Source organism: Klebsiella sp. SWET4 (assembly GCF_024296565.1).
Classification (GTDB): Bacteria; Pseudomonadota; Gammaproteobacteria; order Enterobacterales; family Enterobacteriaceae; genus Klebsiella; species Klebsiella variicola.
Map to the genome: position 1 here is coordinate 1,214,110 of NZ_JANCOB010000001.1, position 53,956 is coordinate 1,268,065.

At 52.6% G+C, this 53,956-nt stretch carries 44 protein-coding genes, 1 pseudogene and 1 CRISPR repeat array (1 of these 46 cut by a window edge); of the genes and pseudogenes, 17 read left to right on the top strand and 28 right to left on the bottom strand.

Annotated elements, in window-relative coordinates:
* From cas1e to NKJ21_RS06350, 10 genes are all read right to left on the bottom strand, one after another.
* A protein-coding gene (cas1e, locus tag NKJ21_RS06305; protein ID WP_232756857.1) for a type I-E CRISPR-associated endonuclease Cas1e crosses the window boundary here: on the bottom strand, positions 1-219 show its start. It extends 657 nt beyond the left edge of the window; only the first 219 of its 876 coding nucleotides appear in the window; the start codon lies at positions 217-219; its stop codon lies beyond the left edge, outside the window.
* Entirely contained in the window at positions 219-935 is a 717-nt protein-coding gene (gene cas5e / locus NKJ21_RS06310; RefSeq protein WP_232756858.1) for a type I-E CRISPR-associated protein Cas5/CasD, read from the bottom strand. The genes cas1e and cas5e overlap by 1 nt, the downstream gene beginning before the upstream one ends.
* 12 nt (positions 936-947) lie before the next feature.
* A complete protein-coding gene (gene cas7e, locus NKJ21_RS06315) occupies positions 948-1,982 on the bottom strand; it encodes a type I-E CRISPR-associated protein Cas7/Cse4/CasC (protein WP_232756859.1) in 1,035 nt (344 codons plus the stop codon).
* Positions 1,983-2,011: 29 nt separating this feature from the next.
* Positions 2,012-2,659 (bottom strand): type I-E CRISPR-associated protein Cas6/Cse3/CasE, encoded by a 648-nt coding sequence (cas6e, locus tag NKJ21_RS06320; protein WP_232756860.1) that lies wholly within the window; start codon positions 2,657-2,659, stop codon positions 2,012-2,014.
* Complete coding sequence (casB, locus tag NKJ21_RS06325) at positions 2,652-3,218, bottom strand: type I-E CRISPR-associated protein Cse2/CasB (protein ID WP_180233923.1); 567 nt, start codon at positions 3,216-3,218, stop codon at positions 2,652-2,654. The genes cas6e and casB overlap by 8 nt, the downstream gene beginning before the upstream one ends.
* A gap of 11 nt (positions 3,219-3,229) precedes the next feature.
* Entirely contained in the window at positions 3,230-4,612 is a 1,383-nt protein-coding gene (gene casA / locus NKJ21_RS06330) for a type I-E CRISPR-associated protein Cse1/CasA (RefSeq protein ID WP_375294009.1), read from the bottom strand.
* A gap of 1 nt (position 4,613) precedes the next feature.
* Entirely contained in the window at positions 4,614-6,743 is a 2,130-nt protein-coding gene (gene cas3 / locus NKJ21_RS06335) for a CRISPR-associated helicase Cas3' (protein WP_254732780.1), read from the bottom strand.
* A gap of 412 nt (positions 6,744-7,155) precedes the next feature.
* Positions 7,156-7,671: a CRISPR direct-repeat array (repeat unit 28 nt; unit sequence GAAACACCCCCACGCATGTGGGGAAGAC).
* Between the two features lie 252 nt (positions 7,672-7,923).
* The gene (locus NKJ21_RS06340; protein ID WP_254732783.1) at positions 7,924-8,994 is read right to left on the bottom strand and encodes an ABC transporter ATP-binding protein; all 1,071 of its coding nucleotides are present in this window, start codon (positions 8,992-8,994) and stop codon (positions 7,924-7,926) included.
* Positions 8,987-10,756, bottom strand: coding sequence for an iron ABC transporter permease (locus NKJ21_RS06345; RefSeq protein ID WP_023297791.1), 1,770 nt, complete (start codon positions 10,754-10,756; stop codon positions 8,987-8,989). The genes NKJ21_RS06340 and NKJ21_RS06345 overlap by 8 nt, the downstream gene beginning before the upstream one ends.
* A gap of 74 nt (positions 10,757-10,830) precedes the next feature.
* The gene (locus tag NKJ21_RS06350) at positions 10,831-11,919 is read right to left on the bottom strand and encodes an ABC transporter substrate-binding protein (RefSeq protein ID WP_004203017.1); all 1,089 of its coding nucleotides are present in this window, start codon (positions 11,917-11,919) and stop codon (positions 10,831-10,833) included.
* A 297-nt stretch (positions 11,920-12,216) separates the two neighbouring features.
* On the opposite strand from NKJ21_RS06350, the gene NKJ21_RS06355 reads away from it, so the two are divergent.
* Positions 12,217-13,296 carry a malate/lactate/ureidoglycolate dehydrogenase gene (locus tag NKJ21_RS06355; RefSeq protein WP_032733185.1) on the top strand — a complete coding sequence of 360 codons (1,080 nt, stop codon included), beginning with the start codon at positions 12,217-12,219 and terminating at the stop codon, positions 13,294-13,296.
* Between the two features lie 246 nt (positions 13,297-13,542).
* A complete protein-coding gene (gene fdhF / locus NKJ21_RS06360; RefSeq protein ID WP_049155298.1) occupies positions 13,543-15,693 on the top strand; it encodes a formate dehydrogenase subunit alpha in 2,151 nt (716 codons plus the stop codon).
* Between the two features lie 42 nt (positions 15,694-15,735).
* Here fdhF and NKJ21_RS06365 read toward each other — a convergent pair whose 3' ends face one another.
* Positions 15,736-16,893, bottom strand: a complete 1,158-nt coding sequence (locus NKJ21_RS06365; RefSeq protein WP_008804517.1) for a M20 aminoacylase family protein — start codon at positions 16,891-16,893, stop codon at positions 15,736-15,738.
* A gap of 296 nt (positions 16,894-17,189) precedes the next feature.
* Between NKJ21_RS06365 and NKJ21_RS06370 the strand changes: the two genes are divergently transcribed.
* Both NKJ21_RS06370 and NKJ21_RS06375 read left to right on the top strand, forming a co-directional pair.
* Entirely contained in the window at positions 17,190-18,389 is a 1,200-nt protein-coding gene (locus NKJ21_RS06370) for an MFS transporter (protein WP_012541437.1), read from the top strand.
* A gap of 25 nt (positions 18,390-18,414) precedes the next feature.
* A complete protein-coding gene (locus NKJ21_RS06375; RefSeq protein ID WP_032735839.1) occupies positions 18,415-18,639 on the top strand; it encodes a hypothetical protein in 225 nt (74 codons plus the stop codon).
* Positions 18,640-18,806: 167 nt separating this feature from the next.
* Here NKJ21_RS06375 and NKJ21_RS06380 read toward each other — a convergent pair whose 3' ends face one another.
* From NKJ21_RS06380 to amiA, 3 genes are all read right to left on the bottom strand, one after another.
* Complete coding sequence (locus tag NKJ21_RS06380; RefSeq protein ID WP_254732785.1) at positions 18,807-22,190, bottom strand: molybdopterin-dependent oxidoreductase; 3,384 nt, start codon at positions 22,188-22,190, stop codon at positions 18,807-18,809.
* Positions 22,191-22,599: 409 nt separating this feature from the next.
* Positions 22,600-23,640, bottom strand: coding sequence for a porin (locus NKJ21_RS06385; RefSeq protein WP_032735841.1), 1,041 nt, complete (start codon positions 23,638-23,640; stop codon positions 22,600-22,602).
* Positions 23,641-23,744: 104 nt separating this feature from the next.
* Positions 23,745-24,581, bottom strand: coding sequence for an N-acetylmuramoyl-L-alanine amidase AmiA (gene amiA, locus NKJ21_RS06390; protein WP_176600875.1), 837 nt, complete (start codon positions 24,579-24,581; stop codon positions 23,745-23,747).
* A gap of 316 nt (positions 24,582-24,897) precedes the next feature.
* Here amiA and NKJ21_RS06395 point away from each other — a divergent pair, with 316 nt between their 5' ends.
* From NKJ21_RS06395 to NKJ21_RS06425, 7 genes are all read left to right on the top strand, one after another.
* Entirely contained in the window at positions 24,898-26,280 is a 1,383-nt protein-coding gene (locus NKJ21_RS06395) for an MFS transporter (protein WP_254732788.1), read from the top strand.
* 8 nt (positions 26,281-26,288) lie between these two features.
* Entirely contained in the window at positions 26,289-26,693 is a 405-nt protein-coding gene (locus tag NKJ21_RS06400; protein WP_032736176.1) for a hypothetical protein, read from the top strand.
* A gap of 31 nt (positions 26,694-26,724) precedes the next feature.
* Positions 26,725-27,801, top strand: coding sequence for an ABC transporter substrate-binding protein (locus tag NKJ21_RS06405; RefSeq protein ID WP_071582926.1), 1,077 nt, complete (start codon positions 26,725-26,727; stop codon positions 27,799-27,801).
* A gap of 41 nt (positions 27,802-27,842) precedes the next feature.
* Positions 27,843-28,853, top strand: coding sequence for an iron ABC transporter permease (locus NKJ21_RS06410; RefSeq protein WP_254732790.1), 1,011 nt, complete (start codon positions 27,843-27,845; stop codon positions 28,851-28,853).
* A complete protein-coding gene (locus tag NKJ21_RS06415) occupies positions 28,837-29,592 on the top strand; it encodes an ABC transporter ATP-binding protein (protein WP_032735846.1) in 756 nt (251 codons plus the stop codon). The genes NKJ21_RS06410 and NKJ21_RS06415 overlap by 17 nt, the downstream gene beginning before the upstream one ends.
* Before the next feature lie 362 nt (positions 29,593-29,954).
* A complete protein-coding gene (gene ompC, locus NKJ21_RS06420; protein ID WP_023322804.1) occupies positions 29,955-31,079 on the top strand; it encodes a porin OmpC in 1,125 nt (374 codons plus the stop codon).
* 62 nt (positions 31,080-31,141) lie between these two features.
* On the top strand, positions 31,142-31,537 hold the full coding sequence (locus NKJ21_RS06425) for a VOC family protein (RefSeq protein WP_023322805.1): 396 nt from the start codon (positions 31,142-31,144) through the stop codon (positions 31,535-31,537).
* Positions 31,538-31,585: 48 nt separating this feature from the next.
* Here NKJ21_RS06425 and NKJ21_RS06430 read toward each other — a convergent pair whose 3' ends face one another.
* From NKJ21_RS06430 to NKJ21_RS06450, 5 genes are all read right to left on the bottom strand, one after another.
* Positions 31,586-31,939 (bottom strand): hypothetical protein, encoded by a 354-nt coding sequence (locus NKJ21_RS06430; RefSeq protein ID WP_042948415.1) that lies wholly within the window; start codon positions 31,937-31,939, stop codon positions 31,586-31,588.
* Positions 31,940-32,534: 595 nt separating this feature from the next.
* Positions 32,535-32,762: a LuxR C-terminal-related transcriptional regulator gene (locus tag NKJ21_RS06435; protein WP_306058802.1), complete on the bottom strand. Its 228-nt coding sequence runs from the start codon at positions 32,760-32,762 to the stop codon at positions 32,535-32,537.
* 469 nt (positions 32,763-33,231) lie between these two features.
* Positions 33,232-34,113 (bottom strand): glyoxalase III HchA, encoded by an 882-nt coding sequence (gene hchA, locus NKJ21_RS06440; RefSeq protein WP_023322807.1) that lies wholly within the window; start codon positions 34,111-34,113, stop codon positions 33,232-33,234.
* Positions 34,114-34,330: 217 nt separating this feature from the next.
* A complete protein-coding gene (locus NKJ21_RS06445) occupies positions 34,331-35,236 on the bottom strand; it encodes an ABC transporter ATP-binding protein (RefSeq protein ID WP_224224576.1) in 906 nt (301 codons plus the stop codon).
* Positions 35,143-36,861 (bottom strand): ABC transporter permease subunit, encoded by a 1,719-nt coding sequence (locus tag NKJ21_RS06450; RefSeq protein ID WP_023322809.1) that lies wholly within the window; start codon positions 36,859-36,861, stop codon positions 35,143-35,145. Before NKJ21_RS06450 ends, NKJ21_RS06445 begins: the two co-directional genes overlap by 94 nt.
* A 1,067-nt stretch (positions 36,862-37,928) precedes the next feature.
* On the opposite strand from NKJ21_RS06450, the gene NKJ21_RS06455 reads away from it, so the two are divergent.
* A complete protein-coding gene (locus NKJ21_RS06455) occupies positions 37,929-39,842 on the top strand; it encodes a sulfatase-like hydrolase/transferase (RefSeq protein ID WP_086070306.1) in 1,914 nt (637 codons plus the stop codon).
* Between the two features lie 22 nt (positions 39,843-39,864).
* Entirely contained in the window at positions 39,865-41,097 is a 1,233-nt protein-coding gene (locus tag NKJ21_RS06460; RefSeq protein ID WP_023322811.1) for an anaerobic sulfatase maturase, read from the top strand.
* On the opposite strand, the gene NKJ21_RS06465 is transcribed toward NKJ21_RS06460, so the two are convergent.
* The gene (locus tag NKJ21_RS06465; RefSeq protein ID WP_023322812.1) at positions 40,994-41,950 is read right to left on the bottom strand and encodes a LysR family transcriptional regulator; all 957 of its coding nucleotides are present in this window, start codon (positions 41,948-41,950) and stop codon (positions 40,994-40,996) included. The two genes, NKJ21_RS06460 and NKJ21_RS06465, sit on opposite strands and share 104 nt — an antisense overlap.
* 148 nt (positions 41,951-42,098) lie before the next feature.
* On the opposite strand from NKJ21_RS06465, the gene NKJ21_RS06470 reads away from it, so the two are divergent.
* The 3 genes from NKJ21_RS06470 to NKJ21_RS06480 all read left to right on the top strand — a co-directional run bounded on the left by NKJ21_RS06470 (position 42,099) and on the right by NKJ21_RS06480 (position 43,813).
* Positions 42,099-43,073 (top strand): amidohydrolase family protein, encoded by a 975-nt coding sequence (locus tag NKJ21_RS06470; protein WP_023322813.1) that lies wholly within the window; start codon positions 42,099-42,101, stop codon positions 43,071-43,073.
* Between the two features lie 114 nt (positions 43,074-43,187).
* Positions 43,188-43,550 carry a hypothetical protein gene (locus NKJ21_RS06475; protein ID WP_023322814.1) on the top strand — a complete coding sequence of 121 codons (363 nt, stop codon included), beginning with the start codon at positions 43,188-43,190 and terminating at the stop codon, positions 43,548-43,550.
* A gap of 17 nt (positions 43,551-43,567) precedes the next feature.
* Positions 43,568-43,813, top strand: coding sequence for a hypothetical protein (locus tag NKJ21_RS06480; RefSeq protein WP_123836844.1), 246 nt, complete (start codon positions 43,568-43,570; stop codon positions 43,811-43,813).
* Between the two features lie 249 nt (positions 43,814-44,062).
* Here NKJ21_RS06480 and NKJ21_RS06485 read toward each other — a convergent pair whose 3' ends face one another.
* The 8 genes and pseudogenes from NKJ21_RS06485 to NKJ21_RS06520 form a co-directional block, all read right to left on the bottom strand.
* A complete protein-coding gene (locus tag NKJ21_RS06485) occupies positions 44,063-44,785 on the bottom strand; it encodes an amino acid ABC transporter ATP-binding protein (RefSeq protein WP_012967953.1) in 723 nt (240 codons plus the stop codon).
* Positions 44,772-45,536: an amino acid ABC transporter permease gene (locus NKJ21_RS06490; RefSeq protein ID WP_004151161.1), complete on the bottom strand. Its 765-nt coding sequence runs from the start codon at positions 45,534-45,536 to the stop codon at positions 44,772-44,774. The genes NKJ21_RS06485 and NKJ21_RS06490 overlap by 14 nt, the downstream gene beginning before the upstream one ends.
* Before the next feature lie 63 nt (positions 45,537-45,599).
* A complete protein-coding gene (locus tag NKJ21_RS06495; RefSeq protein WP_008804504.1) occupies positions 45,600-46,367 on the bottom strand; it encodes a basic amino acid ABC transporter substrate-binding protein in 768 nt (255 codons plus the stop codon).
* 92 nt (positions 46,368-46,459) lie between these two features.
* Positions 46,460-47,393: pseudogene (locus tag NKJ21_RS06500) on the bottom strand (MurR/RpiR family transcriptional regulator).
* Complete coding sequence (locus NKJ21_RS06505) at positions 47,359-48,336, bottom strand: ABC transporter substrate-binding protein (protein WP_254732808.1); 978 nt, start codon at positions 48,334-48,336, stop codon at positions 47,359-47,361. Before NKJ21_RS06505 ends, NKJ21_RS06500 begins: the two are co-directional and overlap by 35 nt.
* The gene (locus NKJ21_RS06510) at positions 48,326-49,378 is read right to left on the bottom strand and encodes an iron ABC transporter permease (protein WP_008804502.1); all 1,053 of its coding nucleotides are present in this window, start codon (positions 49,376-49,378) and stop codon (positions 48,326-48,328) included. Before NKJ21_RS06510 ends, NKJ21_RS06505 begins: the two co-directional genes overlap by 11 nt.
* The gene (locus NKJ21_RS06515; protein WP_130996737.1) at positions 49,375-50,400 is read right to left on the bottom strand and encodes an iron ABC transporter permease; all 1,026 of its coding nucleotides are present in this window, start codon (positions 50,398-50,400) and stop codon (positions 49,375-49,377) included. Before NKJ21_RS06515 ends, NKJ21_RS06510 begins: the two co-directional genes overlap by 4 nt.
* Positions 50,397-51,218: an ABC transporter ATP-binding protein gene (locus NKJ21_RS06520; protein WP_008804500.1), complete on the bottom strand. Its 822-nt coding sequence runs from the start codon at positions 51,216-51,218 to the stop codon at positions 50,397-50,399. Before NKJ21_RS06520 ends, NKJ21_RS06515 begins: the two co-directional genes overlap by 4 nt.
* 505 nt (positions 51,219-51,723) lie before the next feature.
* Here NKJ21_RS06520 and NKJ21_RS06525 point away from each other — a divergent pair.
* The gene (locus tag NKJ21_RS06525) at positions 51,724-53,796 is read left to right on the top strand and encodes a TonB-dependent siderophore receptor (protein WP_072122350.1); all 2,073 of its coding nucleotides are present in this window, start codon (positions 51,724-51,726) and stop codon (positions 53,794-53,796) included.
* Positions 53,797-53,956: the final 160 nt, after the last annotated feature.

Genomic DNA, 53,956 nt, shown 5'->3' on the forward strand with positions numbered 1-53,956 from the left:
GATCGCCTCATGAGTCACAGTTGTCCCGGGGCCAAGCAGCAGCGTGTTGATGGTCGCCACCGGGAGAGGCACCACGTTGCCATCCGCATCAACCCATTTAACACTGCTGTCATCGATCTCCAGCCGCCCGCGCTCAAGGTAGAGAAAAGGATATTTATCTTTTACCTGAGGCAGGAGTTCGCGGGTAACTTTGACAAACAGCCTCTCCCCCTGGGCCATTAGCCTAACTCCAGCACAGTCACCTGGCGATCCCGGTAACGCTTATGTCGACCGAACTGCAGCGGGACATCATTTAGCGTGATGACATCGCCATCCCCTTCCCCTTCAATGACCGTATAGCTCAATGCTCGCTGCTTGCTATCGGCTAACTTCTGTGCCTGCTGCCAGGCCGATTCTGCGCTGTCAAAGATACCCTGGTAGATAAGCTCAGTAGGTACACAGCTCTTGCGCCCCAGATACAAATCCCATACCGGATTTTGCAAAGCCTCCGGCAATAACTCAGCCTGCTTACTGCCAAGCGTCATCACCACGGCGAAAACGGCATCCTGGAGGTAGTAGCGGTAGGTCATTTTAGTTCCCCCCCCTACGGCTTTCTTTCCATCGGATGTTTTAGGGATCAGCAGGCTTTGCCACGGATCGCTGTCATCGTAACCGCTGCCCACCATCTGGAAGTCGCACAATGTCGGCTCACGTAGGTGCGGCTGGCCCTGATTGTCGGTTCGGGCGTAGGCGCGAACCTCCATCGGCAGGTTATTCATCTCCGCCAGCCACTCGACCTCTGGCCCCGCGGCGCCTCGAGCACAGCAAATCAGCCCCAGAATCCCCGAGCGGGTCGGGAAATTCAGCGTATCGCGTACACCGAACTTTGAATCGAACCCCCAGGACTGCAGTGGCCCTTCAAGCCACAGCAGCATATAGTGCGTAGTTTGGCTCATCTTCACCGTCCATTACAGATGCGACTGCAAGTCAGCGATCAGGCGGTCAATGCTGTAGTCAAGATCCTCGCCCCACTCGTAATCGCCTTGTTTGCCGAACAAGGAGCCAGAGAGTTTTTCTTTTGTATGCAACCAGTCTTTGAGCGCCGATTTACTGGGGGATAAGAAGCCTTCCCCCTGACTCTTAACGGGCTGCTCGAATGAAGCCTGCAGACCCTGACCTTTACGCAGTAACACGCGAGCATATTCCCACGGGCAGGCTCCGGACTGCGTTGTCTGTCGGGCTGAGGGGACGGCGACATAGAGTGCCTTAACAAAAGCAGCGACGGCGGTTTTTATATCGGCGTCCTCACCCAACGTCTGCGCCAGTTGCCCGAGATCCAGGCTGACATAGCGATAGTAGGTCGCCGAATTAAACTCCAGGCTGCCCATATGTGCCGAACCGCTTTCATCCTCCGTTTTACAGTCATCCACGGCGGTAAAAAACTCGACCTCATTACTCACTTTATGGGTGGAAATGGCATGCGCGAACGATGCCGCCGCCTCAACGTTCATATCCGCCGCTTTGGCCACCATACGGCCGAAAAGCGCAATATCCAGGGCATCCAGGGTATTGTTAACCACCTTTTTGGCGACTTTGACCAGTTCTTTGTCTTTCAGGCTCTCGGCGTCAAAATCTTTTTCCTGCGCATAAGCGGCAAATGCGGCAGCCTCAGCCTCGCTGAGAAACAACAGGGTATCGTCGGAGAAAAAAGCGGCCATCGCCTCACCGCAGTGAGTGGCCTGTTCTTCGCTCGCCCCTACTGTGCGACAGGCATTGGCCAGCAATGAAGCAATTTTTTTACTACGCACCCCGAGACGAATACCAAAATCTGGCAGCGCCAGACGAACCTGGCGCTTCCAGCACTGCGATGACACTCTGGCGCGCGACACACCACCGACGATAGCGGACTTGGGAGCCCCCACGTCATCGCGGTTAAGGCAGGTCACCGGGAAAGACTGCAAAATATGAAACTCAATACGGGTGTTTCTGAACGGGGTAGTCATAAGATTATCCTTAATAAATTGTTTAACCATCAGGAAAAAAGCGCATCAACAACGGGCACAATCTGCAGCAGGCCGCAGCCAAAGGCTCGCCCTTTGCCAATGCCATGATGAAAACTATGCTGGAACTTCTGTCGGTCGGTGACGGTGAGCAGCCCCTGCACCGTCGCCTTGCCAAGCGTTACCTGGCGGCCGGCTTTATCTTTAAATTGCAGCACTTCCACCGCGTCAACCTGCAGGCTCCGCGCATCCACTTCAAAGCCCCAGCGGCTGGCGGCGCGCTGAATGAACCACTGCGCAATATCAGCCCGACCTTTCACCGCGACGCGTTTACCCGTTTGCTTATCTTTCCGTACCGGATTCACCTGTACCTGAAAGCGATAACGCGAGTGGGAGAGAAAGGCAGCCGGAATCGATTTACTGATAACCTCACCATACAGCCCATCGACCTTTACAGCCGGAGGCCTGTCAGAGACGATCAATACTTTGCGGCCATGAAAATCCCCGCCCTGGTCGGCATAGGCAATCCCGCTCGACATATGACTGCACTTCTCCTGGTCTGTGCGCGCATCAGCAAACAGGCTGTACACCACCCGGTGCAGGGAGTAGGCATCGCTGATTTTCAGGGCTTTCACCGCGGCGCGATCAAGATGTAAAGCACTCGCAAAGAGTTCAGTCATGTGGATTCCTCACCTCATTCCCGGCTGTCTCATCGGCACGACGATAGAATTCTTGCGCCCAGCGGGCGCGGATCCGTTCGCGACTGCTGCCAGAGAACCACTGCAGTTCATTGAGTAGCCCGGCGAAATCCGGTGTCACACTACGGCTGGCCATTAATGCCAACAGCGGGCGCAAAATACGGCACGCTTCGCTCGTCGATGTACAGGCCAACAACCGCCGCAGGCGAGCTTTCGCCTGTTCAGACTGATTGCCATCAGGATAACAACCCGCAATGGCGGCCCCCAGAGTGGTTGTACCATTGCTGGCCGGTTTCGCCTTGGCCAGCGCGGCGCCAATGACGCAGTACGGCAGGCGTTGCCACTCTTTTTCCAGGTCAATGCCAAACCCCGCCAGGATTTCCCAGCTCTGATACTCGGTCGCCGGGTTATCCGCTCGTTTAAGGCGGGCGGCAAAGCCATTGTCTTTCGCGATACGCTCAATCACGTAAGCGACAAATCGTTTGGCTGGCGATTCGTTAGCCGCGCTTTCGGCGGTAACGTCTGCAGGAAACTGATCCATGAAGATCCTCCTTAATCGAGGGTGAGGTATTTGGAGAAATTAGGCCGGGCCTGCGCCCAGGCGTCTAATTGACGTGCACTGTCGGCGGGACAAAGCTGATCAAAAACCTGCCCGGCGTACCTGGCAAAAATTTTTCGTAGTTGATGACGCGCGGAATGGTCTTCCCCGAAATTCAAGCAAACATTAATTAAGGTCTGAGCCTGACGTTCACAAAGTTGCCAGAATAGCGCCGTCGCTTTTTCGGCCTGCTTTGCCACAAAGGGTTGAGCCTTTCCTGTCGCTGATTTATCAATATCTGATAGCTGACGGAAATAACGCACAACGGCGCCCCAAAGCTGTTTTTGCACAGCCTCAAGCTGCGTCATTTCATATTTTAAATATTCTAAAAATGAGTGATTGATTAAATCTGATGACAACCATATTTCTGACTGCACATAATCATCGGTGCCTGAAGCGTACTGTTCCCCCGCATTGCTACTCACCCGTAAGCCGCCCGACCATAGCGCAAACTGTTCCGTATTACGGGATATCCGCTGCAGAGGAAGACTAAGCTGGCGGGTTTCAAATCCCCGGGGGCTATCCTGCTCAATGAACTGCAATAGCGATGTCAGCTCGCGCCAGGGGCGTTTACCCGGATTAACCCATAACGCCTTCGGTTTCTTTCCTGAAAAATCGACGGACACCGAGGGATCGATTTTGCCTTCCAGATAGCCGGCATGGCTTATTCCATCGCTATAGTGAATGCCGTTCTCAGCTAACAGACAAAATTTACCCATCGGGATCAGGCGGCCCAGCAACGACGCTTTCAACGAGCGTGCAATGTCATCATCTTCCCCTGTCGGCATTCGCTCCCATGGGGCGGTCCCCAGCGTGGGATACATCACCAGCTGCGTAATATCCTCAGCGGTAAACAAATTGAGCCAAACGCTCTGTACGATGGAATCGCCCAGCCAGAACGAATGTAACAATCCCATATGCCCGACAGAAACCCCGGCCTTTCCACTGCCCGGCTTTCCCTTGTCGTTTTGTTTACCCCGATAGCCCGGCGTTAATACCACAGAGTTATCGGTTTTCTTGCCTCCGAGCCCAAAGCCCATTTGCATAACAATAGCTAGCGCTTTGTCTGCATCAGTTAATTGCTGCTGTTGCTGACTTTCGGTCAAAACGGTGGTATTGCCGGTACTCACCTCCGGTGATAATACGCCCAATGACTTACATTCCGCGGCCTGAATAGCGGGCATCTGTAAGAACGGCTTTTCGCCATACAGATAAAAACGGTCATGCCATTTAGCAAGGTACTGCAGGCAGCAATGGGCCATTCCCTGCCAGCCCATCTGCTGCCAGTCGCTATCATCTGTCGGCGTCGCTGCTGCCTGGGCGATGGCGAGTAGCAATTTAGTGAGCGCGATTTTTTCTACCGGATTCCCCCCTAAAGCGCGTAATTCCGGCTGTCCCCTCTTCAGCGCGCTCGGTATAGGTTTGATCGATCAGGGGGCGAATATCCCCAGGCAATGAGAGGGACGGGATCGCTTGCCAGACCTCCAGACTGCGGCATAACACATAGGGCGAATAGACCATCGCGCTCATGCCGAATGCAGAACCCGGGTTGGCTAAAGCACTCTCCAGCGAGGGGGACAATAGCCAGCATTCCGCCTTCGCGCTGGCATGGCGGGGGGTATCGGTATGCCGCCACAGCCGACCAAGACGTTGCAGCAACATATCGGTTGGCGCAAAACGGCTGACGAGGAAATCAGCATCTATATCGAGGGATTGTTCCAGAACCTGGGTCCCGACTAAAATGCGTCCGCACTGTTTACGTTGGGGCCAACCCGCCCGGCCGTAAAGCGCGACCCAGCGTTGCTCATGCCGGTTGCGTTGCTGGGGCGTAAATCGGGAATGTAAGAGTCCTGTTTCACATCCCGCCTCGACTGCCCGGCTGGCCAAGTCCAGATACGTTTGTTGCGCTTCGGCAACGGTGTTCTCAATCCATAACACCTGCTGCCCGAGCTCTGCGCGCCGCAGCGCCTCTTCCCGCGCGGACTCATCTTTACGACAAGAATGGAGGATGACGCTGGTATTCTCGGTGACGGGAACGCCAATCTCGACCAGACCGCGCTCCCGTTCCGCTGATGGCGCCGCGGTAATCAGCGGGTATGCCTCACTGGTTGTGCTTTGCTGCAGTAATGCGTCGCGACGCGTCTGACTCAGCGTGGCGCTAAGAATAATCACTGTACAGTCGATTTGACGGAGGAATTCGACTAACGCATTGAGAATCGTGCCAGTGTATAAATCGTAAGTATGAACTTCATCAAGGATCACAACCTTGCCTGCGAGCCCATACGCTCTGACAAAACCATGCTGAACATTCATCACCGCCATCAACGCCTGATCGATGGTACCGACGGCAAACGGCGCTAATAAGCCGCGTTTACGGTGGTTAAACCACGCACCACCAGGGCTTCCTTCCTCCCCCATCTCGGTATCCATCAACCAGGCGCCGGAATGCAAAAGTAAGGCATGTCGCGGGGTTTCAGTACTGACAATCTGTTGCAAAAACGCATTAAAGCGATCGTATATTTTGTTCGAGGTTAGCTGGGTGGGTAGCGCAAAATAAATGCCGGTTGCTTTTTCCTGGACCAACATTTGATAAGCCGCATAGAGCGCGGCTTCGGTTTTACCCATTCCCATTTGCGCTTCGAGAATATAGAGACCAGGCCCCACAACCTGGTCAATAAAGCGCGATTGCGCTTCGCGTGGTTTCTTCGATGGATCGTCAGGAAAAAAGACGTCCGCAAAGGATAGTCCCTGACGGATAACGGGTTTAATAAAGCCGGCGTTATTAAGGGCTGCTGTGATGACAGGTTGCCACGCTTGCTCAGGATTTTCAAAAAACTCACCGGATCCAATCCAGTCAGCTACCGAGGTCAACCCGGCGACCACGCGAGCCTGAGCGGCTGAATCAAATGTCGGCCAATCTGCGGAGAATTCCGCTTTCAGCTTATCCACGAGTTTTTTACGCTCATCAAACCAGAGCGGCCCGCCGAATACTTCAGCGTCGCCACGCCTGCCGTTGAGCCCTGGATTAAAACCATGATGCTGACCGAGGATCTCAGGAACATAGCGCGGAGCATGTAAACTTTCCGCTGTCGCCTGACTGACGCCTGCATGTCCTCCCCAGAGTGTTTCGAGTCCGGGGTTCACCGCCGATAACCCAGGAAGACGGTGATCATTAACGTCACATGCCGCAAAAATTTTGGCGGCAAAAGTTGGGCTGACCTTTCCGATATCGTGACCGGCAGCCGCCATTTCACTTCCCGCTGGAAAGAGTCGACTTCGCATCGACTCGGGATATAGCGCTATAAGCGCCCGAGCAATCTCCCCGACAATCTGACAATGGCTCAATACCGAGCGTCCCTGCACCACGCGACCATCACTCAACATCCGGGTTTTCGCTGGACAGTTTTCAAAACTTATCGCCGGTATGGCATGTTGATTTTGTAGCGAAACCCTGGTCAAGCGCCTCATGGAATTTTTCCTTAAAAAACATGTGCCCTTTATTAATACTAAAAACCGGGAAATTTATAAATAACTTTTTATAAAATCAAAAATATCCACAACACACTGAACTAAAGATAAAAGCCAAAAATAATAATATAAAAAGTTATAAATAATTAATATGAAGAACAATATCTCCAGACGAGTAAGAAACTCGAACGATTTAGATGTCCCTAAAGAAAGTATAGAACAAACATAGTTCACGAATATTTATAAGTAAAATCATATAAAAAATATATGAGACTGTGCTGGCCAAACGAAATTTCAAAGACATTGATGTACATTAAGGATAACTATGTCATGGCATTAATGCCTCTACGTCAGGAATCCCCTTCCATCTGAGAAATGCGCACAGACGTGACTTGTCGTCACTTGAAAGGCGAAAACACCTCCACGTATGTGCGGAAGACAGGATAGAGCCAAATCCGCTCACACATGATGAAGAAACACCCCCACACATGTGGGGAAGACCGAAAAATCACTCCGGGTCAGCGCCAGCGCCTCAGAAACACCCCCACGCATGTGGGGAATACGAAATCCAGCTGACAGCGCCAGATGGCCGTTCGGAAACCCCCCCACGCATGTGGGGAAGACTAAATACCACTGCCGTAAAACAAACTACGACTAGAAACACCCCCACGCATGTGGGGAAGACCTCGCGATCATCTTTGATGATCCCGTCTGCCCAGAAACACCCCCACGCATGTGGGGAAGACCTTTGCGAACAGCATTCCGGTTATTTCATCGAAGAACCCCCCCCACGCATGTGGGGAAGACTCCGGATGGTTAGTGGTATGCATTGCCACGGCGGAAACACCCCCACGCATGTGGGGAAGACTAATGCTTGCGAAGGATGGGGGGCATACAGCGGAAACACCCCCACGCATGTGGGGAAGACACCAGCATATTGTGTTCAGCGGCGTATTAAAACGCCAGATTTACGATAATTGCACTCCGCAGGGTTTCCGCATCAGCATCAACATTCATCAAACGAAAAAGTATGTCCCCATATCACCACCGTCGACTTGCTGCTGACCTGGGCCGGCCTACCCTACTGGCCTGCCCGATCCATAGCCAGGCGCCAAACGCTTTTGTCATCCCCAGAATATAGCGCGACGTCTTGACGTTTGCCTTCCGTGGCTTCGCGTAGTTACCGCTGCGGAAAAATCCACACATCCTCCGCCGGGAGCGTCAGATGGCAGTGTTCGGCATCGCGCAGCGCCGTTCCGTAGGCGCGCAGCGGAAAGTCGTCGCCTTCGGTACGGAACAGGAACTCCCAGCGGTCGCCGAGGTACATGCTGGTCAGCAGCGGGAGCTGGAGGCTATTATCCTGCGCTGCGCCGTCGAGACGCAGGCGCTCGACGCGGATCACCGCCGTCGCCGGCTGGCCAACGCTGACCCCCTCGCCCGCTCGACCCCACAGCGTCCAGCTGGCGCCTTCAACCCTCGCACGACCGTTTTCCAGCGCCGTCACCTTACCGTGCAGACGGTTATTGCTGCCCATAAACTCGGCGGCGAACAGCGTCGCCGGGCTGCCGTACATCTCCTGCGGCGTCCCCTGCTGCTCAATGATGCCATTGTTCAGCAGCAGAATACGATCGGAGATGGCCATTGCTTCATTCTGATCGTGGGTGACCATCAGCGCCGACAGGCCCAGCTTGATGATCAGCTCGCGCAGAAACACCCGCGCCTCTTCGCGCAGTTTGGCGTCAAGGTTGGAGAGCGGTTCATCCAGCAGGATCACCGGCGGGTTGTAGACCAGCGCCCGGCCGATGGCCACCCGCTGCTGCTGGCCACCGGAGAGCTGGTGCGGATGGCGGTTGCCGAGGTGCCCCAGCCCCAGTTGATCCAGTACGCGCTGCACCCGCTCTTTTATCTCCCCCGCAGCCACTTTACGCAGCTTCAGCGGATAGGCCACGTTGTCGAACACCGTTTTGTGCGGCCACAGGGCATAGGACTGAAAGACCAGGCCCAGGTTACGCTCTTCGGCCGGGATCTCGCTGCGCGACGTGCCGTCGTACACCGTGCGGTTGCCGATGGCGATCCGTCCGCTCGTCGGTTTTTCCAGCCCGGCCACCGCCCGCAGTAGCGTGGTTTTGCCGCTTCCCGAAGGCCCCAGCAGCGACACCACCTCTCCCCGGCCAAGCGTCATGGAAACCCCCTTCAGCACCGGGTTGTCGCCATAGGTGAGATGCAGATTTTCTACCGATAACTCAATCATGTAATTTCACTCCAAAGCGCAGGGCGATACCAAGGCCAATCACCACCAGCAGAATATTGATAAAGGAGAGCGCCGCGACGATATCGATGGCCCCCGCCGCCCACAGCGACACCAGCATCGAGCCGATGGTTTCGGTACCCGGCGACAGCAGATAGACGCCGGTGGAATACTCACGCTCAAAGATAAGGAACATCAGCAGCCAGGAGCCAATCAGCCCATAGCGCGACAGCGGGACAGTCACGTGGCGGGTGATCTGCCCCCGGGAAGCGCCGGTGCTGCGCGCCGCCTCCTCCAGCTCCGGGCCCACCTGCAGCAGCGTCGAAGAGATGAGCCGCAGGCCGTAAGCCATCCATACCACGGTGTAGGCCAGCCAGACGCTGAAGATGGTGTTGCGCAGCGCGCGCAACTGCACGATAAGGTGCTCCCGCAGCCAGTCGGCCACCGGCAGCGCCGAGAGCCAGCCGTGCTTCAGCGACTGATCGAGCCACATCGGCACAAACAGGAACACCCACAGAAAGGCCAGACCGGCCAGCAGCCCCGGGACCGCGCGCGGGACCAGCACGCTGTAGTCAAGAAAGCGGGTGACGTTGTCCGCTTTGCGGTGCATGGCGATACCGACAAACAGATAGCAGATCACCGCCAGCGCGCCGCCGACGATGCCGATAGCCATCGAGTTGACGATCGCCCGCAGCAGGTTGGGCTGCTGCCAGATATTGTGGAACGTCGTCAGCGACAGCTCATCCCACAGCGACACCCCGACGCCCCAGTTGGAGATAAAAGCGCGCAGCGCCACGCCGAGCAGCGGCACGCCGATGGTCACCGTCAGCCAGGCCACCACTACCGCCCCGGCCACCCAGCGCCATTTGCCCAGCGGCAGCGCCCGCGCCTGCGACGCCTTGCCCTTCATGGTGACAAAACGGTTGGCGGTGCGCATCAGCCGCCGCTGGAGCATCACCAGCGGGATGGTGATGCAGATCAGCACCACCGCCACCGCCGCCATCAGATGGTAGGAGGGGGTGCCGAGCTTATTGGTCAGCTTGTAGAGATAGGTCGCCAGCACCATGTTGCCCTCGGGGTCGCCCAGCACCAGCATCAGACCGAAAACCTCCAGACCGAGGAAGAAGAGCAGCACGCAGGCGTAAAGGATGGATGGCCGCACCATCGGCAGACTCACCGAGGTCATCACCTGCAGCGGGGTAGCGCCGACGGTGCGCGCCGCCTCTTCCACGTCGGAACCGACGCTGCGCAGCGCCGAAGAGATATAGAGATAGGCGTGCGGAACGTGGGTTAAGCCGGCGATGACCACAATGCTGAACATCGAGTAGATATTCCACGGCACAAAGCCGATCAGCTGCTGCGCCCACTGGGAAAAGAAGCCTACCGGCCCGGCGGCCACCACGTAGCCAAAGCCCAGCACCATCGGCGAGACGAAGATCGGCACCAGGATCAGCGGCTCAATGATCCGCCGGCCGGGTAAATCGGTGCGCACCATCAGAAACGCCAAAATACCGCCCAGCGGAATGGCAATAATCACCAGGCCAAAGGCCAGAATAAAACCTGACCTTAATGCCAGATAAAAATCCGGGTCGGTAAAAATAAAGGCGAACGCTTCCAGACTCCACGATTTGGAGCGGGAAAAGAATGGCGCGGAGAGAAAACTCTGCACCACAATAAATAACAGTGGGACATAAATCACCAGCGCCGTGATGCACACCACCACGCCGCGCGGCAGCCCCTGCCACTTTCTGCGTAATACATTCATGGTTCATCCCTTTGGTCAGGAGAAAAAACCCGCCGGGTGTGAATAAGGGGCATCGGCGATGCCCCGAAGGAGGATTATTTCGCGGCGGCGCTGCGCCATTGTTTAATAAACTGCAGACGTTTTTGCGGCTGTAAATAATCCAGCAGCGTTTCGTTGACCGGGATCGGTTTTAACGCTTTGCCCAACAGCGCGGTCATACCATCGATATCATTTTTACCTTCAATATCGCGACGAATAGAGGGAATATCCGCCTGGCTGGCGAGGATCTGCTGGCCTTTTTCCGACAAGACATAGTCGAGCCACAATTTTGCCGCATTGGGATGTTCGCTCTCCTGGCTAATAAACGAAACGCGGGAGAGCACCAGCACGTAATCTTTCGGATAGGCAATGCCTAAAGAGGGATCGTTTTTCGCCCGCGCTTCGGCATAGGAGCCAAGGATGTTATAGCCGATCAGGTTTTCGCCAGAGGAGACGCGCTCCATCATCGTGCCGGTGGAAGACTGCACCGTCAGGCCGCCTTTGGCGATATTCGCCAGGTCGGTAAAATAGTTCGCGTCGGCCTGGCTGTCCTGCACCGCCAGCATAAAGCCGAGGCCCGATTTTTCGATGTCGTAGGTGGTGACTTTGCCTTTAAATTTATCGGCCTGGCTGGCGATCAGTTTTGCCAGCGCGGTATGCGAATCCGGAACCTCATTCTGCGGGATCAGCCGTTTGTTATAGATAAACACCACCGGCTCGTAGGTGGTGCCATAGGCTTTCTGCTGCCAGACCGCCCAGTCGGGTAATTGCTTCACCTCCGGCGAGGCATATTGTTCCGCGTATTCGGTAGCTAATTTCAGCGCGGTATCCATCGACGAGCTCCACACCACGTCCCCGCTGCCGCCCCCGGCGGCCTGCTCGCTGATATAGCGGTTATACAGCTCGGTGCTGTTCATGTCGTTATATTCGACTTTAACGCCCGGATATTGCGCTTCAAATCCTTTAATTAACGGCCCGGCCGCTTTGGTATCGGTGGTGGAATAAATAACCACCTTGCCCTCTTTTACGGCGGCATCCACCGTTTTTTGATAATCCGCCGGATAGCCCGCAGGCACCTCCGCCCAGGCGGCACAGGCGAAAACGGCCGTCAGTGAAACCACTAAACCACTTATTTTCTTATACATGATACCAACCTTTAATCATCAATTAATAAACACAAATTTAACATATAGTGGTATCAGCTCCCCTTGCAACGCCGGGGATGGCTTTTTTCTGGCTTTTGTGACACTGGCAGAATTTAAAAATGTGGTGTTTATGGCGTTAATTAAAACGCGATCCCGGCCCCGTTTTTTATCGCCTGTCGCCTGACTCAGACGCAGTGACGTTCCGCCGGAAGCCCCCGCCCTTGACCTTCTGCGCCGGGCGGCGCAGCATAAAACGGCAAACATAACAAAATAACAACAGACTACAGGAGAGAATCAGTGCCTACAGGACACCGCTTTCTGGCGACGGATCTGCATCAGTTTGTCGTCTCACTGTTTACCCATCTCGGCAGTACCCCAGGGGAAGCCACCCTCGTCGCAGACCATCTGATCGCCGCCAATCTTGCCGGGCATGACTCCCACGGCGTCGGGATGATCCCAAGCTACGTGAAATCCCACGCCGGTGGTTTTCTGCAGCTCAACCGCCACGCCACGGTGACCAAAGACGCCGGCGCCGTGGTCACCCTCGACGGCAACGCCGGCTTCGGCCAGGTGGTCGCCCACGAAGCGATGCAGTTAGGCATTGAAAAGGCGAAGCAGCATGGTATGGCGGCAATCGCCCTGCGCAATGCGCATCACGTCGGGCGCATCGGCTACTGGGCCGAGCAGTGCGCCGCCGCCGGGCTGATCTCCATCCACTTCGTCAGCGTGATTGGCGACCCGATGGTCGCCCCGTTCCGCGGGAAGGACAGCCGCTTCGGCACTAACCCGCTGTGCGTGGTGTTCCCCCGCGCGGGCCATCCGCCGCTGCTGCTGGACTACGCCACCAGCGCCATCGCCTTTGGTAAAACCCGCGTCGCCTGGCATAAAGGCGAAGCCGTGGCCCCCGGCTGCCTGATCGACGCCAAAGGGCTCCCCACCACCGACCCGGCGGTGATGCAGACTTCGCCGCTGGGCGCCCTGCTCACCTTCGCCCAGCACAAAGGCTATGCCCTGGCGACGCTGTGCGAAGTGCTCGGCGGCGCGCTCTCCGGGGGGCAAACCACCCATCAGGAGAGCCTGCAGACCAGCGTCGACGCCATCTTTAACTGCATGACCACGGTGATCCTGCGCCCGGACGCGTTCGATGCCCCGGACAGCCAGGCGCAGACGGAGGCCTTTATCGCATGGTGCAAGCAGTCGCCGCACGATGCCGATGCCCCGGTGCTGGCGCCCGGCGAATGGGAGGCCGCCAACCGCGAAGCGCGGCTGGCGCAGGGGATCCCGCTGGATGCCGGCAGCTGGCAGGCTATCTGCGCCGCCGCGCGCGACGTCGGCCTGAGCGAATCGCACTTCGACCGGTGCCGCCCTCTCGCCTAGCCACGTTTACCCCCGCAGAGCGTCTGACGTCGGCGCTCTGCGTCATCGTCATTAGTGACGAGGTCACGTTCCCGTCATCGCACCATTTTAATTTTCACATGTAAATCAACAAATTAAATTCTGGCACAAGACCTGCATAGCGCAGCAGGCCTGCGTCTGCATCACGACCAGGCGTTACCGCGATCGTTGCCCGTCGGGCCCGGCGCGACAGCGATCCTCTGTTCACTGTTAACAGGTCTGTTACTGATGAAAAAAATCACGAGCGTGTGCCCCTACTGCGGGGCGGGTTGCAAACTTAAACTGGTTGTCGACAACAATAAAATCATTCGCGCGGAAGCCGCCGACGGCGTCACCAACCAGAACCAGCTGTGTCTGAAAGGCTACTACGGCTGGGATTTTCTTAACGATACGCAGCTCCTGACGCCCCGTCTCAAACAACCGATGATCCGCTACCAGAAAGGCGGCGCCTTCACGCCGGTCAGCTGGCAGGAGGCGATTCGCTATACCGCCAGCAAGCTCAGGGAGATCAAAGAGAAGCATGGCCCGCGCGCCATCATGACCACCGGCTCCTCGCGCGGCACCGGCAACGAAACCAACTATGTGATGCAAAAGTTCGCCCGCGCGGTGCTCAACACCAATAACGTCGACTGCTGCGCCCGCGTCTGCCACGGCCCCTCTGTCGCCGGGCTGCAGCAGGCGCTGGGCAACGGGGCGATGAGCAACTCGATCAGCGACATCGAAAACTCGAAATGCCTGCTGGTCTTTGGCTACAACTGCGCCGACTCCCATCCAATCGTCGCCCGCCGGGTGATCAAAGCCCGGGAAAACGGCGCCAAAATCATCGTCTGCGATCCGCGGCGCATTGAAACCGCGCGCATTGCCGACCGTCATCTGCAGCTCAACAACGGCAGCAACATGGCGCTGGTGAATGCCTTCGGCTATGTACTGCTGGAGGAGGAGCTGTACAACAAAGCCTATGTCGAACGCTATACCGAAGGGCTGGATGCTTACCGCGAAGCGGTGAAGGATTATGCCCCGGAAGCGGTGGAAGCGATTGTCGGGGTCAGCGCGCAGGCGATCCGTGAGGCGATGCGCATCTTCGCCGCCGCCCCTTCCGCCACCATTATGTGGGGCATGGGCGTCACCCAGTTTGGCCAGGCGGTGGACGTGGTGCGCGGTCTGGCAAGCCTGGCGCTGCTCACCGGCAACCTGGGGCGGGCGAACGTCGGCGTGGGGCCGGTCCGCGGGCAAAACAACGTGCAGGGCGCCTGCGATATGGGCGTGCTGCCGAATCTGTTCCCGGGTTATCAGGAGGTCACCGACCCCGCCGTGCGGGCCAAATTCGCCGCCGCCTGGGGTGTCGACCCGGCGCTGATGGATGACCAGGTCGGCACCCGCATCACCGAGGTGCCGCATAAAGCGCTGACTGGCGAGATCAAAGCCTACTACATCATGGGTGAAGATCCGCTGCAGACTGAAGCCGACCTCGGCCTGGTGCGCAAAGGCATCGAGGCGCTGGACTTTGTGGTGGTGCAGGACATCTTCATGACCAAAACGGCGGAAATTGCCGATGTCCTGCTGCCGGCCACCTCCTGGGGCGAGCACGGCGGCGTATTCACCTGCGCCGACCGTGGGTTCCAGCGGTTTGAACAGGCGATCCCTCCGGCGGGGAATGTGAAGCGCGACTGGGAGATCATTAGCCTGCTGGCCAGCGAAATGGGTTATCCGATGCACTATGAGAACAACCAGCAGATCTGGGACGAGATGCGCGAACTCTGCCCGCTGTTCTACGGCGTGACCTGGGAGAAAATGGGCGATATGGGCCATGTCCAGTGGCCGTGCCCGACCCTCGACCACCCCGGCACGCCGTGGCTGTATAAAGACAACCGCTTCGATACCCCATCGGGTAAAGGGCAACTGTTCGCCACCGCCTGGCGCGCGCCAGCGGAGCGCCCGGATGACGAGTGGCCGCTGGTGCTCTGCACCGTGCGGGAAGTCGGGCATTACTCCTGCCGCTCAATGACCGGCAACTGTGCCGCGCTGCAGTCGCTGGCCGACGAGCCGGGACGGGTGCAGATGAATCCGGTGGATGCGCAACGACTGGGGATCGCTGACAAACAGCTGGTGTGGGTCAGCTCCCGACGCGGGAAGGTGATCACCCGCGCCGACCTTAGCGATCGCATCAATCCGGGGGCGGTCTATATGACCTATCAGTGGTGGGTGGGCGCCTGCAATGAGCTGACCCAGGATAACCTCGATCCGATCTCCAAAACACCGGAAACCAAATACTGTGCGGTGAAAGTGGAAGCGATAGCCGACCAGCAATGGGCGGAGCGCTACGCCTGGACGGCCTACAGCGACATGAAGGCGCGACTGAAAGCCGCCGCCGACGTCTGACCTCAGGGAGCGCGCCGCGCTCCCTCTGCCGCTGCCGGTGGGTTACGCCGCCGGCAGCTGTTTCTCCACCAGCGCCACCCACATGGCCACCCCGGGACTAATCAGCGCATCATTAAAGTCATAGCTGGCGTTATGCAGCGGCTTCGACGGGGTTTCGCCGTCGGTGCCGATCCAGAAATAGGCTCCCGGACAGGCCTCCAGCATGCAGGCAAAATCTTCGGAGGCCATCGACGGCGCCTGGTTCCAGCGCACCGCTTCCGCGCCGAGGGTGGCGACGGCCACCTCGCGCACCTGCTGCGCCTGCAGCGCATGGTTTTTGGTCACCGGATAGCCCGGGAACCAGCTAATCTCACCCTGCACATCGGACACCTGCGGCTGGGTCGCCACATAGCTTTCGATTAGCTCGCGCACGCGGGCGCGAACGCGATTGCTCAGACAGCGGAAGGTACCGCGCAGCACCACGGTGTCCGGCAGGACGTTGATCGCCTCGCCGCCGTTTATCTGGGTGATACTGACCACCGCGGAATCCTGCGGCGACAGGCGGCGGGAAGGAATGGTCTGCAGCGCCATAATCAGCTGCGCCGCCGCGACGATCGGATCGGCCCCGCTCTCCGGCATCGCCGCATGACAGCTCTTTCCGCGCAGGGTGATCTCGAAGGCGTCCAGCGAGGCCATCATCGCGCCATCGCTGAGCGCCACTTCGCCAAGGGGGATCCCCGGCCAGTTATGCAGCGCGTAGATGGCGTCCATCGGGAAGCGCTCGAACAACCCCTCTTCCACCATTTTGCGCGCGCCGCCGAGGTTCTCTTCCGCCGGCTGGAAGACAAAGTGGACGGTGCCGCTGAACTGGCGGGTCTGCGCCAGATGGGCGGCCGCCGCCAGCAGCATCGCGGTGTGTCCATCGTGGCCGCAGGCGTGCATCACCCCGGGACGGCGCGAGCGATAGCTGACGCTCCCCAGCTCGGTGATCGGCAGGGCGTCCATATCGGCGCGCAGGCCGATGACCGGCCCGGGACCGTTTTCCAGCGTCGCCACGACGCCGGTGCCGGCCAGCCCGCGGTGTACCTGCAGCCCAAACGAGGCCAGCAGCTCCGCAACGCGGCGCGAGGTCTCCTGCTCCTGATATCCGAGCTCAGGCGCGGCGTGAAATTCACGTCGCCAGCCAACGGCTTCGGCGATCAGTGACGGCGATACGGCCATGTATTACTCCTTTCCTGCATAGCGTAATGCTGAATAATCGGTCATGCGTCGCGTTTTTTCCCCGTCGCTCACCGACGTCGGGTCGCTGCCGCTCCCTCCGTTATATCCTGTCGTTAACACGCTGACAACGTCACGAAATGCGGCGGCGGCGCGGCGTACAGCCCTGTCGCCGCCCGGCGGTCCTTTTTTGGTAGTGATTTCAACGGTGACAACGGCCAGGCGATTAATTATTATGCAACTCAGGACGGCAATTTGCCGAAGGATCCACTACTGACCTCTCCTTCATCGGAAATAAAATGTTTAACCCAGACCAGAATCGTCTTGCCCCCACGCTGGCGATGATCATGGCCGCGTCGCTCGTGGGATTTATCACCGGGTATACGGTGCCGTTAATCAGTCTTGAGCTGGCGCAGCAGCAGATCGCGCCGCTGTACGTCGGCCTGCTGGCCGCCCTGCCGCCCGCCGGCATGATGATCTCCTCTTTCCTCTCTCCTGCGCTGTGCCGGCGCGTTGAAATGGGCGTGCTGCTGAGCGGCAGTCTGATCCTGCTGGCGCTGGCGACCATCGCCTCATGCATGACCACCGATATGACGCTGCTTTTGCTGCCGCGCCTGCTGACCGGCCTGGCCTCCGGGGTCATTATCGTGCTGGGCGAAAGCTGGATCACCGGCGGCGCGGCGGGCAGCCAGCGCGCCACCCTCACCGGCATCTACGCCTCGGCCTTTACCGGCTGCCAGCTGGCCGGGCCGTTACTGATCTCCGTCGGCCCCGCCTGGCAGGCCTCGGCGCTGATGGCGATCGTCGCGGTCACCGCCGTCTGCCTGCTGATGCTGCGCCATCTGCCCACTGGCACCCGCGAAAGCCTTGGGGAGCGCGCCAGCTGGCGCAGCCTCGGCGCTTTCCTGCCGGTACTTGCCTCCGGGGTCTTCTGCTTCGCCTTCTTTGACGCCAGCATCCTTGCCCTGCTGCCGCTGTACGGCATGGACAAAGGGCTGAATGAAGGGATGGCGGTGCTGCTGGTCACCGTGGTGCTCACCGGGGATGCGATGTTCCAGACCCCGCTCGGCTGGCTGGCTGACCGGGTCGGCATTCGCCGCGTGCATCTGTCCTGCGCGGTAGTCTTCAGCCTGTCGCTGCTGGCCCTGCCGCTGATGCTCGGCTCGCGCATTCAGCTGATGGCCATTTGCCTGCTGCTGGGCGCCGCCGCGGGCGCGCTTTATACCCTGTCGCTGGTGCGGGCGGGGAAAACCTTCAATGGGCAGAAGCTGATTATGATTAACGCCCTGTTCGGCTTTTTCTGGTCCGCCGGCAGCGTCGCCGGGCCGGTAGTCAGCGGCATGCTGATCGGCATCACCGGCTACGATGGCCTGATCGTCACCCTGGTGGCCAGCGGCGTGCTGTTCCTGTTGATTCAATGTCTATGCAAAAACGAGAAAACCCTGCTTGCCAGTGAGCAGGAAGAGGAGATGGACGAGGCGACGGAGTCCGCACGGTAGTTTTGAGGGTGGGTGCGATGGAACGATGGTGTCAATCGAACATGTTGTAGAGCTGCATGCCCTCACCCTGCGCCTGGGAGAAGGTGCTCTGGTCACCGACCGCAGTATGCCGACGGGGTTGCCAGAGTCTGCGAAAGAGAGCGGAATTCGCCGTGAATACGGTAACAAGCTTGTCAGTAAAAAGATCCCCAACGAGCCTTTGAGTACAGCCGTTTTTGATACCCTCACTTACCTCTTAGACAAGAGGTAAGATTTTTCTGGCCTTCTCAACGTCGTCCACGTATGGAGTAGTCAACGGTACCTTGCAAATTATGTCAGGTCGGTCATTTCCTGCCTTACCGTCGCAACTCTAGCATGGTATATCAATCGTTTACTGCTGTTGGGGCGGTGTGCAGAGCCACTGCACACTAAAATACCTCATGCATCGATAACAATATCACTCGCCGGTACAGACTGGCAGGCAAGGCACAGGCCGTCGTCGGAAACTGTTTGTTCGGTGAATGAACCAATAGCGCCTTCTATCACTCTCACAGCGCAGCATTCGCACTGTCCGGCCCGGCACCCACCGGCCATAGGGATCTGGTGTTTTTCCCCCAGCTCCAGCAATGTCCCTGCTGCCGGCGTCCACAGCACCGTCACTCCTGAACGTGCAAAAACTACCTTGTAGCTGTCTTTAAGCGAGGTAATACGTGGCACAGGAGGGGCAAACATTTCTTTAAAGATATCAAAGGCAAATACGCCCCGCTCCCGTAGCCCCCCCTCAAGCGCAGAGACCATCGGACCCGGGCCGCAGAGATAAAAACGCGCACGATTGCTAACCAATTTTTCATCAATAAGCGCAGCGGTGATCATTCCAGTATGCTGATAACTCTTCCCCTGTTCGTCACCAGGTCTCGGATTATCGTAGACATTAACGATGTTAAGCCTCGGAAGTCGTTGTGACAATATCTCAAGTTGTTTCCGGAAAGCGTGGCTCTGGCTGTTGCGGTTACCATAGTATAACCACAGCTCTGGTCCTTCGTGAGTCATGTCCAGCGAGCTTAGATAACTGATGAACGGTGTGATACCTATCCCTCCGGCGATCATTACTACCGGAGCAACGCTGTTGGTTGGGATCACAAAACTGCCATCAGGGGCTGTCAAAGCGACTTCATCACCAACCTGCAGATTTTGATGAATAAAAGACGACATCTCTCCCTGTTGCTGGTGCTTCACTGAGACGGTAAAACATGCTTTGCGCCCAGGCGCGTTACTTAGGGTGTATGCACGGCACATGCTCTCGGGTTTGCCCTTCGGAAAGACCCGCAGGATAACTGCCTGACCAGCCTGCCAGTCCGGCAATTGCGCCCCGTCCACCGGGATAAAACTGACGCTGCGTACATCCGGCGTTTCCTGAACGATATCGCTGACTATAAACCGGCGCTCCCCTTTCCAGGCCAGTGCATCAGCCACCTTACGTACCGAGCAACGCATTGCTCTGAGGGGAACGGAGCCACTTATCCTGTCCACAGCCATATAGTTAATCAGCAGATTATAATTGCTGCTTTCTTCACCTTTTATCGGAAGCTCAGGTTTATTCAAATCAGGACACCCTTGCCACCAACCATATTCAGCGATCACCACGTCGTCATGAATGGCGTTGTCAATTTTGGCTCTGAAACGACCCCGACCAGCAGGGGTAATGATTTCAATCCAGTCTCTATTATCGATATCTGCATTGTCAGCTACTGCCCTGCTGACAATGGCCGTTGGATCCGGTGATTTTCGACGCAGGCTGACCAGGCTACGATGCTGGCTGTGACAAAATAGAGCGTTCTTCATGGTAGTCAGGCGCAGCGGGAAGGCATCCTGATTTGGTGATTCCTCAATATACTGCGGTACCGGCGAATACCCGTGCCGCAGCAAGCGCTCGCTGTAAATTTCTACCTTACCGGTCTCGGTGGCAAAGCCGCGTGGTTTATTGTCCGGACCATCACGCAGGGCATATTTTTTCTCATGATTGACGATATGCGTGGTGATCCCGCCGGGATGTGCACGGAGCATTTCCAATGTGAGGCCGGAGGGCTTAAGGATATGATTAAATCCCGCATCCGTATCGCCGCAAAAGAAATCGTCCCCCATTCCCATTTTACACGCCAGACGAAACACTATCTCGTAATCGGCCAGGGAACCCCCTCGAGGCGTTACCAGTTGCGGACGTAGCTGAATATGAGCATCGGCACGTTCTGAGATTTCAAAACCGATTTTCAGCGCTTCGTGCTCCCAGAGAGTGCTGGCGGGCAACAGGATATCGGCGAAGCTTGATGTAGGGGTAATAAAATGGTCACAGTGAACATGAAACTCAAGCTGCTTCAGTGCGGCGATAGCGGTATCCACATTACCATGGGTAGACAGCATGTTTGAACCAAAGCAGACCAGCCCCCTTACTTTGTAAGGTTTATGTTCCAGGATGGCACGATGTAAATCGGCTGTCGTGACATAACCACTTGCCGGCGGACCCAGTGGACGTTCGCTGAGTCCAAGCGCTTTTTGTCGCTGTGATTCAGGCAATAACGATAACGGATTAACGGCATTGAACGGAGGTTTCGCATAAATTCGGTTGCTGCCGCGGGTATCGAACGCCCCGGTCAGTGCGTACAGGATGGCAATAGCTCGCTCTGTTTGCGTGGCGTTCTGGCTCTGAGCAATCCCTACCCAGGCATGGTACGCAATGCGTGATGAACGCCGAATTAACGCCATGGCAGCCTGTTGTTTTTTTATAGAGACACCGGTCACTGTCGCCACATGTTCAAGGGTGTATCCGGCAACCGCCTGACGCAAAACCTCCAGTGCCGGGGTACATACCGCCGTTTCACCGTTAGCAAGAGGCAGCGAATAGCGCCCTACCAACGAGGCTCGCTGATAAAAAACCTCATCACCCGCCACTGCATCTGTACAACAACGCGCTATGCTATCCACGCTGTCCCAAAGTAAATAATGGTTGGTTACAGCATCTGAAGTAATGTCCCGCTCACGTAGCAGCCGTCCCGAGTCTTCATTAACCAGCAGAGATGCATCGGTCCAGGTCCTGACAAACGCCTCGTTATACCCCTCTTCCAGCAACTGACGTATAAACCCCATGGCAAGCACTGCGTCAGTACCTGGGTTGATGTTAAGCCAGACATCAGCGTCGCGAGCAAATTCTGTGTGCCGAGGGTCAATAACCAGCATTCTGGCACCTTTCTTACGCCCTTCACCAATGGCGCTGGCCTGTGCCAGCCATGTGGCGGCCGGATTGTTACCCCACAACATAATCAGTTCCGCATTACTGTAATCGGCAGCCGGCGTTATGCAGCCAAAAGTGAAAGTGTGAGCGGTATCTTTATGCCAGTTACATACTTCAGTGCTGTAGCAGGTATTAGGGCTGCCGTAGTGGCGCACAAAACGTTCAATCCACTCCACACTGTCGATAATTGGGGTCCCACTAGGCGTGGTTACCCCAAACGCTACCGATTCTGCACCACTTTCCGTTTTAAACTGCGTTAGCTTTTCAGCAATCTCTGTCAGAGCCTTATCCCAGGAAATACGTTTCCAGCCGGGATCCGCAGCCCCTTTCTCTCGCGTCCGGCGCAATGGCCATAGAACCCGGGCTTCGCTATAAATCAGTTCCGGGGCCGCTTTACCTTTCAGACAAACCGCGCCTCCAGTAGGGTGATCTTCATCAGGGCAAACAGATACCAGCCGTCCGTCAATGATTTCATTTAAGGTTCCACAACGCGAACGACAGAGCGCACAATACCCTGGGACAAAATGTTCAGACATGCCAATTACCTTTGTATTTGAGTCAACAGCCGGGTAGCCAGGTACAGACATTTGAAATCGTTCTCTGGCAAGGTAGAGCTGTTTCTCCGGAAGTTAAAGTTAATTAATAAATGAATAAATAACGTGCCCATAATGAGCGAAAAAAATAGTCGTTATCAGAAGTTACACTGAACCGATGAATTAATGCCCCCACGACCGGAGAGAAAGCGCCGTCCAGCTTCATGTATTTTCTGTAGTTCTTTCTCTTGTTATCAATCCATTTTTATTGCTTACTACGCAGTTATTCTCTTCTCCTTACCATCGCTATCTTTCCCGGGCACATAGTCCTTGTATTCTCCAACTCTGTCGGAGGAGATTTACTGATAAATAAGACATTCACTCTTAATAAGGTCCAGAATAGAAGTCATCTCTACCAATGATAGCTAATCCCGGTATCCAGCTTGTCCGCGCAATCCACCCCCGCCGCCCTGTCTCGCGCATTGTTAAATTTATAGTCGACGAAAACCTGCATATTCTTATTAAAATAGTAGCTGAACCCTAGCTCTTCATAATCGAGAATTTGAGTTCGTCTGCCAGCAACTGTTTGAGTCAGTCGGGTATAACTGATATCCGGCTGGAATTTGTTGGTCAACATATATTTTGCCAGTGCTTCATAACTTATGGATGATGTATTGTTATCCCGAACCTGAGGATTGATGGCGTTGTTACTTTGAGTCATCACTGTTGCCAGATACAGTTTTCTGCTGTTGTAGTTTAGCCCTTCCGCGAAGGTGCGGATGTTCTTCTGATAACCTGCATTCTGTTGCTGGTAAAAGGTCGTTGCGGAAGAGGAAGCTGAAAATAGCGCACTTAATTCTGGTGTGAAGTACCAGATCAGAGAAGCGCCATAACCATTGCCATTTTGCTGCTTTATAGTTCGATAGTCATTATTACCCTTAAACTGATACTGCAACGCCATCTTTAATGGATGCTGGAAAAGTGTTATTTCTTTACGCCATGTCATCAGATTAAGAGCACGGCCACGCATAAAGTTGTCGATGTAGTTATAGGACATCTCCCGAAAGAAAGGTGAGCGATCAGTCAACGAAGTCACATCGTACAATACGCCCCAATTGCGGCCAATATCCAGACTTCCCCAGTCGGGATTATCAATACCTATAAATGCCAGTCGAGTGGCGTTTCTGCTGGCATCTGATGCACTCACCGTATATTCCCATTGGGCGTAAGCTTGCCAGCGTCTGGCGAGATCTTTTTTTCCGGTTAACCCAAAGTAGAGATAGCTCCGATCACCATCGTCTTTTACAGTATTGCTGGTAAAACGTCTGGCGATAATTGTGCCGTAAAAATCGAGTTTTTTTCCATCCTGGTTCATAAGGTTAACCGCCAGTACACCTGGTGAGAAAAGTAGTGACAACGCGACAAGACAGTAGCGTGAAAATTGCAATGTCATGATAAATGCCCCAAAAGATGCCTCGGCATCTGAATAGTTGTAGGGAGAAAAATTTACCGGGACATATGCTCAGTGCTTCCTTCCAGTAAAATGTGAGGATATTGTTATGCTGAAACTGTTTGTTTATGACTAAAGTAGCTAACAACGCCGTTAGTAATGGCGGAAGCAATTTTGTGGCGAAATGCAGTAGTGCCCAATAATCTCTCCTCTTCAGGGTTAGTAATAAATGATGTCTCTACCAGGACAGAAGGAATGTAAGGAGATTTAAGAACAACAAAAGCAGCTTGTTCTGTCTGGTTTGAATGCATATGGTGAACTGGTGAGATGTGACGAACAATATGTGAGCCCAGCAGCAGGCTCTCTTTAATTGTCTCTGTCTGTTCAAGATCGAAAATTATCTTGTCCAGATATCTATCTTTATGGATGACGCTCTTACCGGCAACATCATCTGCAGCGTTCTCACTTTTAGACAAGTATTTGGCCATTGCACTACTAGCGCCCCGAGTTGAAAGAGCAAATACAGAGGCGCCGTGAGCCGCTGGGCTAGTGAACCCATCGGCATGGATGGACATAAACAGCGAGGCGTTATGCGCATGAGCAATCTGTACACGCTCATAAAGCGGAATGAACGTATCGTCTGATCGGGTCAGCACCCCCTCAATACCGTATCCTTTTAACAGATTTTTGACATTATTGGCTATTTCCAGCACAACATGTTTTTCCAGTGCCCCCTGATGACCCACGGCACCAGAATCAATACCGCCGTGCCCAGGATCGATCATTACCGTATATTTGCCACGGCCATGTGTTAGGGCTCCCGAATGAGGACTAATAATTGATGAGCGAGATTGTGCATAAGTAAACGGGCTAATGAGCGTATTTGCTGCGAGGGTGGCTAAGCTCGCAAGAAGTAGTTTCCGCCGGGTAATTTCGTAATCCAATGTAATAACCTCATACTGTAAATTTAAGTTATGTTATAACGTAACATTAAGCTCTAAATCGAGGTTTTGTATGTTATATACTGTTGCAGTAGGTTACTTTGTGTTTCCTGTACTCCAGTGAGCGACAGGCAGACAAAAGCTGCAATAAAACCTCAGAAAACAATATGCTGCTTGCGGAAACATCCTGATACACACCCTTTCAAAAGATAATCATTCTCATTTAATGAAGTTATGTTATAACATAATAAATCATTATAAACCCGCTCAGCAGGTCATGATGACCCCATTATTCAATGACGCTTCCTGGGGAGGAATTATGTCTACCGAACTCATTAAAGAAGAAAAACTAAATATTGGTGCCGTGTTAGCAGTTTCACTCAGTACTGTTATAGCAATGTTGGATAGTACGATAGCTAATGTTGCATTACCGGTTATTGCTAAAGATTTTGCCGTTTCCGAATCGTCGTCCATCTTGATCATTAATGCTTATCAGTTTGCTGTGATCGCCTCTCTGCTGGTATTTGCAGCTCTGGGGAGAAAAGTGGGTAACAAGCGCATTTTCATTATGGGGACCATCCTTTTTGCTTTCTCATCGCTGGGCTGTGCTCTCTCTGAGACGCTGAATATGTTGACTGTTTTTCGTGTCGTTCAGGGTTTTGGCGCAGCTGCAATTTTGAGCGTAAACGCGGCACTGATAAAAGATATCTATCCGGCCAGGCTATTAGGCCGCGGATTGGGGATAAATGTCATGGTCGTATCCGTTTCCGCAGCTGCCGGGCCTTCAATAGCCTCTGCAATCCTGTCCATCGCGAACTGGAATTGGTTATTTACAATTAACGTACCCATTGCCTGTATTGCCCTTGTACTTTGCATAGTATCACTGAAATCCAGGCAACGAATGGAAGCTCGGTTTGATAAAGCAGGAGGTGTTCTGGTCTTCCTGACGTTTATTTCGTTCTCGACGATGATGTTAGGCTTAACCAAAAATAATCTGATTGAAGTTGTCTTGAGTGCGATAATACTTATCATTCTGGCATTAATTCTGTATAGGGATCAGCGAAAAAAACAGGATTGGGCTTTGATTCCGGTGGCTATGTTCCGCAGTAAAACCTTTTCCTTGTCATTGTTGATGTCAATGCTGTCATACAGCACGCAACTGCTGGCATTTGTCTCTTTGCCTTTCTATTTCCACAATGTGTTACACCGCAGCGTTATTGAAATAGGTATGCTCTTAACAGCATGGCCACTGGCAACGATGTTGACGTCACTGATATCGGGTGATCTTATAAAAAAACATGATCCCAACCTGGTGGCGCTATCAGGGTTATCATTATTGCTGGCAGGAACACTACTAATGACATGGCTGCCTGCGGCACCTACAAATTTACAGATCCTTTGGCGAGTAGCAATTTGCGGTTTTGGTTTTGGTCTGTTTCAGGCTCCTAATAATTATCTCATTATGACTTCAGTTTCCCATGAGAATAGCAGTATTGCTAGTGGGCTGTTAGGCAGTTCGCGTCTGGTAGGGCAAATCATTGGTTCGGCATTGGTAGCCATATTCATCAATATTTATGCGAGCCACGGTACTTCGATTAGTTTGTTCGCTGGGGCATTATTCTCGTTACTGTCTCTGACTGTCAGTTACTTTCGTTATAAATCTGAAAATCAAACTCAAAATTTCAATAAAAAAATTGTATGAGGTTCCCTTTGAAAATCAAATCAATTATGACAGTGTTGTTACTCATGATTTTTTCGGTACTCTCTGGCTGTTCAACCTATAATCCAGTCAGTCTACAAAAGAAAAGCATTGCGCCGGAAACAAATTACTATGAAGTTCACCCTGCGATATATGTCGGCGATCAGCTTAAATATGGTTTACTGAACGGAGAGCATGGCGAACTGACCGTAGCGAAAATTGAACCAACCCGCATAACGGGCGTTAACGGAAAAGTTCTCCCTTTTTCAGAATTAGCATTCCTGGAACGGAAGGAAATTTCAACAGGTAAAACTGCTGCATTAGTCGGGGGTGGAGTAGCAGCGACAACGGTAGTTTTATTTTTAGCCGGTGTCACCATCATTGGTATAGGTACTGCGGCCGCTCTAACCTCATAAACGGAAATTTTAATCTACCGAGGCATTAAATATGGGAAACAATAGAGTTCTATTTGTATCATTTTTATCCATCATGCTTATTTTCCCTGTAACGGGTTATGCTAAGAGTACATTGCAGGATCAAACAGGAACAAGTGCAGAGAACGTCGCGAAGGCACCTGCGTTGAAATTTAACCGTATTGTCATTACCGGTAACTGTCCTTTTGGCGTCATCATGGCAAATAACCTGGCTTATAAGCATGTTGTGGGCGTAGGTCCATGGGCATTTTTGCACTCTAATATGAAAATCCTTAAAGATATGAAGCCGGATATCGCTCGTATCACAACAAACTTTATTAATAAAGACTATGTGGTTAATATGGAATCTTTACTGAATCTGAAGCCAGATATCATTTATTATTATGGTAAAAGTCAGGATGATAATCTTGAGCGAGCTGGTGTCCCTACAGTTAATCTTGATGAAGGTGGTGATACAAAATTCGAACCTGTTGAAACACAGGTCTACTGGGAGAATATGTATAATCAGACTTTGGGGCTTCCGCCAAGCCACAAATTTGCCGATGCCTGGAAGGCAACGCTCGCTATAGCGCAGCCTTATGTAAATAAGATTAAAGGACAGCATATTCGTGCACTTTATCTTGAACAAAGTGATGGCAAGCAACTTAAGGTAAGTGGGCCAAAAACCTATGGTGATACTTATCTCAAAATGGCAGGAATGGACAATGTTGCCAGTAACCTGGTTGTGAAAGGTGATGCCGGGAGATATATCGCTGTTTCGATGGAGCAAATCATTGAATGGAATCCTGATATTATCTTCGTTGTATTTGGTAGCGCTAAAGACATTCTTGACAATAAAAATCCCGGTCAGGACTGGCGTAATGTGAAGGCGTTCAAGAATAAAATGATCTTTTCCACACCGGTGGGGATACACAACTGGGGCGGGTTGACAGCCGAAACTGCTTTATTACCTTTATATATGATTAATAAATTCAACCCCAATTACATTAGTGACGAGAAAATGAAGGAATTTACACGTTTGCATTATAAAAAGATGTTTAACTATGCGATCCCTGATGCATTACTTGATGATGAGCTCAGCCAACATTAAATGTTGTGTTCAATAAAACAAATATTTCGGGATGACGATGCATGCAGAACAAAAAATACTTATTGGTAATGACAGTGTTGTTGGTATTACTCATTATTATATCAATTTCTTCACTTTTCATCGGACGCTATACGTTATCTTTTAGTGATATGCTAAGAGAATTAGTACACTATGATGGCAAGTACGGTCTGAGTACCGGACTTGCTGTTATTTCCAATCTCCGGTTGCCAAGAATAATTGCTGTCATGATGGTTGGAGCCGGGCTATCGGCAGCGGGATGTACCTATCAGGCTGTACTACGCAATGCGCTGGCGAGTCCGGATGTACTTGGCACATCTTCGGCGGCGGCGTTCGGTGCTGCTTTAGGAATTTTGCTCGGCCTCCCCTTGCAGTTAAGCGCGTTTTCTTCGTTCATGTTTGGCGTTGTTAGCCTGTTTTGCGTTATGGGCCTTTGCCATCTCAAAAAAAATCACAGCGAACTAACCACTATTCTATCAGGTATTATTGTTGCTTCTGTATTCATGTCTTTTGTTTCAATTATTAAATACGTGGCCGATCCACAGGATCAATTACCAGCCATCGTATTCTGGTTAATGGGGAGTTTTGCTTCGTTGGTTAAAGGGCAGGTATATGAATTAATACCTCTGTTTGTGATTTGCTACCTGATAATCTACAGGCTCAGATGGAAAATGAATGTTTTATCACTCGGCGATGACGATGCCAGAATTGCCGGAATGAAACCGCAATCGCTAAAGGCCACATTGTTAATCACCGCCTCAATTCTGGTCGCCGCATCCGTCACGATTGCCGGTGTGGTTGGCTGGGTCGGTCTGGTGATCCCGCATCTGGTCCGGACGCTTGTCGGCTATAACCATGGAAAGCTTATCCCTGCATCTGCATTATGTGGAGCTCTGTTTTTACTGGTCATCGACAACCTGGCCAGAACAGTGACCTACGCAGAAATCCCAATTGGCATTCTGACTGCGCTAATTGGTGCTCCTCTATTTGCCGTACTCTTCATTATGAGTAATCGCTATGATCGAAGTAAATAATCTCACGTTTGCATTCAAAGGACGTAGCCCTACATTTGAAAACATCAGTTTCTCTTTGCCGGAGGGGGAAATACTGTGCATTCTGGGCCCGAACGGTGTGGGAAAAACCACGTTGCTTAAAACGATAACGGGACTGTACCAACCCTTAAGCGGCACATGCCATATCGGAGGAATAGACGGTAGAAAGGCCCGTCTGGCCCATGTACCGCAGGCAAGGCACATTCAATTTTCCTATAGTGTACTTGATTTTGTTTCATTTGGACGTCCGTTATGCGGTGGTATATTACCCTCTCCCGGAAGCAAGGACCTTGAACAATCTGCACAGATGTTGGCCGATCTTGGTGTTTCATATCTTGAGTCTAAAAACATTAACCAGATTAGCGGCGGTGAACTGCAAATGTGCTATATCGCCAGAGCACTGGTTTCTGAACCAGACATCGTGGTACTTGATGAGCCTGAATCCAATCTGGATTTCAATAACCAGGCACGTATTATTAAGTTATTGCAACAACTATCGCGAGAGAAGAATGTCACTATCATTCTTAACACGCATTTTATAAATCATGCAAACAGTATTGCGGACAAATGTTTGTTGATGAAGAGAAAGGAGTATTTTTTTGGTAATAAAGAGGTGGTTCTCCAGGAGGAGCGTCTTGGTGAATATTTCAATGTCCCCGTAAAACGGTGCTATTTTGAGCATAGAGGTGTGCAAGAGGAGTCATTTGTGATTGCATTATAAATGACAGATAGTGAACATTAAGAATAACCGTTCTATTACCTCGTTATCATTTTCAGGAATGTTGTTTAACTATGTTTTATATTTTTACATCCACACAAATTCAAACGCAACTGAAACCATTTCAATCAAGGGTAGTTTTAAATTGGCTTCAAAAAGATCGCCTTTGTAATAAACAATAGTAACCAATAATATTATTAACTTGCGTAATTATTTCAAGGAGCCATGGAATTTAAATTTATTACACTACCTGGCGTTCTAACGACCGGCCCGATTCATTAGCCGAGGTTATCTAATAAATTATTTAACCACCACTTTATTATCTCTTGATAATATGCCACAAACAATAACATTGAGGTTAAATTATGAAACATAAAATTCTTTTTTATCTGATGCCGGTTATGTTAATACCGGGTGCTGTAAATGCAGCGGAAATCTATAACAAAGACGGAAATAAATTAGATATTTACGGTAAAATTGCCGGCTTACACTACGTCTCTAAAGATAAAAATGCTGATGGCGATCAATCATACGTTCGTAGTGGCTTTAAGGGCGAAACGCAGATCAATAATCAAATCACGGGTTACGGCCAGTGGGAATACAACATTCAGGCAAACAACACCGAGAGTGCCAGCAATCAATCATGGACTCGTCTGGCTTTCGCCGGCCTGAACTTTGGTGACGCCGGATCGTTTGACTATGGACGGAATATTGGCGTGGTCTACGATATAACCTCCTGGACTGACGTCCTTCCCGAGTTCGGCAGTGACGGTAGTAACGGAACCTATGATTCCGATAATTTCATGCAATCCCGTGCGAATGGACTAGCTACATACCGGAATAGTGATTTCTTTGGGCTGATCGATGGTCTTAATTTTGCTCTGCAATATCAGGGAAAAAATGGTAGCACTAGCGGCGAAGATGCTACCAATAATGGTCGGGGCGCACTCAGTCAGAACGGTAACGGATTCGGTACTTCCGTCACCTATGATATCGGAGATGGTTTTAGCGCAGGTGTCGCCTACTCTCATTCCAGACGTACTGATGCTCAGAACAAGCTAGCTGTTGGACGCGGCGATGACGCTGAAACTTATACGGGCGGGCTGAAGTACAATGCGAACAGAGTCTATCTTGCTACACAGTTCACGCAAACCTATAATGCCACTCAGCTGAGGGGGAATGGCGGACAGGATTCCATTAGCGGTTTTGCTAACAAAGCGCAGAACCTGGAAATGGTTGCTCAGTATCAGTTTGACTCAGGCCTGCAACCCTCCATCGCGTACTTACAATCTAAAGGGAAAGATATTGAAGGTTTCGGGGATCAGGATTTATTGAAGTATATAGATGTTGGTACGACATATAACATCAATAAAAATATCTCGACTTATGTTGACTATAAAATAAACCTTCTTAAGGACAACGACTTTACACAACGCGCCGGAATATCAACAGATAACATTGTTGCCGTCGGATTAGCATACCAGTTTTGACACTCTTATCACCCAGTTCAACCTCTTATAGGTTATTATAGGGGTTCGAAAAAGGATAAAAAATGAGAACGCAGAAAAAATGTCTTGCATATGTCTCTATTGTGGTTGATGACTACGATGAGGCTATCGAGTATTACACAGAAAAACTTGGGTTCATGCTTATAGAGGATACACCTCAACCGGGCAAGCGCTGGGTTGTCATTTCACCAAACCCAGAAAGCGATTGTCATTTGTTATTATCAAAAGCATCTAACGAAACGCAGCAGGCCTTTATTGGCAATCAGTGTGGTGGGCGTGTTTTTCTGTTTCTACAAACCGATGATTTTTGGCGGGATTACAACTCAATGAAGGCTGCTGGCGTACATTTCAGTGAAGAGCCGAGAGAAGAAGAATATGGTACCGTAGTGGTCTTTGAAGATCTATACGGTACTCGTTGGGACTTACTGCAAAAAACCTGACAGTAGTCATTCCCAGGCATGGATATTCTCCATGCCTGATCCAAACTTCTACCAGTCGTAGCCAAGGCTGACCGACTCTTCTTCTTTCTCACCGGTGTAGGGGTTGAACTTCGTGGTACCGCTAATACTTATTTTCCCACTTTTCGTCGTATAGGTTTCTTCCTGATAACCCCCGCCGAACATCGATTTCTTTTGCGTGAACTCAGGATAGTTGGCCTTTTCATCATGCCACTTAAGCTGCTTCTCTTTGTATTCAGCAGCAGATGAAGATACTGTACTCGCAGGCTCCGGGCCGCTATAACCATAGCGACCGACAGGAAGTTCGGCCATTGCGTTAACTGCAATAGCAACCAAAATAAAGGGGATGAAAATAGTGAGTGTATATTTTGTAGTATTATGCATATCCGCTTGCCTACCAGAAGACGATAGAATAATCACACAGGATTAATATTGTTATTTACCAACCGAAGCGAGCGACGCTATCAGTACTATTGTCTGTGCGTCCTCTTTCCTGAAGTCGTTGTATACATTGCTGTCTTAAGTATTCTTTTTCTGCTCTTTACTCATATGACAGATTTTGTTGAGACCATAGGAGGATGCCAAACTATTATATGGATAAACACCATTGCGCTTTCTCATGGTTTCGGAGCAACAGGTCCGGACATCACCAGAATTGCAAGCTGTCAACACAAACAGCGGAATAACCAAAAATCCATTTCTTAAAACTATCAACACCGAAAATCCTTGTCTATTAAGCAATTTATTACGTAAAACCCGTTCTTTCCATTCTCGTTTTTACGATAGTAACACCGCAAAGAGATGATAACAATAATCATTACCATTTTATCACCTCTGCAGATGAGAGGTCTGAACAGTTTACCCTGTTAAAAGGTCATTATTATGTTGAGTCTGACAGCCACTGCTATTCACTATCGCTTTTGATTAAAACCTGGCTTCGTCGCGGCTATTTTCACTACCTCTTCTTCACCCAAGCCCTTTACCCTTCGATGTCTCCGTTTGTGATCGCCATTCTGATAGCTTCTGCAGTCGCCGCAAGACCTAATCGCTGCCGGGCTGATCGAAGATGGTTTTCGACCGTACGGCGGGAAATTCTCAGCATCGCTGCGATGTCAGCCTGTCTCCGACCGGTTGCAGTCCATGCAAGTACCTCATGCTCATGTCTCGAAAGCGTTCCGCCATTGTGCCCACGAACAAGTCCCATCATTCTGCGCAAACGATAGAAAACCGTAACAGTAACCAGTGGGATCCCTGGTTGCGCCTCTGAGGAGCTGTCGACCTTCTCACCGCCAAAGCTTACCGCCCCCTCCAGCCCCGTGCAGGCCAATCACCGGGGTTTGTAAACCGTGGACGCCACTTTCCTGTGGTTTACGCACAACTCGATACAACTCGCCTGTTTGTTCTGAAAACTTGCTCCAGTAAAATGCTCATCAGTTTCTAATACATGTTGGGTCATCGGGCAACGGCGCATATATGTCTGTTCATCGACGGTTCCACCGTTGTTAAACCAGTCCCCTTCGACCCAGAAAATTCTGTCAATCATGGCCACGTGATATGCAGAAGCAGAATAAAAAACATCGCGGCTCTAGCCTAATCATGTCGCAAATTGGCATACGGCAACCTGTATCTCCAGCAGGCTGTTGCTATTTTCGATAGTGATTGCCGTACGAACTGCATTATTTTCCAGCATGTCGTAGTTCTTTACTGACTTCGCTTAATAAAGCTTTCGCGGCAAGTTGACCTAACGCGTTACCGGCCAGCGGGCTATCGCCGGTCAGCATTTTCCTATCCTGACATGTAGCACCGCTGATATCCGTGTTAACTATCTCAAAACCTATGCTTTTAAGCTGCTCGCCAAATTTCCAGGTCAGGTGGCCTGGCATATACCCAATCTCAGGTGTCTGCGCATCCAGTGTATCCGGGAAAGCGCAAATCTTATACCCAGCAAACAGATCGCTACGTTCAACTGAGAGAAATGCAGCTGGGCCATGACAAAGCGAAATGATGAATTTATCGTGGGCGATGGCCCACTCGAGAAGATTTTTCACTTCGATACTAGCAGGAAGTCCGATAAGTGCGCCATGGCCACCGGGAATAAATATGCCAAGATAATCCGAATTGTCCCCCAGTTCAGTGCTGAGGACATCTGCGAGTTTCAGCGGTGATTTAAAGTGCTGATGGTATTTAGAAAACAGCCCCGTAACTTCAATATCCTCAGTTGGCATGGCCCAATACTCGAACTTTACCGGGTTACCGGATAGAGTGGCAATATCGAAACTAAAGCCTGCTTTATCGAGATGATACATGGGCAACAGCGTTTCTACCGGATGGTTTCCCGTGGAGAAGAAACTCCCGTTATCCATTTGCAAATAGCGCTCGTCGGTACATAACATCAGGATCTTCCAACGTCCCCCTGTGTAAGGTGAAGGATAATTGGCGTCGCTAAGATTTGATCGAGCTGATGTAAACTGGCTTAGTGAGTACGGTGAAGGGAAAAAAGCATCATATTCAGCCGGGTCCGCTGTCGGATGTTTGTCATTGGAGGTAGTTGCAGTCATGATATTCTCCTGAGATTAATGATATAGCCTTGTCACTATAGAATGATCAGATTACATGTAAATAAGGGATTTCCCTCAGGTATACGGCGAAATGCTATTTAAGGCAACCATTAACTCATTGTTTAACATTACACTTAGTATTGTTACCTATGGAAATAGATATCAATACTGCTTGTCGTGCTTAGCTCATCCATGAGCCGTATCCGCTTTCCCTAAATTATGCGCATGCGGCGATCCGCTCATTGAGCGTGGTGCTTATCTTCTCAACCAGCGATGAAATACTTTCCTTGGTTCTCTGATTGCGTTTGATATCAATGTCAAAAGTATCTGTGATTGTACTGGGAAGTCCCCCCAGTAGACATACCCGGTCCGAAAGCATCACGGCTTCTTCAACGCTGTGTGTCACCAGCAGCATCGAGCGTGTATTAATGACCCGCTCTTCCCATAATTCAATCAGATCCTGGCGAAGCTTATTGCCAGTGAAAATATCCAACGCAGAGAATGGTTCATCCATGAGTAAAAGATCCGGCTCAACTGCCAGTGCACGAGCAAACCCGACGCGCTGGCGCATCCCTCCTGAAAGCTCACGCGGGTAGGCTTTTTCATAGCCAGTCAGGCCAATCAAATCCAGCATATCCATTGTTCTTTTATCCACTTCATCAGACGAAAGCCCCTGCGCCTGAAGGCCAAATGCCACACTGTCAAAAACATTTAACCAAGGGAATAACGCAAATGACTGAAAGACCATGCTGGTATTTTTGCCGGGACCGTTGACAGGCAAATCGCAGCACACAATCGTGCCCAAATCAGGTTCGACCAGACCGGCAGCCATTCTCAACAACGTCGATTTACCTGAGCCGGAACGCCCGAGTAATGCAACAATCTCATTCTCTTTGACCTCAAGATTGATATGCTCCAACACCGTGATTTTTTGCTTCCGGTCTTTTTTATAAAATTTGGAGACATTCTTAACTTCCAATACCAAGTTTGAATTTTTCATATTATGTCCTGATAGCGAACTTTTAATTGTTAATCGAATTTGAAACGATTTTCTGCATAGCGATACAGGGGTTGCCAGACGAAAATAATGCACAGCAGCACCATCAAGCACATCGCCAGACATCCTAATGCTTCCTGCGGATTTTGCCCGGCATCGCTGGCGATAGAGATAAAGGCGCCCAGACCATACGTTTGTAGGGTAATTTTTCCCCAGTTTAATACCTCAGCAGCAATCGCAGTATTCCATGCCCCCCCGGCTGCCGAAATAACGCCTGTGACGATATAAGGGAAGACGGCCGGAAGCGTGAATTTAGTCCACCACAGCCATCCGCGAAGATGAAAAATTTTACTCGCCTCAACCATCTGGCTGGGGATCATTGATGTGCCAGCGATGACGTTAAACAGAACATACCATTGTGTACCGAGCATGATCATTGGGATGGTCCAGCTCCCCAAATTCTGGTGCCACGCCACAATCATAAAAGCAATCAACGGATAAAAGACGTTGGCAGGAACCGCAGCGAAAACCTGAATAATTGGCTGGAAAAAACGAACCAGACCGGGCCGTAGACCAATCCAGACACCAAGCGGCGTAAAGATAATGACGCTAAGTACCATGGCGGCAATGACCCGCCCCGCAGTTAACCCCATCCAGCCCGGAAGTGAAGTCAGATACTCCTTAGGAATAAACAACCACAGCTGATGACCGTAGTAAATGCAGCCAACTACGATTGCCAGATACCACAAGCTTGACCACAGCCAGTTCATTTGGCCCAGAATAGCAAACACGCGATGAAGCCGTAATCCATACCAGATTTTTGGTAATACAAACAACCAGAACCGGGAGAACTGTTTACAAACGTGCTCCAGCCCATGTCCAATCATTGAATGACTCAGACAGTGATAGAACCATGAACTGGGTACTTTTCTGTCACTCACATCCTCATATTTAAACTGATGAGCGTAGCGGACTAACGGGCGAAAGAGTAATTGGTCAAAGATGACGATATTAACGATAAGCGCCAATACCCCGCGAATAACACCAGGAACACTACCATCCTGAAGCGCAATACCGATATAAGAACCAACGCCAGGTAAATTTGTACTCCCATTACCTACTGTCAGCATCTCGGAAGCAATCAATGCAAACCAAGCCGCAGACTGCGATACCATCGTATTCCACAGTAACCCGGGAAATGAGTAGATAAACCCCAGCCGCCAGAATTTCTGCCATGGGTTATAGCGGAATGCATCCGCCGCTTCTACCAGTTCGTTAGGCACCACTCTTAGCGTCTGGTACAGCGTCAACATCATATTCCAAGCTTGCGCGGTAAACACGGCAAATATCGCTAAACCCTCAAGCCCCATAACACTATGTGGGTAAAGTCCCAGGAAAAAGGCGGTAGTGAAAGTCAGGAATCCTACTAACGGTACAGACTCCATAAAGTTGACAAAGGGCAAAATAACTCTTCTCATCGGTGCATATTTTGCTGCCAGAACCGCGAAGACAATTGAAAATAGCATTGAGTAAAAAAGCCCGATAACCAGGCGCATAGTGGTGCGCAGCGTATAATAAGGAAGAACATGATAATCCAGGCTAATCACAGGTAAATCACGCCCATTGAATACGCTATGCATCCCCTGCCAACCGTAGATAAATGAAGCAATACTTGCCATAAAAATGAAACAGACGACTACATCATTAAGCCATGAAGTTGTCTTACTTCTGTGTTCTGTCAATGAATACATAATAAGAGTCTCCGCTCATCAATTCACGCGCAGAAAATACCATTCACTGGACGCAAATGAATAATTTAAGATGGAATTTAAAACTCCAAACAGCCACAGAGGCACCCCGTTTTATCCGATCCTCTGTGGCGTATTATGAATTAAGGCAGCAGCGTATTTATATAATCTATAACAGCACGCTGTCTTTTTTGTGCTAATTTATGCAAGAAACGACTAACGAGACTTTTCCTGCCCGGGAAGGTTTTATGAATGAAGAAAGGTGATGAATTCCGCGGTGGTTGGCAGACATTCGCCAACGCTGAAAAAGGAATAGTGCTATCAACATCAATTAAAAACATATAACGTTTGGTTGTGAGCAACATGCTACACCTCATCTAAGTGCATAAAATGAAAGGTCATTCTCGACAGTTTTAAGGCAACTGTAATGACTACCTCCATTGCATCCACCTAATTTCAATGCAGATAGTCAGCCTGTAGCTAGCCCTCTCGATGGAGGCTCATCAGAAATGTTGTGTGTCATATCATGTCTCCTCATGAAGATACTGGATTAATTAAGCGGTATCTGGATATTATTGATAAGCACACCGCACTACATCAATGCTAATGTTATAGCGCAATCTCATGTTCCAGGTAAGATTGCTTCCCATCGGGACCGGCAAGCAGCGCCAGCAATTTTTCGCTAGTTTGCCTTGTTATTGATTGTAGAGTAACTGCTCAATGTCCGACTCCTGTTTTAAAGATGTCCTATTATAACTATGCATCCTCATTCGTAAATAAAAGAATCACTTCTGGTTATGAACTGTTTAGCTATGACAAAATAATAATCCATGTATCCAAATAATACGACATGTTCATTTTGATATATATATTTCCATTGTCACTGAATAATGGTTGTCGGCTAAATTTAATTACAGGGATAAACGTAATGACACATGATTTCATCGAATATCGAGGAGATAGAAAAGTTAGGTAAAGTTGAAAATAATCGCACAATATCTTACATAATCAGGCTTTATTGCCCGCGGAAACTAACATACTTTTATCCATCAAGGTATTTTAAAGAGGAAATTAACATGACGGATAAAATAAAGATTTCACGCCGGAACTTCTTGTTAGGATCTGGCGCCATTACGGCCGCAACCTTAGTCACCGCACCAGAAACATTAGCAAAGAATTTAGCGCCCTCCCCCGTAGCTGATAATCTCACCCACCAACAAGAGGAGGTATTATCCAAAAATTATCGTTATCATTTTAGTGGAAAGCTGCCTGATCAAATCCCCGAAGGCTACAATATTCTACTTATCACATCAGATCAGGAGCGTTATTTTGATCCATATCCGTTCCCCGTACCTGGACGTGAGCGCTTAATGGCATCAGGCACCACATTCACTAACCATCATATTTGCAGTAGTGTTTGTACGCCATCGCGCTCGGTGTTATATACCGGTTTACATATGCCAGAAACCAAAATGTTCGATAATCCTGGTTTCCCGTGGATGCCGGATAGCCTTGACCCTGAATTAGGCACCATTGGTAATATCATGAGTGACATGGGCTATTATCCTGCCTATAAAGGGAAATGGCACCTAAGTACTTTAATGGAAGATCCAGTAACCAAAAACACTGATGGAAGTACTGATCTCGGCATGATACCCAGGATCAAACTACATGAAATTATGGAAGGATATGGTTTTCACGACTATACCGGAATTGGTGACATTATTGGGCATAGCCATGGCGGTTATTTATACGATGAACTCACTGCTGCAGAAGCGATAAACTGGTTGAGAGATAAAGGTAGTGAAATGCAATCTAATAATAAGCCGTGGTTTCTGGCAGTCAACCTGGTTAACCCTCACGACACGATGTACATAGATACAGACAGTGACACCGATAAAAACCAATGGCACGGCGCTCTGATTCTCAACAGTAACTCTTCAACACCAAATAAAGCACCACAAAATACGATTTATCTGGACTCATGGCCCGAGGTTCCGCTCGCCCCCTCCAGACACCAAGCGTTCAGTGAGCATGGCAGACCACCAGCGCATCTTGAGTATCAACTATGTAATGGTTTAATGGTTGGAAATATTGCCGATCAGGATCGGCGCTGGCGAATTCTCCAGGATTACTATTTTAACTGCATTCGGGATAACGATACTCATTTGGTCAGGATCCTCGATGAACTAGATGCGTTAAATTTAACGAAAAATACTATCATTGTTTATACCGCCGATCATGGTGAGTTATGTGGCGCTCACCAGATGAACGGCAAAGGTACTTGTACCTATAAAGAGCAAGTTCATGTGCCAATGATAATCAGTCACCCTGCATTTCCTGGTGGCAGAAAATGTTCATCGCTCACTTCCCATGTAGATATCGCTCCCACCCTGGTTGGCTTGACGGGCAAAGCAAACAAAGCCAAAAGCCTTACACTGAAAAACCGTAAAGGATATGACTTTAGTACACTTTTATTTAATCCAGAATCATCTCCCATTGATGCTATAAGAAAAGGCATTTTATATTGCTACGACATGCTGTTATTTTCTGATGCGACCTATATTGGCAATATGTTTAAAATCATTAGAAATGAAACGTTAAGTAAAGAAGAAAAGCAACAACGTTTTTCTGTACTGTCCCCTGACCTCAGAAAAAGAGGTGGCGTCCGGATGATCTTCGATGGACGATATAAGTTTACACGCTATTTTTCATTACAGCAGCACCATACGCCTCAGACCCCGGATGCACTTTTTAGCCTTAATGATATTGAGTTATATGACTTGAAGACGGATCCCCATGAAATGAACAATCTGGCAAATAATCACCAAAACGTATCCCTAATTTTGAGCATGAACGAAAAATTGAATGCATTGTTCTCAAACGAAATCACAGGAAAAGACGACGGAAGCTGGATCCCTCCCCTTCATGGTATCCGCTGGGATCTCGATCCTGAAAGAGTTCGTCGTTTAATAAGAGATTAATTTTAATTGAGATGAAAACATCATGTATCGTCAATGTCATGTTATGGCTAAACCCGGTGGTGCGAAATGCAACATCGATTGTAAATATTGCTTCTATCATGAAAAGCAGTCGTTATATCCACAGCGTAAGCAGCACTGGAAAATGTCAGAAGAGACTCTGGAGGAGTATGTTAAGCAGCACATCGCGGCACAACACTCCCATCCGGTGACGTTCTCCTGGCAAGGCGGTGAGCCCTTGCTCTTAGGGCTTCCCTTTTTTAAGCGGGTTGTCGAACTCTGTCAGCGCTATGGTCAAGGGGTGAAGATAACGCACACGTTGCAGACCAACGGGATACTGCTTAACGAAGAGTGGGCAACCTTTCTCGCACAGCACCGTTTTATGGTTGGGCTCTCTGTTGATGGGCCCGAAACTCTCCACGATCGTTACCGCATCAGTCATTCGGGGAAAGGTAGCCATCGATTTGTGATGAAAGCATTATCGCTGCTGCATCGCTTCCAGGTCGATTTCAATACGCTGACGGTAGTGGGACACCATAATGTCGCCCACGCCGGTGAGGTCTATGAGTTTCTTAGGCATAGTGGTTCACGCTACATGCAATTCATTCCGCTGGTTGAACGAGTGAGTACAGAAGCAAACCCACGACTCAAATTGGTAACACCCGACGAACGGAAAGCGCGTCTGGCCCCATGGTCAGTACCTTCGAAGCAGTACGGCGAGTTTCTGAGTCAGGTATTTGACATCTGGATCCGCCGGGATATTGGCCAGATTGCGGTGCAAATGTTTGATGTCGCCATTGCGGCCTGGACTCGACAACCAGCCGTACTATGCGTTCATGCGGAGACCTGTGGACATGCTTTTGCATTAGAGGCGAATGGCGATCTGTACAATTGCGATCACTATGTCTATCCGCAACATCTTCTTGGTAATATCCATCATGATAGTATTGATGCAATCAATAACAGTGAAGCCGCCATGGCGTTTGGTCTGGCCAAAAAGTTAACCCTCACCGATGACTGCAAAGTCTGTCAGTTTCGCTTTGCCTGTCAGGGGGGCTGTCCAAAACATCGCTTTAGCCGGTCGTCATCAGGCACGGCAGGGCATAATTATCTGTGCGCGGGTTATCAGCATTTTTTCAAGCATATTCAGCCCGTTATGAACCTGTGGGCTGCGTTGCTGGCTCGAGGCTGTCCCCCTGCGGCTCTGATACAGTATTTGCGCAAGCAGCATCGATTCTCACTTCGTCGAGCGCGGTAAAGAATTGCTGCAATAGTCGAGAGCGAGTTTCCTTGCGGTGGAACATCACCATTGGAATGGTGAGCGTTTCTATCAACGGTATATAGGCTATCCCGGGCATTGAAATCAAACGGGCTGAGGCCGGTGCCACGGTCATTCCGTAACCAGAGGCAATGAGCAGTAGCGCCGAGTCGTACTGCTCTACCTCAATGACTCGCTGAGGTTTCACATCGAGTGAAACCAGTCGTGCCAGTAACTCATCGGCAAGGCTCGGTCTTTTTTGGTTGGTATAAATGATGAATCGTCCCCCGTTAAACGTGGCCAGTGAAACAGCGCAACCGCGTTTGGCCCGGGGATGTGTTTGTGGTAATACGGCGATAAGCTGTTCCTGATACAGCGTGATTTGTTCTATATCATCAGCAACCACATTGATTCGGCCTATACCAATATCAATATGCCCAGCACGTAGCGCTTCCACCTGCTGTATACTGTTCATCTCTACTACCTGAACTTCTACTTCAGGACACAACTGTATGAAACGTCTGACAACGGACGCTAAATGGGCGTGAAAATTGGCTGAGACAAAACCAATTTTGATTACGTTGACTTCCGGATGAAACATGCGCTGCGCGTAGCCTTGCATCTGTTCTGTGCGCTGCAAAATCTCTTTTGCTTGCTGATAAATAAGCGCCCCCGCTACGGTTGTCTTTAATGGCCGGGAACGCCTGTCGATGAGTTCCCCACCCATTTCATTCTCCAGCTCCTGGATCCGCTGGCTTAATGGTGGTTGCGATATACAAAGATGAGCGGCGGCTCTGGAAAATGAGCCTAATTCCACCACGGTGACAAAATACTTTAAACGCCTTAGATCCATCGAGCCCTCCTGGTTGTAAGAAAATGATACAACTCTATATCAAGCTGATATTCTGAAGACCATAATGATATTTCAATAGCGGACTTTTTTAAAACATACTTTGAAGCTCGTTTAATATCAGTATAAATATACGGAAGAGTATTTCAATATGAAAAATAAAATTGCATTAGAGGAACATTTCGCTACTGAGGATACTTTAGAAGACTCCTATGACTCTATCTATCCAGAGAAATGGCATGAAATTAAATATCATATTCAGGCGGTCGGCGAGCAACGTCTACGTCAAATGGATAACGCGGGTATTGAGTTGGCAATAGTGTCATTAAATGCACCTGCTATTCAGCGCATCCACGATCCTGTTCGTGCTATAGAGGTCGCGCATAGAGCCAATGATGCGCTGGCGGAACAGATCGAAAAACATCGCGATCGCTTTCGTGGATTCGCCGCTTTGCCAATGCAAGACCCGGATGCTGCTACGGAAGAAATGACCCGATGTTTTGTGGATTTGGGGTTCGTAGGTGCACTGGTCAACGGTTTTTCTCAACATGAAAGTGAGGATACCGCTCTTTATCTCGACGATGGTCGTTATGATGCATTCTGGGAGGTGTTTGCCGCCTTCCAGCGCCCTTTTTATCTCCACCCACGTAATCCGCTCCCGTCCCGAGCGCAGGTCTACCAGGGGCATCCCTGGCTACTGGGGTCTGCCTGGGCGTTTGGCGTTGAAACAGCCACTCATGCGTTGCGCCTGATGGGTTCAGGATTGTTTGACCGTCATCCTGATCTCCAGCTCGTTCTGGGTCACCTTGGCGAAGGTTTACCTGCCCTTATCTGGCGAATTGATCATCGGGTTGAGAATGAGCCACGAGGGTATCCGTGCAGCCATTCTTTCCAGCACTACTTTAGCCATAATTTTCACGTAACCACCTCTGGAAATTTCCGCAGCTCCGCTCTGCAAGTTGCTCTTCAGGAACTTGGCATTGAACGCATAATGTTCTCTACGGATTTTCCCTTTGAAGAGATGCAATGGGCATCAGACTGGTTTGATACACTACCGCTCAGTGAAAATGATAAATTGAAAATATCTCGTCACAATGCGCTGAATTTATTTAATCTTCCTCACTAATTAAAAGCCTATGAGGTCTGCGTCAGACCTCATTTTAAGTGCGTCTGTTAACAATTTATTGAATTAATATGTCATACCATGAGATTCACGTGACTTAGGTTTAAAGGATGAACGATGTCAATGATTCGACTGACCGGAGTATTTTTACTTCCCGGGTTATTATTGGGCTGTGGCGATCTGGATCAAATTGACATTCATCCGGAACTGAGGACGACGTTGATTGACCGTCCGCGCCTGGAGGTCGAACAGTGTTTGGGTAAGGCTGCGAAAGTGCATCAGTTGCATTTAGTCCACAGCGGGATTCTTCCCGACAATACCGATAAATTGTTGCTCCAGGGAATTCAGCAAAAGAATATTGCTGAAGTTGAGATCAGTGCGAGGGGAAACGATGTAACAGCAGTTGATTTTTATTACCTGCCACACAGCGTAAACCGTTTTGATGACATTGAAGCAATACTTGCGGCATGCAAAAGGTAACGGCAATCGAATTAATTATGAAACTACTCATCCACTCTATCCTGCTCTCCGCACTTTGTCTCTACGCCACTCAGGTCATGGCCTTTCAGAGCACATCACCAGAGCTGCCTTTTTCTACTGAACAGCCAGTACGTTCGGAGCAACAGATCCAGCAATATGTCTACTCAGAACAACATGAGCCGTTACAGACAACACCGCTGGGAAACTGTCACGCCAGCCCAGTTCCGGGTTGTAACTATCCCTCTGAAGCAGAGAAGGAATAAAGCGATCATCGTCCGGACGGCTAACCGGCGGTGCTCTTACTGTAACGTCTTCATAGTAATTGGGTGAGTCGTCGGCGGCATATCGTATTTTCCATGTGTGATACCTGTGCCGTTACGCTCAGCCAGCAGAGGGCGGAAATTGATGGCCGTTTTGCTAGTTTCTGCCTCAACCAACGTCTTCCCTTGTATCTCACTATTGGTCGTGTTTTGCGTATCTCAGCGGGCTGGCCTGGCGCCAGCCCGCTCGGTTTACAGCACCTTGCTGAGGAACGCGGCAGTGCGTGGGTTGCTCGGCGCGCTAAAGATCTGCCCCGGCTTGCCCTCTTCCTGAATCACGCCCTGGTCGATGAAGATCACTCTGTCGGCTACTTCGCGGGCAAAGCCCATTTCGTGAGTCACGATCACCATGGTCATCCCCTCGCTGGCGAGGTTTTTCATCACCTCCAGCACGTCGCCCACCAGCTCCGGATCCAGCGCCGAAGTGGGCTCATCGAACAGCATAATCGACGGCTTCATCGCCAGCGCACGGGCGATGGCTACCCGCTGCTGCTGGCCGCCGGACAGGCTCGAGGGCCAGGCGTCGCGCTTATCGCTTAAGCCCACCTTCGCCAGCAAGGCGTCCGCCAGGTCGACCGCCTGCTGGCGCGGCATATTGCGCAGATTCATCGGCGCCATAATCAGGTTTTCCAGCACCGTCATATGCGGGAACAGGTTAAAGCGCTGGAACACCATGCCGACGCTTTCGCGCATCTTGTTGAGGTCGGTGGTCCGGTCGTGGGCGGCAAAGCCGTTAACCACCACCTCGCCTTCGCTGACCGTTTCCAGGGCGTTCATGCAGCGCAGGAAGGTACTTTTTCCCGAGCCGGACGGGCCGATGATGCACACCACTTCCTGCGGTTTAATATCGCAGCTAATGCCGCGCAGCACGTGGCTGTCGCCGAAGCGCTTATGTAAGTTATTAATGTGAATCACTTTTGCCAAACCTCTTTTCCAGACGGTTAACCAGCTGCGCCAGCAGGAAGGTGATCACCCAGTAGACCAGGGAGATGGTCAGGTAGGGTTCCCAGTAGGTGGCGTAGGCGCCGGAGACGGTGCGCGCGGCGTAGGCCAGATCGGCCAGGCCAATCGCCGAAGCCAGCGACGAGTCTTTAACAATGGCGATGGCGTTGTTGCCCAGCGGCGGCAGAATGCGGCGAAACGCCTGCGGCAGGATCACCTTGCGCATGGTTTTCCACCACGGCATGCCCAGCGCGCGGGAGGCCTCCATCTGCCCTTTGTCGATCGACTGGATGCCGGCGCGGAAAATCTCCGACACATAGGCTCCGGCGTTAAGGGTGATCGCCACGATGCAGGAGAGGAACGCCCCGTAGCTGGCGCGCAGCTCGCGGGCAAAGTCAGCGCTCATCAGGCCGCTGGTCACCAGCAGGCCGTCGCGCGGGTTGATAAACAGCGGCACCAGCGCAAAGTGCACCACCATAATCTGCACGAACAGCGGCGTACCGCGGAAGGCGCTAACGTAAAAACGCACCGGAAACTGCACCAGGTAGCGGAGAATATATTTCCACGGCCCGTGCTCGGCCTTCGCCATCCGCCCGAGACCGAGAGTTAACCCCCACAGCGTCCCGAGGATCACGCAGATAATGGTACATTTAATCGTCATCAGGGCGCCGTCCACAAACAGCGGGCCGTACTCCTCGATGATCTCCCAACGGAATCCCGTCATAGTCCTTCCCTAAAAAATACGGCTATCGCCTGGGCGATAGCCGTGGTCACTGAAAAAGGTGGATTATTGCGCTGGCAGCGTCGGCACGTTGTCGTCGAACCAGGTTTTATAGATTTTGGCGTAAGTCCCGTCAGCAACAATCTTTTGCAGCCCGGCGTTGATCTTGCCCAGCAGTTCGCTGTTGCCTTTCGCCACCGCAATACCGAAATACTGACGCTCAAATTTGGCATCCGGCACCAGCTTGAACTGCTTCTCCGGGTGCTGTTTGATGTAGTACTTCACCACCCCGACGTCGCCCACCGCGGCGCTGACGCCGTCCTCAAACAGCTCCTGAAGCATCAGCGGGGTATTATCGAAACGCTTGATCGCGGTGCTGTTTTTGCCCAGCACCTCAGAAACCACGATATCGCCGGTGCTGGAGTTCACCACCCCGACCTTCTCGTTTTTCAGGGCCGCCAGCGAATCCACCTGCGAGTCCTGGGCGACGACGATAGACTGCTCGGCCGGGAAGTACGGCGCGGAGAAATCGACCATCTGTTTGCGTTTATCGGTGATGGTGATCCCGGAGATGATGATATCGCGGTCGCCGGTGTTCAGCGTGGCGAAGATGCCTTCCCATGGGGTATTGACCAGCTTGACGTCAAAGCCTTCGGCTTTAGCGATGGCTTTGATGATGTCGATGTCGAAACCTTCCAGCTGTTTCTGGCTGTTTTCAAATTCAAACGGCCGGTAGGTGCCGCCGGAACCGACGGTATAGGTTTCCGCAGCCGCCTGTCCGGCTGCCGTCAGCGCGGCCATCATGAAACACGCCTTGAGCAAATTCTTGACCATGAGATTTCCTTTTTATGCATTTATTTTGCATAAAAATACACACACTGACTTTTATATGCAACCGGAAACCTTCCCGCTGGTGAATTATCTCTTCAACTGCCCCGTTTACCGCCGGATTTACCGATGGCCCGGTGCAGGTCGTTGATTCGTTTCAGGGATTTCACCGTTTTTTGTGGCGTGGTGGAGGCCACCGACAGGACAATCATCTCCAGGCAGACCAGCACCGTGCCGTGCAGCGGCATCCGGCTGCTGTCCCCGCCGCGCGGGACGTCGATCACCACCTGCGCCTCCTGGCTGAAGCGCGAGTCCACCGCCTGGGTCAGCAGGATGGTCGGAATACCCAGCCGCTTCGCCTCGCGCAGGGTGGTCATCCCTTCGCGATGGGGGGATTTTTGCCCCATCATGATCAGCACATCGCCGCGCTGCAGGCCGATAAGCTGCTCGGCGAGGCTGAAGCCCGTGCGGTTCATCACATACGCCGGCAGGCCAATGCGGCTGAACAGCCGGGCGGTGTACTCGGCGAGGATCCCCGAGGCGCCGATGCCAAAGATCCCTACCTGGCGCGCGTCGCTGAGCAATGCCACCGCCTGGGCCACCGCCGCGCGGTTGTCGGCTCGCGACAGGACCTCGCAGACCCGCTGATGGCCTTCAAGCACAAAATCAATACTGGAGTTGACGTCGCTGGAGAGCGCCGTGACCGTCGAGCGCATCTTTTCCGCCGAGGTGACCGAGGTGCCGAACCAGCGCTCCATGGTCTGCTTAAGCTCGCGCAGCCCGGCGAAACCCAGCGCCTGGATGGCGCGTACCACCGTGGCGTCGGAGGTCTGGGTCGCCGTGGCGATCTCCATCGCCGTATGCTCCAGCACCACCTCGCGGTTGTCGTTGATATAGCTGACCACGGCCCGCAGCCGGGGGGAAAGCTGGTGCGCCCGGGCGCGATAGCGTTCGCCGAACAGATCGACTTTGCCCTTCTCTTTTTTTACCGCGCTTTTCATTTGGCCTCCGCCGGGATGGGCCTGCCGGCAATATGCGACTGCACCTGGGCCACCATCAGAGACAGCGCGGCGTAGGAGTTAGAGATCACCTCTTCCCGCGGCAGCAAAATATAGTGCCCGATGCGGCAGGCGCGCATAAAGTCGCACCAGCCGGGCATCACGCCTTCCATCGCCTGCAGCTCATCCTGCGGCTTACCGCCGGTATCCGACCGCCAGGTGGCGAAGACAAAATCGGCGTCCAGCTCCGGCAACTGTTCAGCGCTGACGTCAATGCGCTGACCGTCGGGGATCCGCTCAATCAGCGGCGGAAAGCGGAACCCGGCGTCGCGCAGCACCCGGCCCAGCGCATGATACGAATGATGCACCGTGACCTTGCCGTTGTTCGCCTGGATCACGGAGACGCTGTACTGCGGTGGATTGATCATCGCTTTCAGCTGTTTGATTTGTTCCTGATAGCGGCGCTCAAGGATCGCCAGCCGCGGCTGGGTGCCGGTCAGCTGCGCCAGCTTGCGGTAAATCTCCGGGGCGCTACCCTGCAGATGGTCGATGCTCACCGTCGGGGCAATCTTCTCCAGTTGCTCCACTGACACATGGCGGCTGGGCTCGGTGATAATCAGATCCGGCTTTACGGCGGCTATCGCTTCCAGATCGATATCGGCGGTGCCAATAAAGCGGATATCGCTGTTGTCGAAATCGACACCGGTGAGCTGGGCGCTGGCGCGCAGATAGTGGCTGCCGTCCGGGCGCGTCCGGCCGTGGCTGGCGATCGGCGGCACCCCGAGCTCAATCAACGGAATGGTAATATCGAGATCGTGCATCGAAACAATGCGCTGCGGATGCAGCGGGACGGTGACCGTGCGGCCTAAATCATCGGTGAAAGTTTGAGTTTGTGGGGCGGCGGCGCTGACGGCCCCCGTCAGCAACAGCAGCAATGAGACGAACCAACGCATACTACCTTCCTGGTTAAAGGGCATCACGGCGACGCCAGAGCAAGACAACAAAGAATGGGCAGCCCACCAGGGCAATGACAATCCCCGCCGGGATCTGCAGCGGGGCAAACGCCAGCCGGCCAAGGGTATCGGTTACCAGCACCAGCAAGGCGCCAATCAGCGCGCTGCCGCACAGCAGCGATACCTGGCCGCCGCGCAGCACAAAACGCGCCATATGCGGCGCCATCAGGCCCACAAAGCCCAGGCTGCCGACGCAGGAGACGCTGGCCGAGGTCAGCAGCACCGGCGCGAAAAAGCGCAGCATCGTCAGCTGCTGCAGACGTACGCCGAGGCCGATGGCGGTCCGGTCGCCCAGCAGCGCCACGTCCGCCGCCCGGGCGGTACAGAACAGGATGATGGCCCCGGGCAGCGCCCAGCAAAAGGCCACCGCCAGCAGCGGCCAGGTCGCGGCCTGCAGGCTGCCCGCCAGCCAGATCATCGCCGTCTGCACGTCGCGAACGTCGGCGGTGGTCATAAAGATGCCGACCGCTGCCGCCAGAGTCCAGGAGACGCCGATGCCAATTAAAATAAAGCGCGGCCGCGAACAGTCGCGCGCCAGCGTCAGGACCAGCAAGGCCACCGCCACGCCGCCGACCATTCCCGCCAGCGGCCGCCAGACCAGGCCTACCGCCGGGAAAAACAGCACCAGCGCCAGCACCACGATGCTGGCCCCCTCTTTGACGCCAATCAGCCCCGGGTCGGCCAGCCCGTTACGGGTGATGCTCTGCATCGCCGCGCCGGCCAGCCCCAGCATGGCCCCGCACAGCAGCGCCATCAGGATCCGCGGCAGGCGGATATCAAACAGAATAAAGCGCGGCTGCTCGCCCATATCCTGCGGCGCCAGCAGGGCCCGCGCCAGCGTCGACGCGGGCAACGGAAAGCTGCCGCGGCTGAGGCTGTACAGCCCGAGCGCCAGCAGCATCAGCATCATGATGGCGGCAATGTTGAGCGCCGCCGGGCGCAGCAGCAGCTGGCGGGAGGCGATAACCAGCGGCCGAAAACCGGCCCGGTGAACAGCGCGCGTCATTTAAAAAACCTCGCGGCGATAAAGATAAACAGCGGCGCGCCCACCAGGGCGGTCATCGCCCCGGTCGCCAGCTCCTGCGGCGCGACCAGCGTCCGGGCGGCGATGTCCGCCAGCACCAGCACCAGCGCCCCCACCGGCGCCGCCAGGGGCAGCGCCAGACGGATATCTTCCGTCACCAGACGGCGCACCACGTGCGGCACCACCAGCCCGACAAAACCGATCGGCCCGGCCACCGCCACCGCCGCACCGCACAGCAGCGCAATCGCCAGCAGACCCAGCAGCCTCGTCTGGACGAGATTAATGCCAAGGCCCAGCGCCACCTTATCCCCCAGCGCCAGCACATTAAGCCGTGGGGCAATGAGCAGCGCGACGCCAAGGCCGATCAGCGCCGGAACCAGCGCCGTCTGCAGCGTGCTCCAGTTCAGTCCGGCCAGGTCGCCGGCCAGCCAGGTACGCATCGCCAGCAGCGTCTGTTCATCGAGGATCAATATCGCCGCCGTCACCGCCGACGCAAACGCTGACAGCGCCACTCCGCACAACGTGATGCGCAGCGGCGTCGCCCCGCCACGCCCGGCAGAGGCCAGCGCCATCACGCCGCCGAACAACAGCGCTGCGCCGCAGGCGGCGGTCAGCGGGCGCCCGGCGGGGAAAGCGCCGAGAGACAGGCCCAGCGCCGAGGTCGCCACCACCGCCAGCGAGGCGCCGGCGTTAAGGCCGAGAATATGCGGCTCGCCAAGTGGGTTACGGATCACCGTCTGCAGCAGCAGCCCGGCGACGCCGAGCGCCGCGCCGGTCAGCAGCGCTGCCGCCAGCCGCACCAGGCGCAGATCGACGATGATTCGCTGGTCGAAGTTGCGCGGATTGTACTCCAGCAGCGCCTGCAGCACCGTCTGTGGGGCGATCCAGCGGGCGCCTAAGCCAAGATGCACCAGCGAGGCGGCGATAAGCAGTAGCGTTAGCAGCAAGAGCGCCAGTCGGGGGCGGGCATGACGCCGCGCGGCGTACAGAACGGCGGCGCTCATGCGTCAACGGCCTGGCGGGCGCGAAACGGCATAAAGAACGGTTTGCCGGTTTGCGGGTTAATCGACATCTGCACGTCAACGTCAAACACGCGTTTAATCAGCTCAGGGCTACAGACATCGTTGTCGCTAATCGTGCCGGCGATGCGCCCCTGTTTGAGGAATACCAGCAGATCGGCGTAGTTAACGGCAAAGTTAAGGTCATGGAGCACCGTCACCACCGTGCGGCCATGTTCGCGGGTGAGAGTCTGGAGCAGCTCGAGGATATCGACCTGATAGCGCAGATCGAGCCAGGTGGTCGGCTCATCGAGCAGAATGGTGGCCGTTTGCTGGGCCAGCGCCATGGCGATCCAGCAGCGCTGACGCTGGCCGCCGGAGAGGCTGTCCACCGGCAGATGGGCGAATTCGGCGGTACCGGTTAAGCGCAGCGCCTCCTCCACCGCCAGCTCATCGGCCTCGGACCACTGGCGCATCAGCCCTTGCCATGGGTAGCGCCCGCGCGAGACCAGCTCGAAAACCGTTAACCCTTCCGGGGTCAGCGGCGATTGCGGGAGGATGCCCAGCTGGCGCGAGACGGCCTTCGTCGGCATCTGGTGAATGGCTTGCCCGTCCAGACGCACGCAGCCGCCGAGCGGTTTCAGCATTCTGGCGATGGTCGAGAGCAGCGTGGATTTACCGGAGCCGTTCGCCCCGGCCAGCACCGTCATTTTGCCGGTGGGAATGGTCAGGTTGATATCGTCAACGATCAGGGTCTGGCCGTATCCGGCCGACAGGGCATCCAGTACGATCCCCTGCTCTGCAGGTTTCACCCGCTGTGGCATAACTCGCTCCTGCGCCGCAGCGTTCCAGGCCATCGCTGAACAGTCTGCAGTCAAACAAAAATAAATCTCATTCTCTTTTGATCATGACGGGGATAGATGTAGTAGTCAATACTCGCCATTGTCATCCATCCGTCGCGAGCACTACAGCGAGGCTGCGCAACAGTAAAACCAATAAAATCATTTAATATCAATAAAATAACAACACACCACCTCATTGAAAAGACGTGATGACCCCGCCATTCCCCACCGCCAATTTTTTATCTTACATAACATTTACTACTACATCCCTTCATGATTGAATGATTCTCAATTACACATCTGAAGGCGCGTTCAGACGCTAAACAGAGTGCTTTTATTATTCAGGGCAATGATTTTATTGGCTTAATCTGACCGCAAAGGCAGATTCGTTCACGAGAAACAGATAATGACTCAACCCCATGTCGCCTGCAGAGCGTTGCAAGGGCGCGCGCTTTTTTCGCTTCTTTTTTTAGCCTCACCGGGATTAATGGCCGCCGACAATAGCGCGGCGAAAAGTAATAACGACGCGGAAGAGACCATCACCGTGGTGGCCGACGGCGCGCAGCAGAGCGCCACCAGCGGCTATCAGCCACTCAGCTCCGCCACCGCGACGCTGACCTCGATGCCGCTGCTGGATATTCCGCAGGTGGTTAATACCGTCAGCGATCGGGTTCTCGAAGATCAGCACGCCACCTCACTCGATGAGGCGCTGTATAACGTCGCTAACGTGGTGCAGACCAACACCCTCGGCGGTACCCAGGACGCCTTTACCCGCCGCGGCTTCGGCGCCAACCGCGACGGCTCGATCATGACCAACGGTCTGCGCACCGTGCTGCCACGCAGTTTTAACGCCGCCACCGAACGGGTGGAAGTCCTGAAGGGGCCAGCTTCGACGCTGTACGGTATCCTCGACCCCGGCGGGCTGATCAACGTCATCACCAAACGGCCTGAGCGGCAGTTCTCCGGTTCGGTTTCCGCGACGTCCACCAGCTTTGGCGGCGGTACCGGCAGCTTCGACGTCACCGGCCCCATCGAAGGCACGAATCTGGCGTACCGGCTGATTGGGGAATACCAGAATGAGGATTACTGGCGCAATTTTGGTAAAAACAAAAGCAGCTTTATCGCCCCTTCCCTGACCTGGTTTGGTGAACGGGCGACGGTGACCGCGTCCTATTCGCACCGCGACTACAGCGCGCCTTTTGACCGCGGCACTATTTTCGATCTGAATACCGGCCATGCGGTGAACGTCGATCGCAAAACCCGCTTCGATGAAGCGTTTAATATTACCGATGGCTATTCCGATCTCGCTCAGCTCAACGCCGAGTATCGCCTTAACGACGCCTGGACCGCGCGCTTCGACTACAGCTACAGCCAGGATAATTACAACGATAACCAGGCGCGGGTGATGGCCTATGATTCGGCGACCGGCAACCTCACCCGCCGGGTCGACGGTACCCACGGTTCAACGCAGAAGATGCACTCCACCCGCGCTGACCTGCAGGGCAACGTGGTGGTAGGCGGTTTTTATAACGAACTGCTGACCGGCGTCGCCTATGAGAATTACGATCTGCTGCGCACCGATATGCTGCGCTGCAAGAACGTGAAAGGCTTTAACATCTATCATCCGGTCTACGGCACCCTCGACACCTGTAATACCGTCTCCGCCTCCGACAGCGATCAGCGTATCCAGCAGGAGAGCTATGCCGCATACGTGCAGGACGCGCTGTACCTGACCGACAACTGGATCGCCGTCGCCGGCGTGCGCTACCAGTACTACACCCAGTACGCCGGTAAAGGCCGACCGTTTAACGTCAATACCGACAGCCGCGATGAGAAATGGACGCCGAAAGCCGGCCTGGTCTACAAGGTGACGCCGAACGTCTCCCTGTTCGCCAACGTCGCCCAGTCGTTTATGCCGCAGTCGTCGATCGCCAGCTATATCGGCGAACTGCCGCCGGAAGAGTCCACCTCTTACGAAGTGGGCGCCAAATTCGACCTGTTAAACGGCATTACCGCCAATATCGCGCTGTTTGATATTCATAAGCGTAACGTGCTGTACACCGAGAGCATTGGCGATGAGACAGTGGCCAAAACGGCGGGCAAGGTGCGTTCCCAGGGCGTGGAAGTGGACCTGGCCGGGTCCATCACCGATAACCTCAGCGTGATCGCCAGCTACGGCTACACCGACGCCAAAGTGCTGGAAGATCCGGATTACGCCGGGAAACCGCTGCCAAACGTACCGAAACATACCGGCTCGCTGTTCCTGACCTATGACATTCATAACGTCTATAACAGCAATACCCTGACCGTCGGCGGCGGCGGTCATGCGGTCAGCAAGCGCTCCGGCACCAACGGCGCGGATTATTATCTGCAGGGCTATGCGGTGGCGGATGTGTTCGCCGCCTATAAGATGAAGCTGCAGTATCCGGTGACGCTGCAGGTGAATGTGAAGAACCTGTTTGATAAGACCTATTACACTTCCTCGATCGGCACCAATAACCTCGGCAACCAGATTGGCGACCCGCGCGAAGTGCAGTTCACAGTGAAGATGGATTTTTAAGCCGGACCATGGCGTCGCGCCGGATGTTCATTGCCGGGCGGCGCTGCGCTTGCGCCGGCCTACAACTGCATAGCCTGGGGTCCTTCCCCTTCCTGTCGAGTTCGTAGGCCCGGTAAGGCGCAGCCGCCACCGGGCAAAAATGTGGCGCCTGGCGCCGGAT

What these genes read in the sequence shown, in the direction of transcription:
- cas5e (WP_232756858.1), bottom strand. Translation starts at nt 935, where the DNA reads ATGAGCCAAACTACGCACTATATGCTGCTGTGGCTTGAAGGGCCACTG.
- cas7e (WP_232756859.1), bottom strand. Translation starts at nt 1,982, where the DNA reads ATGACTACCCCGTTCAGAAACACCCGTATTGAGTTTCATATTTTGCAG.
- cas6e (WP_232756860.1), bottom strand. Translation starts at nt 2,659, where the DNA reads ATGACTGAACTCTTTGCGAGTGCTTTACATCTTGATCGCGCCGCGGTG.
- casB (WP_180233923.1), bottom strand. Translation starts at nt 3,218, where the DNA reads ATGGATCAGTTTCCTGCAGACGTTACCGCCGAAAGCGCGGCTAACGAA.
- cas3 (WP_254732780.1), bottom strand. Translation starts at nt 6,743, where the DNA reads ATGAGGCGCTTGACCAGGGTTTCGCTACAAAATCAACATGCCATACCG.
- NKJ21_RS06340 (WP_254732783.1), bottom strand. Translation starts at nt 8,994, where the DNA reads ATGATTGAGTTATCGGTAGAAAATCTGCATCTCACCTATGGCGACAAC.
- NKJ21_RS06345 (WP_023297791.1), bottom strand. Translation starts at nt 10,756, where the DNA reads ATGAATGTATTACGCAGAAAGTGGCAGGGGCTGCCGCGCGGCGTGGTG.
- NKJ21_RS06350 (WP_004203017.1), bottom strand. Translation starts at nt 11,919, where the DNA reads ATGTATAAGAAAATAAGTGGTTTAGTGGTTTCACTGACGGCCGTTTTC.
- fdhF (WP_049155298.1), top strand. Translation starts at nt 13,543, where the DNA reads ATGAAAAAAATCACGAGCGTGTGCCCCTACTGCGGGGCGGGTTGCAAA.
- NKJ21_RS06365 (WP_008804517.1), bottom strand. Translation starts at nt 16,893, where the DNA reads ATGGCCGTATCGCCGTCACTGATCGCCGAAGCCGTTGGCTGGCGACGT.
- NKJ21_RS06370 (WP_012541437.1), top strand. Translation starts at nt 17,190, where the DNA reads ATGTTTAACCCAGACCAGAATCGTCTTGCCCCCACGCTGGCGATGATC.
- NKJ21_RS06375 (WP_032735839.1), top strand. Translation starts at nt 18,415, where the DNA reads ATGGTGTCAATCGAACATGTTGTAGAGCTGCATGCCCTCACCCTGCGC.
- NKJ21_RS06380 (WP_254732785.1), bottom strand. Translation starts at nt 22,190, where the DNA reads ATGTCTGAACATTTTGTCCCAGGGTATTGTGCGCTCTGTCGTTCGCGT.
- NKJ21_RS06385 (WP_032735841.1), bottom strand. Translation starts at nt 23,640, where the DNA reads ATGACATTGCAATTTTCACGCTACTGTCTTGTCGCGTTGTCACTACTT.
- NKJ21_RS06395 (WP_254732788.1), top strand. Translation starts at nt 24,898, where the DNA reads ATGTCTACCGAACTCATTAAAGAAGAAAAACTAAATATTGGTGCCGTG.
- NKJ21_RS06405 (WP_071582926.1), top strand. Translation starts at nt 26,725, where the DNA reads ATGGGAAACAATAGAGTTCTATTTGTATCATTTTTATCCATCATGCTT.
- NKJ21_RS06410 (WP_254732790.1), top strand. Translation starts at nt 27,843, where the DNA reads ATGCAGAACAAAAAATACTTATTGGTAATGACAGTGTTGTTGGTATTA.
- NKJ21_RS06415 (WP_032735846.1), top strand. Translation starts at nt 28,837, where the DNA reads ATGATCGAAGTAAATAATCTCACGTTTGCATTCAAAGGACGTAGCCCT.
- ompC (WP_023322804.1), top strand. Translation starts at nt 29,955, where the DNA reads ATGAAACATAAAATTCTTTTTTATCTGATGCCGGTTATGTTAATACCG.
- NKJ21_RS06425 (WP_023322805.1), top strand. Translation starts at nt 31,142, where the DNA reads ATGAGAACGCAGAAAAAATGTCTTGCATATGTCTCTATTGTGGTTGAT.
- NKJ21_RS06430 (WP_042948415.1), bottom strand. Translation starts at nt 31,939, where the DNA reads ATGCATAATACTACAAAATATACACTCACTATTTTCATCCCCTTTATT.
- NKJ21_RS06435 (WP_306058802.1), bottom strand. Translation starts at nt 32,762, where the DNA reads ATGATGGGACTTGTTCGTGGGCACAATGGCGGAACGCTTTCGAGACAT.
- hchA (WP_023322807.1), bottom strand. Translation starts at nt 34,113, where the DNA reads ATGACTGCAACTACCTCCAATGACAAACATCCGACAGCGGACCCGGCT.
- NKJ21_RS06445 (WP_224224576.1), bottom strand. Translation starts at nt 35,236, where the DNA reads ATGTCTGGCGATGTGCTTGATGGTGCTGCTGTGCATTATTTTCGTCTG.
- NKJ21_RS06450 (WP_023322809.1), bottom strand. Translation starts at nt 36,861, where the DNA reads ATGTATTCATTGACAGAACACAGAAGTAAGACAACTTCATGGCTTAAT.
- NKJ21_RS06460 (WP_023322811.1), top strand. Translation starts at nt 39,865, where the DNA reads ATGTATCGTCAATGTCATGTTATGGCTAAACCCGGTGGTGCGAAATGC.
- NKJ21_RS06465 (WP_023322812.1), bottom strand. Translation starts at nt 41,950, where the DNA reads ATGGATCTAAGGCGTTTAAAGTATTTTGTCACCGTGGTGGAATTAGGC.
- NKJ21_RS06470 (WP_023322813.1), top strand. Translation starts at nt 42,099, where the DNA reads ATGAAAAATAAAATTGCATTAGAGGAACATTTCGCTACTGAGGATACT.
- NKJ21_RS06475 (WP_023322814.1), top strand. Translation starts at nt 43,188, where the DNA reads ATGTCAATGATTCGACTGACCGGAGTATTTTTACTTCCCGGGTTATTA.
- NKJ21_RS06480 (WP_123836844.1), top strand. Translation starts at nt 43,568, where the DNA reads ATGAAACTACTCATCCACTCTATCCTGCTCTCCGCACTTTGTCTCTAC.
- NKJ21_RS06490 (WP_004151161.1), bottom strand. Translation starts at nt 45,536, where the DNA reads ATGACGGGATTCCGTTGGGAGATCATCGAGGAGTACGGCCCGCTGTTT.
- NKJ21_RS06495 (WP_008804504.1), bottom strand. Translation starts at nt 46,367, where the DNA reads ATGGTCAAGAATTTGCTCAAGGCGTGTTTCATGATGGCCGCGCTGACG.
- NKJ21_RS06505 (WP_254732808.1), bottom strand. Translation starts at nt 48,336, where the DNA reads ATGCCCTTTAACCAGGAAGGTAGTATGCGTTGGTTCGTCTCATTGCTG.
- NKJ21_RS06510 (WP_008804502.1), bottom strand. Translation starts at nt 49,378, where the DNA reads ATGACGCGCGCTGTTCACCGGGCCGGTTTTCGGCCGCTGGTTATCGCC.
- NKJ21_RS06515 (WP_130996737.1), bottom strand. Translation starts at nt 50,400, where the DNA reads ATGAGCGCCGCCGTTCTGTACGCCGCGCGGCGTCATGCCCGCCCCCGA.
- NKJ21_RS06520 (WP_008804500.1), bottom strand. Translation starts at nt 51,218, where the DNA reads ATGCCACAGCGGGTGAAACCTGCAGAGCAGGGGATCGTACTGGATGCC.
- NKJ21_RS06525 (WP_072122350.1), top strand. Translation starts at nt 51,724, where the DNA reads ATGGCCGCCGACAATAGCGCGGCGAAAAGTAATAACGACGCGGAAGAG.